The following is a 57,671-nucleotide window of genomic DNA, read 5'->3' on the forward strand; positions in this document are numbered from 1 at the left end:
CCAGTCGTCCGCCCGCTTGCGGATGCGCCAGATGGTCCAGCGCCAGCACCAGCGCCAGGGGAAAGGCACCACCCAGCCCCACGCCCGCCATTCCCACCCACAGCCATGGATGGTAAAGCGGTGCAAACAGGAGGCCAAGCATACCGCTTAGCTGAAAAATCAGCGTTAACAGCAACAGCGGCCGTCGATCCGGGCCGCGCGTCAACAGCGGAAACACCATCGCCCCGGCGACCTGGCAGGTAATCATCACGCCCAACAGGCTTCCGCCCGCCTGTGCGCTCCAGCCGAGTTGATGGTAGAAATCAGGCAACCATGCTACGCAAATGGCATAACCGCCATTCACTAAACCAAAGCTGAGCGCCAGCATCCAGGCGCGCGCGTTGCGCCATAGTGAAGGCATCACGACCGACGCGCGCGCTGGCGACGTCACCCCGGGCATCCACGCCCAAAGCAGGATGGCCAGCAGCGCAGGCACGGCCCAGCTGCTGAGGGCCATCTGCCAGCTCAGGTGAGCACTTAACCACGGTGTTAATGCAGCACCCAGTCCGCCCCCGCCCATCAGGGCCGCAGACCACAGCCCGGTCATCATCGCACTGCGTTGTGGAAAGCGTTGGCGGATAAAGCCCGGCATCGCCATTTGCACTATTCCGATACCAATGCCGCCCGGTAGCGTGCTCCCTACCAGCGATTCGCCTTGCGCCACAAAAAGGCGGCTGAGGAGCGCCAACACTAACAGCGCCAGTCCGCCACACAGCAGTCCGCGCAGTTGAACACGCTGCATAAGTGGTGCGCTGATTAACGCTATCGCTCCCATCATCATCATGGGAATCGCAGGCAGCAGTGACGCTGCCAAGGCGGAGAGTCCAATGCTTTCGCGTAACTGATCCAGCAACGGACTGACGGAGGTCATCAGTGGACGCATATTCAGTCCCGCCAGCACCAGGGCGGTAACGATCACAATATTCTCTTTTTTCATGGGCCATCCTGGAAGTAAACCTTGTCAGCCTGACAGCTGTGGTTACCATTTGGAAATGGAATATCATCATGACAGGCAGTGGAAAAATGAATCGCCAGCCTATGTTCACGCCCCAGCAGCTTCTGAGCTTTGTTGCGGTCTGCGAAACCGCCAGCTTCACCCGTGCCGCCGATCGCGTGCACCTGTCGCAATCAACAGTGAGCCAGCAGGTGCGGCGACTGGAAGAGAGGGTGGGAAAAGCACTGCTGGCCCGCTCATCACATCAGGTAACCGTCACGGAGGAAGGCGAGAAGCTGCTGGGTTATGCCCGCCGTATCATTGCCCTGAATGGCGAAGCACTCGATGTGTTGAGCGATAAGTGGCGCGATGGTGTGCTGCGGCTTGGCGTTCCGGAAGATTTTGCGGCCCCCACGGCTGCCCTGCTGGCGCAGTTCAGTCGCGAACATCCCCATATGCGGCTGGATGTGATGAGCGGGATGCAGGTAGAACTACGTCGGGCCTGGCAGCGGGAGGAACTGGATATCATGCTGATTAAGCAACCTTACGGTGAACGCCCGCTGGCTTCCCGACCCGAGCCGCTGTTATGGCTGGACAGCGCCGCATATCCCTGCTTTGAGCATTCGCCGGTGCCGCTGGTCCTGTTTCCTCAACAGGGACTTTATCGCGAGGAGATCTGCCAGACGCTGGATGGGCTGGGCCGCAGCTGGCGCATCGGTTACAGCAGTGCCAGCCTTGTGGCCCTGTCTGCCGCCAGTGCCCAGGGCCTGGGCGTTACGCTGTTGCCTGCCAGCTGTCGTCTGCCTGCACACCGTGTGCTGGGCGACCAGCAGGGCTTGCCGGTGATTGACACTTTTGAGCTGGCGCTGTTCTGTCGCCAGCCGGATGACGCGCTTCAGCGCCAGCTGGCAGAGGCACTGGTGACATTTGCCGATCTGCACTGGCAGTGAGTTTTTCACTGACAGGCAGTGGTAAAGGACTCTGTAAAACCAGAAACCGCGTGCAGATGCGGACGCGCCCCCTGTCAGAGAGCTGGCATGGGGCGCGGACAGCCGAATGAAGGCGACGCTAAACCCGAGCCTCCCTCGTCTGTGACATTAACGCCATCGCAAGCGTATAGAGATGGGCGCCATCAGAAGCCACCGGATCGTCTTCGGCATAACATCCAATCATAGAGGCCACTTTATCTGCCGATAAGCTTTCCCCATAGAGATGCAATGTCAGGACTGCACGACCTACGATTTTAAGTACGTCTTCATGCAAGATCTGCGGGATATTATTCAATGAAAAAATCCTCTGCCAGTAGTGATATCGATGTATCCTCCTCAATATAAAGGCGTTTACAAGTCGTTTTCATCTTCTCTTCTGGCGATACTTTTGCATTATTAATGCGTTAATTTCGTCGCAAATGCGGAATAATCTGATTAACTTTAAATTGTGTATTACAAAGAAAATATTAGAAAAAACATTCTTAATCTTAATGGCTTAGTCCATGTAAGCGGTTTCACACCTGACGCTTTAATTGATTAAAATTTCCCAACTAATCTTTTTCATCTTCAGTTTATTCTTAGATAAAAGCGCCGCCCGGCGCAGGGTTTGCAGGTTAACATTGCTGTTGTGTACGCTTTCTGACAGACTTGCGCTCGCAATGATGCCCCAACTTACAGCCGCAGAGGCCGCACCCGTGACCGCTTTTTCCTCGCTTAATTCTCTTCCCGATAGTCAGCTCGATAACCTGCGCGAGATGGGCTATACCCGCATGACGCCGGTCCAGGCCGCTTCGCTGCCCGCTATCTTAGCCGGACGCGACGTTCGTGCGCAGGCAAAAACCGGCAGCGGCAAAACGGCCGCATTTGGTATTGGCCTGTTGCATCATATCGACAGTGCGCGTTTTCAGACTCAGGCGCTGATTTTATGTCCGACGCGAGAACTGGCCGATCAGGTCAGCAACGTTCTGCGGCAGTTAGCGCGCTTCACGCGCAATATCAAAATTCTGACCTTATGCGGCGGCCAGCCCATGAGTGCGCAGCGCGATTCGCTGGTGCATCCGCCGCAGATTGTGGTCGGTACGCCGGGCCGTATTCTTGACCACCTCAAGCGCGAAACGCTGCAGCTCGACAGTCTGCGCACGCTGGTGCTGGACGAAGCCGATCGGATGCTGGAAATGGGTTTTCGTGACGATATGGAAACCATTATTGCCGCCACGCCCGCCGCGCGTCAGACGCTGTTATTCTCTGCCACCTGGCCAGACGGCATTGCAACACTGAGCCAGCGCTTTCAACGTGATGCGCTGAGCGTCGTGACGGAAGAGGTCAGCGAACTGCCAGCAATCGAACAACAATTTATTGAAGCGACGCACAGCGAAAAATTGTCGCTGCTGATTAGCCTGCTCAGCGAACGCCAGCCATCGTCCTGTGTGGTGTTCTGCAACACCAAACGCGAATGTGATGATATTGCCGCCGCGCTTAACGCCCGCGATATCAGCGCCCTGCCCCTGCATGGCGATCTCGAACAACGCGATCGCGAACGTGTGCTGATCCGGTTTGCTAACGGCAGTGGTCGCGTGCTGGTGGCGACGGACGTCGCGGCCCGCGGCCTGGACATCAAGTCGCTGTCGCTGGTGGTGAACTACCAGCTGGCGTGGGATCCCGAAGTGCATCTGCATCGTATCGGCCGTACCGCGCGGGCGGGCGAAGAAGGCGCTGCCGTGAGTTTTGTCGCGGCCGATGAAATGGCGCGCGCGCATGCGTTAGAAGATTTCCTGCAGCAGAAGCTGCCATGGGTTGCCGCCAGTGCGCTCAGGAAAAGTAGTAAGCCGTTGCCGGCAGCCATGATGACGATTTGCATTGATGGTGGGCGTAAGGCCAAGATTCGGCCCGGCGATATTCTGGGTGCGCTGACAGGAGAAGCAGGCTATCGCGCCGATCAGATCGGTAAGATTGATCTCACCCCTACGCACGCTTATGTAGCGATTGAAGCGGCTCAGGCAAAATCTGCGCTGGTCAAACTTAAGCAGGGCAAAATCAAAGGCAAAACCTGCCGGGCTGTACTGCTGAAAGACTAAAAGAAAGGGCGAGAATCATTCTCGCCCTGCCGATTATGGCTCATCGATCCGCATAACGTGCAGCGTGGTTTTGTCACCTTTTCCGTGCACTTTACCGCTGACGCGAACTTTGTCGTCAGCGGAATAGGTTTTGCCATCGAACGTTTTCTTCGGCGCAATAATGGTTAAAGTGCCGGTGCTGTCACGAAACTGATAATTATTGTCCGCGACTTTTTTTACGATATAACCTTCCAGCGTGACGTAACCGCCCTGGCGAAAGTCACGAATCTGATCGATGTGCGTCTGTCCTGTGTCTTCTGACCCTTTGTAGCCTGCATCCTGTTTATGCTGTGGCGGCGGCGTATCACCTGCCTTGAAGCCACCTTCTTCCGCGTAAGCCCCTGTGGTCGCTACCGCCAGTAAGGTCGCCAGTACTAATTTTTTCATCGCTTACTCCTTTATACGGAAAAGTATCCATGCTGCGTTCTCACTGTTAAGCCTGGCACAATAATCTCTTAACGTGCGTTTTCCCCTCTCACCTTTTTCCGAAGGCTGCCGATAACTTCATCACACCCTTTTTCACCTGCTGCGCTGACGCTGAGGCAACGATGGATAATTTTCAGAAAGAGATCGATGAGAGAGCGAATCTCGCCTTATCGAATAAGTTTGAGCTGCTGCTGTTTCGCCTTGGCTCTGACCAGTTAAAAGGTAAATCAGAGCTGTTTGGGATAAACGTATTTAAACTGCGTGAAATTGTTCCGATGCCGCCGATTACGAAAGCTGCGGGCATGCGTTCGCCGTTGCTGGGCATGGCGAGCATTCGTGGACAGTTCATTCCTGTTATTGACCTGCCTGCGGTAGCCGGTTGCGTGCCTGAAACGGGCCTGAACCTGCTGCTGGTGACCGAATACGCGCGTAATACGCAGGCGTTTGCCGTCGAATCCGTTGAAAACATCGTGCGTCTTAACTGGAGCCAGGTTCATACCGCTGAAGCCGGTATCGGTGGACGTAACATCACCAGTATCGCGTGCCTGGATGACGACGAACAAAAAAGCAATCTGGCCATGGTGCTGGATGTCGAACAGATTCTCTATGACATCATCCCGTCCGTTCGTGGCGTGGAGCCTGAAGCGCCGAAAGAGCGTCAGTATAAAATGAAGCCCGGTTCCGTCGCGATTGTGGCTGAAGACTCCAAAGTTGCCCGCCAGTTGCTGGAGCAGGGCCTGAAGAGCATGGGCATTCCTGCCGTCATGTGTAACACCGGCCTGGAAGCGTGGGAAAAAATCAAAGCGATCCACCAGCAGGCTCAGTCGCAGGGTGAATCCATTCACGACAAGATCGCGCTGGTGTTAACCGACCTGGAAATGCCCGAAATGGACGGCTTTACGCTCACGCGTAACATCAAGCGCGACACCACGTTGCGTCATATTCCCGTCGTGATCCACTCCTCGCTTTCGGGCAGTGCTAACGAAGATCACGTTCGCAAAGTCGGGGCTGATGGCTATGTTGCCAAGTTCGAATTAAACGAACTGTCGGATGTCATTTTCAAAGCGCTGGAAGCCGCCAGCTAAAACGTAGCGGGCAGCACAACCCTGCCCTGCTGTCACCTAACGTTCAATACATGAGACTATGAAAATGCAGAGTGAAGCGCTTCCTGTCGTACGTAAGCCCCTGTTCCGCGGGCGTTTACGTCAGCTGAGCTGGATTGCAATGGTGATAGCCTGTCTGGCGTTCTGGGCCGGCGTTCTTGTGCTGATGGTATAAGCGCAGCCTGGAAAACGGCTTCTACATTTCGCGAAAAGGGAATGAAAAAAGGCTGCCACTGGCAGCCTTTTTGATTACGGTAAATGCACAACGCTATAACGCTCTTTAGCCTTTTCAGAGCGCCTGTGGCTGACTCTGAGTTGCAATCCTTGTCGCGTTAATCTGAACAACGACCGTTTTGCAAAAAATGCATTTTGCTCCATGCGGGTTGGCTCTTGTCACATCGAAATGTGATGTACGGTACTGCGAGCCATTACAGTGAGGACACTTGAAACGCGTAATTTTCAGTCCTTAGAGACCAACAACGTTTGCAGCAGCTGGGCCTTTAGCACCATTTTCTACTGTAAATTCAACTTGTTGACCTTCATCTAAAGTACGGAAATCAGTACCCTGAATTGCAGAGAAGTGTACGAATACATCTTTGCTGCCGTCCTGAGGAGAGATGAAACCGAAGCCTTTCTCAGCGTTGAACCATTTAACGGTACCGCGGATTTTGTTAGACATGTTTAATTCCTTAAATAATTGAGCCTTCCGGCGTAATGGCCTGAGAACAGATTTCAATCAGAACGTAAGAGAAGACTCAAAAAGAAGGAATGTCTCGCGACAGGCTTAGAGATGAGAACTGCTGTAGATACTTACTTTGATAGCGTCTGTTAATCAAACCGACGATTCATTAGGTCACATCCTCGCGTTGCATGCAAGGGTTATTTTGAAATCGATGCAAACAGGGCAGATAAGCCAGACGACGTGCCTCTGCCCTGTTCTGTCCTCAGCCTTGACGAATGTGGATTCTGTGGCCCTGCTCACCGGCTGCCAGATCGTCACGCAAGGTTAACTCGGGGATCGCGTAATCCCCGCCGTTTTGCCGATAATAGCCAACAGGTGCAGTAATAAACAGGTTATCGAGCCGCTTACTCAGTTCCTGACAGAGCGCATCAAAACGTACGCTATCGATCCGGCCGGTACGGTAAACCGTGAACGGCGGCAGCACGTCAAAGCCGGGGTAAAACAGAATGCCATGCTGAATGGGAAACAAGATGTCATCAATATGCCCATTGATGCCGCGAGGACTGTAATGCGACGCCCATCCGCCCATCGTGACCACCAGCATGGCGCGCTTCCCTGCCAGCGTACCTTCACCGTAGCGATCGCCCCAGTGCGTATCTGAATGTTCGCCTACGCCGTAGGCAAACCCGCAGGCATAAACACGATCGATCCAGCCTTTCAAGATGGCGGGCATTGAGAACCACCATAACGGGAACTGCAAAATCACCGCATCGGCCCACAGTAGCTTTTCCTGTTCCTGCTGGATGTCTTCGCTTTGAAAGCCGCCTTCAAAAGCCTGAGTGGATTCCAGTGAGGGAGTAAACCGTTCGGCATGTTGGCGATGTTGTGTGTCGGCAGGCGATACGCGCGCCTCCCAGTTCATGGCATAGAGATCGGAAACGCGCACCTGATGGCCCAGCCGTTCCAGATGACTGACGGAAAAACGCGCCAGCGCACCGTTAAGCGAGCGGGGTTCAGGGTGAGCAACAACGATTAACACATTCATAAACTATCCCGTGTTGATAAAAGAGACAGGTAGCCTGCGCCTGATTGTGCTATCAGTAAAAGCAAAGGAACGGATAGTCGCTATAGACAGGACTGATACCATGAAGCCCGATCTGAATTTGTTGATCACGTTAAACGTCCTGCTACAGGAGAACAGCGTCAGCCGTGCCGCTGAACGGTTAAACCTTTCCCAGCCTTCCGTCAGTGCCCGGCTGGAACGCCTGCGTACTTTATTTAACGATCCGCTACTGATTCCGGTTTCTCACGGTATGCGCCCTACGGCACGAGCAGAAAGATTACGCCCTTCGCTTGAAGAACTGGTTGCCAGAATCGATGAAGTCGTAGCCGAGCCGGGACCCTTTGTGCCCGCAGAGGCAGACATCACCTGGCGCATTGCCGCCACGGATTATGGTGCGCAGACCGCGCTGGTGCCGTTGATGAATACCTTACGTCAGGAAGCGCCGGGCACCCGGCTTGCGATACTGGAAATGAAACCGGCCCTCATTGCGCAGCAACTGGAAAAAGGCACAGTAGACCTGGTGCTTCATCTGCGTGAAGGCGTGCCAGAGGGATTACATGTCCGCCCACTGTTTCAGGAGCGCTATGTGGTAGCAGGCCGTCAGGGTCATCCCGCCCTGCATTCTGCTATCACCGCCGAAGCGCTCTGCGCGCTGGAGCATGTGGTAGTGTCGCCAGACGGCGGCGGCTTTCGTGGGGTGACGGATAGCGTGCTTGAAGCCAGAGGATTGAGCCGGAAAGTGGTACTCTCTGTACCCCACTTTTTGCTGATGGGCACCGTGCTGAGCACCAGCGATTTAGTGGCGTTGATGCCGGAGAGAGTGGCGGCGATGATGCCGGGATTAATGACCGTGCTACCGCCGATGGCGATCCCGGGCTTTGAGCTGGTGATGCTATGGCATGCGCGATCGCACCGGGATTTGGGGCACAGGTGGTTGAGGGAGCGGGTGGTGGGGAGGTTTCAGGATGGGCGTTGGAATGGTGAGGTTATGCAATAATGTTGAACCTATATAGTGTTGAACTTTAAAAAAAGCCGCTTTGCCATTCTTTCGTAAAGGCGCATATAAAAGACGTAACAGATTGCTCTGTCGCTAAAAATTTCAACTTAAATATATAAAATCTTCTGTACAATTATGTTCATAACAAAATCAACGTTCAAAAAATATAATTATGTATATTTTCATCCAAAACATCTGAAAGCTATCAATTCGCCAAGCAGACAAACATTCTAAAAAGCAAGCAAGTCTCTTTAATCTCTTAATCATTTCCATCAAAAAAAATTATAAGATGGCTTAATGCCCCATAGCTTCAAATAAAAACGATAGCATGCAATTTTATAAAAATCTTTTTTAAAAATCAACCAACATGGTGACTAATCAAATCAATATTGTACTCTTTTAATGACACTTGAAATTTAGAAAAAAATCATCAACTTCTTTCGGCGGTAAAAATTTAAAAAAAAACCTGAATGCAGAATTTACATTTACCACATAAAGCGGGAGATAACTCTCTCATTTGATCACTAAGAATGAAGTTTAAGTAAGCATTTACTTTATCTTGAAGCAAAATCAAATGCCCATTAATATCATCCTCCCATGATAAATGATCTGTAATACCCAAAAGTACAAGCTCATCATCTTCATCCGATGCATTGATAAAATCGACCTTATTTACTTCTTCAATTGACATAGTTACTCCCTTTTACTTTCCGGCCTAATAATAATCACTTGGGTTGGCGGAATTTTAGTGCCTCATTTTCTTTGGGTCAAAAAGACGAAGATCTCTGATTTATCACTGCATTAATTTTGGGGAAAGGTCATTCCCCGGAAACCTCAAAAAGCACCTGGAGCTAAAACGGCTGTGCTTACAACAAGATCTAGATTAGATCTTCACCATTTAAAAGCACAATGATATTTCCTTCCCCTAACTCTCGCCTGAACACGTCTGCTATTCCAGAAGTATTCAACTCAGGAAAGGATTTGTCATTCACTGCAATCATAAAATAAGATTTTGGCTCTTTTAGTCCATACTCTTCAGCAATTGATAACTTAGTCTCATGATTGTACTTCTTAACACGATCATCAAGCAACGCAAGCTGCTGACCACTTAAGATTATATGTGGTTCAAAAAGAAGATATGGGCCATCAAAGAGATGGCCGTACTTTTCCTTCACCACACTTAATCTTTCCCTCAGATCATCAATACTTATTGATGTGTAACACGCTATATCAATTGACATTTACCCGCCTTACTTAATTCTTATTGGTTTTCCTGACTGGTCGATCACAATAACCTTTTCTAACCCTTTTATTGGCCAATCACTAAATTGTTTTTGCAAATCACTGACACTTGCTTTTGTATCGGCCAAGTTGATAACAACATTGTTTGTTTGACCACTGTTCACTTTTTCTAAAGCCCGGTCATAGATATTGCGAACCGAGTTTGTTTTAGGGGCGATATTATCGAACACCTCACCATTAATTTTATAATCTGGGTTTTTAACCCCTGCAGTTACGGGATTCTGCTCAACATGATAACCATTTTGAGACAGGATCACAGCACCTTCGTTTTCTCGTTGTAGTGAACGTATATTTTCTGCTGATGCATTCGGCGGTAACTTAGTTGGCTGACCGCTTAGAGAACCGGTTGTAGCATTTCCAACATTATCAGCCGCAGCAGCTTCAGCATTACCGATAGTGCTGTTCCGCGATAAACTCGTATCACCAGAAATAAAATTTGTTCCGCTCGGCTTAGATATGGCACTTTGCGGAGCCATACTACCAAATATAGCAGCCGTACCAAGACCTATGTTTAATGCCCCGTTGCTATAGTTACCATCAATGACCTGGCCGATTCCAGTACCGGCTTGATAACCCCCACCAGCTGCCAGCGTTGAACGTGCAATAATCCCCGGAGCACCCGGCAAAGCGAGTAAAGCATCGGTTCCTATTGCAGCTTGGCCGGATTGCACGCTATACCCTTTCAGATAACTCAGCGCCTCGTTGTATGCTTTGGTATCTCCTGTTGAGGCAACAAACGCCTTGCCTGCAAGCAGAGACTGAATAGCGTCAGCCGCTCGTTGTGGGGTATATCCGTACATAGACTGAAGTTCATAACCATACTGGTTAAGTAATCCAGCCAGATCTTGCTTTTGGCCTTCTGTCAGTGGTTGCCCTGATTGGAACTTTTGCAGCAACACATTACTGGCTCGATCTTCATTCGTCAGCCTGACGATATTCTGTGAAGCCTCTAACAGGTTTTTACCGGCTTTCTGCTCCTCGATGGATTTATTCAGTATTTCTGCTTTCTGCACGCTCAGGAAGTTATTCTCAACCGTAACCTTCCCGGCCTGAGCAGCGGTAACCATATCTGCAGCCCCGCTCCCCGCCAGACCGCCAGAAAGACCCGCTGCCAGTGTTGCCAGCGCCGATACGGTTTCTTTCTCCCTGTCGTTCATTTCGTACGGCTGCTTACCGTAGATTTCTCTCGCCAGCATGCCGGTCAGCTCGCCTGTCACCGCCCCTGCGGCCCCTGCTGCGATATTTTTGTCCTGAGCGGCCGCAAGCGCCGCATTGACAACCGCATGCGCCATTAACCGGCCGGCCGGGTCTAAATCTGAATGCCCGATCAGGTTGGCAATATAGGGGGCTGCGCCACCGGCGGCAGCGGCGCGGATGTCACCCGAAGCCAGTCCCTGTACGGCGGCCGTTGCGGCTGTGACAATGCGCTGTACGCTGCCACCCACAGCGAAAGGCGAAGCACTGAGCGCACTATCGTAATAGCTCTGCCAGGCCTGCTTGCTGATTTGCTCACTGGTCGGCGTCTTGCCCGGATTCGCTTTTTCCCAGTCCGTTTTAGCCTGCTGCAGTTTTTCCGGACTGGCCTGCTTCATGTCATTATTTGCAGCGCGCGCCGCTTCAATTGCGCCCTGCGTTTCGACAATATCGCCCACCTGACTGCCAATCTCGCCAATCATCTGCGCGGTCTGCAGTCGCTGCTGTTCTTTCTCTTTGTTAAAGATCGGGCTGATGCTGTCGTTGGCGTGTGCCGTGTCGCGACTCAGCGTAGCGGTATCCTGCTTCTGGTCAGCCTGATTACGCACCACTATCGTCCCGTCAGCCACCGCTGACCGGGTAGTTCCTTCAGCATGCCCTTTTCCGCCAGCGCCTGCCAGCATGGTGTTAGCCATATTCCCGGCGAACTGGCCCGCCAGGCTGGCACCCGTATTCATGCCGATGCCCTGGTGTTCCGTTTTGTAGTCGGCCGCGTTATGCAGATCGGTAAAACCCAGCGTTCCCGTATCCAGACGGTTTTTATCCGCCCCGGCCTGACTGGCGATGACCGCACCATTGAGCTGCGTGTGGTTACCCACCGTGACATCAAAGCCGCCCTGACCCGCGAACAGGCCACTCTGCTCCTTCACGCTGTCAAAGGTACTGTGCATCTTGTCCTGGCTGGCGTTGATGTAGCCGGAGCCACCTATGGTGCCAATAACGGTAAAGCTGCCACCTGCACCAAAACTGGACTGCTTCGAGTCGTATTTATCGCTGTCCTGCAGACTGGTAAGAGTCAGATCGCGGCCCACATCCGCTTTCACACTGTTCCCGTTGACCTGAGCGCCACTGAGCGTCGTATCCCGACCGCTACTGATAGAGACCCTGCCACCACTGTCCAGTGTGGTTTCACTCCAGACCGTACCGTTGCCTTTCTCACTGCCCTTAGCGCCATTGACGCTGGCGAACACGCTCAAGCCCGCGCTTCCCGAACCCACGCCAAAGCTGACGCCAATGCCCCCACCGCTGCTGCTGTTTTTACCTGTGGTCTGCCGGGTGTTTGCTGCGCCGGCGAGCGTAATATCATTTGCGGCATGCAGACTGGTGTCACCGGCGGCTTTTAACTGGCTGCCGGCAATAAGCAGGTTACCGCTGTCAGGTCCCTGCCCCTTCCCGGTTGCGTTGATACTGAGATCCCGGCCTGCATTAATGGTTGAACCATTAACCGTATCGGACTGCTGATGCTGCTCGGATTTTGATTGCTGGGTAGACAGTGAAATACTGATGCCAATGCCGTTGTTCGGGTCCCCCTTAAGCTGGGCAAGCTGACTGGCCTGACCGGCCTGTACACCCGATAAAACGGCTTTCGTCGCCTGAAGCGCAGCCATGCGCCCGTCACTCTGCTGTTTGGCTGACTGGGCTGCCGCCACGGCAGTGTTCACGGCATCGGCCACTGCACCAGACAGTGCCAGCGTTAAACCACTGGTCCGTTGCTCCGTTCTCTCGTCATGCGTGCGCAGGTCATGTCCCGGCGTAATGGCTACGCTGTCGCCCTGAAGGGCCATGCTGCCGCCCGCAACCAGATCGGCGCCATTAACCTGCAGTTGCCTGCCGGCAGTGACTGAAACACTGCCTTTCGTGCTGCCGACCGTACTGATGCTCTGGCTCTGCGTCGTTCCCTTATCGCGCATCTCCTGGAGAGATTTACTGCTGCCGATGCTGAACCCAATGCCGCCCGTTCCCATCAGGCCGCTCTTTTTCGTTTCTGAAAAACGCCAGGTGGAGTCAGTATTGGTCGCTGCGGCGATGCTGACGTTGTTACCGGCATCCAGTGCCACGTTGCCGTCACCGACGACCTGGGAACCTTTTACCAGCAGATCATTGCCTGCTTTAACCGAGACATTGTTGCCGCTCAGTAGGGTGCCTTTTTCATTCGTTGCACTGTCTTCCTGAATGGTGTGCGTGGTCTTTTTACTCAGGAAGCCCTTTTTAGTTTTGGTTTCTTCTTTGTAGTAATAGTCGCTTTCGGTCGCGGTATTCAGGTTAACGTCGCGTCCAGCCTGCAGGGCGATATCCTGTTTTGCCGTCACATCGGTTGCTTCGGTATTGATATCGCGACCGGCTGCCAGAGTGGTACTGCCGCCGCTGGCGATCTCGGTGCCCTGCTGACGTACGGTTTCACTGATAACAGTTTTCTTGTCGCCTCTCTCGCTGTAACCGGAACCGGTGGCTTCGGCATTCAGGTTGATATCACGGCCCGCTTTCAGCGCGGCATTGCCGGTAGCGGTGATGACGGCGGCCTGACTGTTGATATCCTGACCGGCAGCCAGGCTGAGATTACCGCCGCTGCTGACAGCCGTGCGATCCAGTCCGGTGGAATGGGATTCCTGGTTGCCATTTCTGCTGTTCTGGCTGTTGGTAGCACTGCTGAGGTTCAGATCATTGCCCGCTTGTAGCGAAGCATCATTTGCAGCGTTAAGATTACTGGCCATCACATTTAAATCATGGCCTGACTGGATCGCCAGATTATGGCCTGCCGAAATTTGGCTGGCTGTGTTGGTAATGTTTTGATTACCGGTATTCTGGAAGTTAAAGGCTGACGTAACTTGATTCCCTTTAATGGCAATATCGTGCCAGGCATTCATTAGCAGATCGCCGCCAGCATTAACATTGGCACCTTTTATATTAATATCATTACCGGCTTTAAGGCTCAGACTGCCCAGTGATGCGATAGTTGCAGAACGGCCAATGAAAGTCTGGCTTGCTGAGGTAACATTTCTCTTATCGCCAGAAATATTGGATTGCCATAACGATGTCGCCGTCGTGTTATTGATATCGCCATTAACGCTCTCAAGTGCGACCTTTTTACCGGTGATGTTTGAACTGACATTGTTAATATTATTTATGGCTGTCAGCTGTAAATTTTCTCCAGCATAAAGCATACCGGCACTAAGATTATTTACGTTGTTCTGACTACTCACAGCCAGGTTATTTTTCGCGGTAACAGTACTGCCGCTGTTGGTAATATCACCGCCGGAAAGCGTCACGTTATTCCCTGCAATCACACTGCCGTCATGCATTTCCACATCTTTAGATGATAAATAGACTTTGGGCACCATTACCGTCTCGCCATTTATCGTCGCGGCTTCCCACCAGACAATACTTTTATCAAGTGAGGCTACCTGCTGAGCGGACAGTGACACACCAAACTGTAATCCCAGCGCGCGTTGCGCAGAAGCAGCGTTATCCATGAGATAGCGCATCTGATCCAGTTCGGAACCAATGCCGTTCAGGTAACGGCTGCCGGTCTGGTTTAGCACCACGTTACTGACGTAGCGCGTATCAAAGGCCGCATCGCCAAGGAAACGGTAGTCGTAATTTGGCTTGAGGTTGAGACGATCAAGCAGATAAGACGACCCCAGGAACGTAGTTTTATCAGTATAAAGCTGACGGCTTTCCTGCGGCGCCTGGCCAGGTTGCCGGCCAAGCAGGGCATTCAGATCGCCAAACAGACTGTTATTAAGTTGCCCTAATCCATTAAGCTTTGGGTTGAGGGTAATCAGATAAGGGCTTTTGCTATTGCCAAGAACGAAATAGCCGTTGTCTCCAGAAGGAACAGGATAGGCGCTGATATCCACACTGGCTGACTTATAGTCACGTAGATTTACCGCGCTAACTGAAGTATCCGTGATTAACCTGGCTGGCCGACCTAAATCGGCGCTATCAAATTTACCTGATGTATGATTAACAAGCGAAGCCTTATCAGGTTCGCTATTATCCATTACGCTGCCACCATTAATCTGCTGCAAGGCACCCAGAAGCTGATTACGCCACTGCGGAGAATTAATTGTTACTTGGTCTGTTCCAGAGATCTGCTGATGCTGTTGCGTGCCGATCCTGCTTAATGCAGACAAACCTTGCAGGCGAGGTGCCGATAATGTGTTTCCAGTTCTTCCCGCGTTTGGTGTTAAGGCTGTATTACTAACATTTCCGCTAAAATTTGCGGATATATTCCCTCCAGCCTGAATAACTGAACGTAAAGCATCACCGCTCAAGGTAGTTTCTTGTTCAGGCGCTGAAGAAAGATTATAAACAACTTTACTAATTTCTGATCCACTCATGCACCCACAATATGAAGAGTATTCCGGCAGCGTCTCAGTACCAATAGGACCATTATATTTGTAAGTAAGATATGTTTTTCGTACTCCATTAAACCACGATTGATTATTTAGCGTATTTCCACTCAATGAAATAGTGCCATTAGCCAGAATGAAGCTTGCCAAATTATTAACCTGGCCAGCAAAAACGTCCAAATTATTACCCGAGGAAATCTTTGCAATACCACCATCTGCACTTGCTGTTAAAGTAGTAGTTTCGGTGAGAAATCGTTTTACTGCTCCCTTAAGATTAGGTGCAGAATAGATATATGTAGTTTCAGAACCATTACCTTTTCCTGGGCTCCCCCCATGACGTATTGTTTTGGTGTAATAACCAATTTCGTCAGATGGAAGCTGTCCGAAATAATATGAAAATGATGCTTGCCCAACTTCTTTAGGTAATCCGGTCGTTTTTTGTGTATTTTGATCAACTCTTAATCCATCACGTTGGTTAAGGAGATTACCCGTTCGAATTGTAATATCCCCGCCCTGCGTCTCAATGGTCCCCGACGTGTTGATCACTTCCCCGTTGGCATTGCCCGCGCCATCGCGCTGCATCCACAGGCTGTTGCCCGCCAGAATATCGCCGCGCTGGTTACGGATGCTGTTGGCAAATAAATAGAGATTCTGCCCGGCGTAGAGCAGCGCCGTGTTGACCAGGCTGCCCGGCGTGCTGATGGTCAGGTTACCGAGCGTGCCGGTAAAACCGTCCAGCGTGACGTCGCTGCGGCTGTTCAGGGTGACGTTGCCACCGCCCTGCAGGCTGCCGGCACCGTTCATGGCGATGCGGTTGCCCGTCAGACTGCTGTCGGCGCTACCGGTGGTAATCTGGCCATTATTGGTCAGATCGCCGCCCGCATTGAGCGTCACGCCCTGCCCCTGCATCGTGCTCTGGTTTTCCAGCGAGCCGTTGCTGTTAAGGGTCAGCCGGTTACCCGCCGCCAGCGTATTGTGACTGACGAAGCTGTTCGCCAGATTCAGCACTGCATCGCCCAGCGCAACGACCTGGCCGAACTGGTCAAAACCGTTACTTACCAGTGACAGCGTTCCGCCGCTGAACAGCCGTCCCGATCCGGCCAGGTTAACCTGCGCCGCATTCACGCTCAGCTGTCCTGTGCCAAGTAGCGTCCCGCTGTTATTCAGCGTCTGATAATTCACGGCAAGGTTGCCGGCCTGCGCTGTGCCCTGGTTCTGGAACCCGTTACCGTTCAGGGTCCCCTGCTGATCGGCAAGCAGCGTGCCGTTGTTGGTCAGTCCGGACGCATTCAGCGTGAGCTGCCCCGCTTGCAGCCAGCCGTTGTTCACCAGCTGCGGCGAGGTGAAGGTCAGCGCGCCGCCCGTCAGCAGTCTGCCGTTGTTGGTGGCAGAATTTGTGGCGCTGACTGTGCCGCCGGCCCCCTGAATCAGCCCGTCGTTATACAAATCCGGCGTGGTCAGGCTCAGTGCATTCTGCGAAAGCACCGTTCCACTGGTGGCGTTGGTCAGATGGCCGCTGGTGCTGAGCTGCAGGCTGTTATCACCCTGCAGGCGGCCGGTGTTGTCTACTGTTCCGGTATTGATTACCAGGTCGCTGCCCTGAATACGGCCCGCATTGCTGAGCGAGGCAGCCTGCAGGCTGAGCTTCCCGGCGCTGAGCAACGTTTTATCCTGCTGCTGCGTCAGTGCGCCGTTGAGCTGAACCGTCAGGCCGTCTGTACCGGCAATATTACCGTTGTTGCTGAGCGTGTCGCCTTTCAGCATGAGATTTTTGGCAACCCACTGTCCCTGATTCGCCAGCGTCAGCGCCTGTAGGGCTGCTGTACCGTTGGCTGATATTTTGCTGCCTGCGGCGGCATCCAGCCTGTCGGTTAACGTCAGCTGCAGGCCATCAGCACTCTGTATCGCCCCGCCGTTTGCCAGTTTTGCCGCACTCAGCAGGATCTGTTGCCCCTGCCAGGTGCCGTTGTTGGTGACGTTATCGGCCGTAATGTTCAGCGTCCCCTGTGTCAGGAGCTGTCCCCCCGCGTTGTTGACGAGTTCACGCGCCGGCGCGGACTGCGCCAGCAGCATGCTGAACCGCTGCGGGGCCGGTCCGAGCGTCAGGGATTTCAGGCCGATAAGGTTGCCCTGGTTGGTCACGCTGGCCGGTGTGACCGACAGCGTATCGCCCTGAATGGCGCCACTGTTGTTCAGCGTACCGCCGCTGAGCATCATGGTTTTTTCGGCGAGGACAGCGCCGGTATTCACCAGATTTTGCGCACTGAGTTGCGCACCGCCCTGACTGAGGAGTGAGCCCCCGTTATAGAGGTCGTTATCAATCGCGGCGGTGAGATCGCCGGTGCTCAACAGCGATCCCTGGTTTTGCCAGCTCCCGGCAGTGATCTGGCTATTCCCGCCCTGCAGGGTGCCGGCGGTAGTTAACGTCGCGGCGCCCAGCAGCAGATCGCCACCGCTTAACGCTCTGCCTGTTGAAGACTGGGTGAGATCGCCGTTGCTGATCGCATCAAGTGACGTGCTGCCCTGCCAGAGGCCGCTGTTGTTGAGCGATGCGGCACGCAGCGTCAGGCCGCTCGCCATGATTTTGCCGCTGTTAACCAGGCTGTCGGCATTCAGGCTGGCGTTGCCGCCCGTAATCAGGTTGCCGCTGTTATCCAGCAGCCCCGAGGTTTGCCCGTCCAGTGTGCCGGTGCCGTTGAGGGTACCGGTGTTTTTTAAGCTGCCGAAACGGTAACTGAGCTGGCTGCCCTGCCAGGTGCCGGCGTTACGGGCATCCGTACCCTGTAACGTCAGCGCGCCACCGGTAATCAGTTGACCACTGGCCTGGTTATCCAGCTGACGGAACCCTGCCGTCAGCGCGTTGTCGCCCTGCAGCAGCCCCTGATTTTGTAAGGTATCGCCCGTGATTTGCAGTTGCTGCCCGGCAACGATCCCGGCGTTAGTCAGTGACTGCGCCTGTACCTGCGCGAGCTGGCGTGCCAGCAGCCTGGCGTTTCCGCCATTATTCAGCGTGCCGGTCAGCGTGGCGTTCAGCGCGTCCGCATTCACCTGGCCGTTATTGGTAAAATCCCCCCCGTTAACGCTGAAGGTGCCCGCTACCTGTACTGCCCCATCGTTGATGAGCTGAACGGGCGCCAGGCTCAGGCCGCTGCCGCTGACAAGCCGGCCGTTTGCCAGATTTGCAATCTGTGCGCTGGTTATCGCCAGTGCACTGTTGCCCTGTAACAGGCCGGCATTGCTGAGACGGGGTGCCTGGAGGCTGAGCTGATCTGCGGCCAGCGTGCCCGTATTTGTCACCGTGCCAGACTGCAGATTCATGCTTTGCTGGCTTACCAGAGCGCCGCTGTTATTTATGTCCTCAGTGGCAGCGGCCGTTATGCTGCTGGCTGCATGCGCGTTGCCGCTGTTCTGCCAGTTTTTCGTCGTGACAGTAAGTGCATCACCCTGCAGTTGCCCCTGGTTGTCCAGCGTGGTCGCGCTAATATCCGCCTGGCCCGCCGTCTGCAATCGTCCCGTCGCCTGATTAGTCAGGCTGGTGCCTTTTAAGGTCAGTCCCGTGTCGCCCTGAATCAGACCGCTGTTGGTTAAATCCCCCTGAAACGCCAGCACTTTTGCCAGTAGCCAGCCACTGTTGTCGGTTGTGTTACCCTGCAGCGCGACGCTTTGCTGACCCAGTATCTTTCCGCTGTTGGTCAGGGTTTTCGCCTTCAACGTGGCATCACCGGCACTGAGCGCACTGCCGCTGTTTACCCAGTTGTCCGCCGTCAGGGCCAGTTTTTCTCCCTGAATTAATCCCGCGTTATTCAGGTCACCGCCGTTAAGCGTCAGTTGCCCTGAGGTCAGTAGTTCGCTACCCGGACGGTTATTTAGGGTGCCAGCATTCAAAGTCAGGCTGTCAGTGCCCTGAATTCTGCCCGCGTTATTCAGGCTGTCGGCGGTAAGTTCAGACTGATTAGCAGCAATCTGCCCGCCGTTAGCAAACTGGTTGTTTGTCAGTTGCAGCGTGCCTGTCGCCAGCAGCTTACCGCCCGCGAGATTTGACAGTTGAACGTTGTCAGAATGAAGCGTGCTGGCGTTGATTTCGCCATCGTTGACAAGACTGTTGCCGCTCAGGTTCAGTGCACCCTCCGCGCTCAGCAGCCCGCTGTTGCTGAAGTCAGGCAGGTTAAGCGTCAAATCGCCCGCCGTCGCAATACTGCCTTTTTTTAAGTTAGTCAGATGCTGGCTTAATAACGTCAGATTCTGCGTGCCCTGCAACAGACCGCTGTTGGTGATAGCGTCGCTGTTGAGGACCAACTTTGGTGCCGTCAGCGAGCCGCTGTTATTCAGCGTGATCGTCTCCAGCGCAAGTGCATCAGCACCCTGCACCGTACCGCTGTTAGTTAACACTTCACTTTTCAGCCGGATCCTGTTGCCCTGCAAGGCACCCTGATTCGTAACCTTGTTGCCGATCGCGGACAGTTGCCCCTTTGCTGACAACGATCCTGTGTTCGCGGCTGTGAACGCATTCAGGGAAAGGTTGTTACCTGCGGTCAGTTGCCCGGCATTATCAAACTGACCGGCAGGGTCCAGGCCTGAACCGCCGGTGAAGTCTGGTTGCGCGTTGAACGAGATATTGTTTGTTGCATTGAGCGCACTGCCGCTGTCCAGCGACAAGCTGGTTGCGGCAAGGTTGATGCTGTCACCGGCCATTATCTTGCCGCCGCTGACCTGCAGGCGATTGCCGCCCTGCAATGAAACGGCACGATCGCTTCCCAGGCTCCCGTTATTCAGACTGATACCGTTTTGTGCGGTTATCGCCGCCGGGCCAGCGGATTTATGTTCCCCGCTCAGCTCAACGCTTTGCGCGCTGACGGTCAGTGCCCCGCTGCTGAGGCTGTCATGCACGGCCAGTTTGCCGTTCGCGTCCAGGGTGATATCGCCCTGTCTGGCCAGTAAGTTACCCAGGTTGACGCCAACGCCTTTTTCGCTGGACACCAGATGAATACGGTTGGCGTACATGCCGCCCAGCGCGCTGGTATCCACCGCCACGCCCGGCGCAGGCCCTTCTCCGCGGATGGGCGTAACGGACCCGTCCTGCCCGACGCGATTGGCACCCAGCGTCACGGTGAGATCTTTAGCGTGAATGCCGGCATTGATTTCCGTTGCGCGTGCCACAATCGACACCGCATCGGCCTTGCTGCCGTCCAGCCCTTGGCCTTCTAAGGTAATGGTGCCTTTACTGACTTCCAGCGCGGCCAGATTGCCACTGGCATCGAACTGCGGTTTACCGGTGGTCAGCGTGACGTTCGGCGTGTTGATAAATCCACAGCCGTTACAGGTAATGCCATAGGGGTTTGCGACCATGACGTTCGCCGCCCTGCCGGCAACTTCCGTGTACCCCTGTAGCTGGGTGCGGTTCGCGCCCACCACTTCGTTGATGATGGCCCGCGCTTCCTTACCGGCGCGGAGGTTGGGGTTGTTCTGAATCAGCCCGCCAAGCTGGGTCTGCGTCAGCTGACCCGTGGCATTGTTCAGGATCAGTCCCTGCTGCCCTACGTTATATTGATCGTACTGGTTATGAGAAATGCCCGCCTGATTCGGCGTGGCAATATTGACCACGGGCACGCCATTGCCCGCCGCATCCATTTTCGTGCCCGGGGTTACCGGTGTGATTTCCGCGGCCATCACCGGCAGCATCGGTTGTACCGCCACCAGATAGCAGATGAGATAGCTGAGTGCGCGGCGGGCAAGGGAAACGGGCTGACGATCATCCATAATCAGTTCCTCTTTTTAGAAAACCAGCCCGACGCGGGCGTAGATGCTGACGTGATCCGGCTGGAGATAGCCGGGATAGCTGAGCGGAATGCCCACGGTGTACTGGGTGTAGAAATACTGGTTACGGGTCCCCAGGCCGACGGCGCTGCCCCATATCGTGCCCGTAAACTGAGGGTTCAGCAGATCGCTTCTCAGCCAGCCCCCGTCGACCGCCGCCAGTGCGGTGACGTCACCCAGTCCCGGTAAGGTAAACAGGCTGTAATCAAGCTCATTACGTAAATAACCGCCGACATCACCCGACAGATACTGCTCTTTAAAACCGCGCACGGAACTTTCGCCGCCGATCGTCAGGCGTTCACTGCCGTAGAGCGTGTCCGGTGACCACTGCCCGTAAAGGCTGCTGAGCCACCACAGTTTTTGGGTGAGCGGTTTCTGGTAGCTGGCACTGATGCTCCATTTGCGAAATTCCGCTTTCGGCAGACTGCCGTTTTTGCCCGCATCGCTCTCGGCATCAAACCACGGCATACCGCGGCTGAAGGTGGGGTTCAGCGTGGCGACGCCGCCGGCAATTTTCTGCGTATGATTCAGGCCAAACTGTAGGCTGGTTAATTTACGGCTGCTGCTCACTAACGGCGCGTCATTGAGCCAGTTATGGCTGGAATAGTGATTCAGGCCTGCCTGTACGCCGGTTTTCATATCGCCATTGCGAAACAGCACCCACGATCCATTGAGACGGTGCGCGATATTGTCGCCGTTGCTGAACCAGGTAAAACCGTTGTTGATAAAGTGGCTGTGGTAGTTGCTCCAGCTGTAGCTGTAATCCAGCAGTCCATAACCATAAGGCACGCTGACGCCGGCCTGCAGATTCTGGGCGTCACGCCAGCGGCTGAAGGCACTGCTGCGTCCGCCGCTCACAAACCAGCGATCCGCCAGCCCCAGCAGGTTGTTTCCCGTCAGTGAAGCCGTAAGCTGCCCGACGCCGGTCGTTCTCTGCCCGCTGTTATCAAAACCCAGCGTCATGCTGAGCGGAAATTCAGGCTTTGCCGTTAAGTTAACAATGGAATAACCCGGTCTGGGCGAGGGCTGAATTTCAATCTGCACAGGCACCGTTCTGACACGGTTAATCTGTTCCATGCCCTGTTCTATATCGCGCAGGTTAAGTATTTTTCCCTCCATTCCCGGAAAAACCATACGCAATATACGTGGATGTTTACCACCCAGAATAATGGTGTCCAGTTTGCCTTCGAGCACAGGAATAATAAGCTGGCCGGTGGTAAGATCCTGTTCTGTTAAAAAGGCGCGGCTGGTAATATAACCCCTTTGCATATACCAGTCGGAAATGGCATGCACCAGCGCATTAATTTGCGTTAAGTTCAGGCAGTGACCAAGATAACCCGACGTGAGCAACTGTTGCTGATGCGCGGAAAGTAAGGTGGCGTTGCGAATCACAATCTGATGGACAGGAAAGCAGCGGCCGGTCGCATCGGTGCGCGGCGCCGGTGCAGGCTGAGGGGACAGCGCCTGCCAGAGTGCATCACGCTGCTGCTGGTCCTGTTGCAGGCGTTGCTGTTGCTGATTCTGGAGATAATCGCGATCGCCCGGCGTTAAGGGATCAGCCCACGCCGTTGCGGAGATCAGTAAAGCGCTTAACGCCAGCCACGTCCCTGTTTTTATTCTCATTGGATTGCCTAATGAAAAGAAATGTAAATTTTTTGTAAGCAAGCGAAAGCATAATATCACCTGAACTATTGGAAAATTCCTGATAAAAAGAAAAAACGACAATGTATTGCTTATTTAATTTACTAAGCGAAGCGCGGGCGACTTAATGCAAATTAAAAAATAAAAACCGTTACTTAAATAAAACGCAATCCTGCAGCTTTATTTTTCCGTCAGGTAAGTATGAAGTTTTCAGGCAGATTTGCTTTTATCTGGCGCTTTTCAGACGCATTAACTTAAGTTTCCGGGTTGAAATGTAAGCATTTTTTAGCCAGCATTTCGTGCGAAAAAAATGCGTCGTTTGAAAAGGGAAAGGTGTGAGAAAACAGGATGCTCTGGAAAGTTGGGTTAGTTTAGCGCGAAATTAAGCCCCCGAAGACCTCATCAGGGGCGAATGAAAAGCGCTAAAGACTTCTGATCTGTTGCCCGGCGACATCTATCATCAGCCTGTCCTCTGGCTGAATGATATCCAGCATATCACCCTGCTGACAGAGAAAAGCGATACCGGCTTCGCGGGCAATAATGGCAGCGTGAGAGAGCGCACTGCCCTCCCGCAGGCAAATGCCTTTTATCTGCTTCACATCCAGACTGGCGACCGCAGAGGGAAAGATGTCATCGGCAATCAGAATCGCGGGGACATCCGGTGTTGGAAGCGTAATCTCACGGCCGCTAAGGTGACACAGGGTGCGGTGCAGGATGTCTTGAATATCGATAAATCTCGCCTGCAGGTAAGCATCATCCAGTTGCCGGTATTGCTGACTCAGCGCCATGAGCACCTCATACCAGGCGGATTCGGCACAGCACCGTGCCGCACGAATCTTCTCGCAGGCTTCATCATACATATCGGCATCATCCAGCAACGTGTGATGCCCGGCGAAAATAGCGGCTACCGCCTCGCCATAATTCGCTTCTGCCCGTTTATGCAGCGCATCCAGATCACAGAGAGTGTCAGCGATTGCCTGCTTCAGCCGTCGGCATTCCTGCTGCTCATCGGCACATGGACGCCGGTCAGGCTGCGCCAGCGGCAAGGGATAAAACACCGCTTTACCCTGCACCTGTCCCGTGTCCGGTACCGTTGTCCTGAGCGACATCGTTTCAGGTTGCTCGCCAAAATTTTCCGCCGCCAGAGAGGTGAACGCTTCCAGCGCAGCGCCCGCTTCGGGGCCACGTGCCGACAAGGTAATCTGATCGTTACAGCGCACCTGCAGCAGAGCAATCTGGTTGAGACTGTCTGGCGTGACACACTGGTTATCTTTTTTCAGTACCAACTCCGCATCAAAACCAGCCAGCGTGGTCACAAGCCGTGAAGCAGGACGGACGTGCAGGCCATGGTGATTTTTTACGGTCACCGTGACCGATTGTGCGTCCTCGTGTGGGTTAACGGTGGCGACGCTGGCCACGGCACTATCAGATGCAATACCCAGTTGTGCCTGCTTCGCCTCCAGCGCCTTCATGGCCACCGTCATCACCTTTTCGATATCGGCACCCGCCGCCGCACTGACGGTTGCCGCCAGCGTACCTTCCACCAGCGGTGCGGCACACAAACGCACTTTGGCCGCAATGGCAGGATCAAGCAGCTCAAGCGCCGTTTCTGCACTTAACAGCGCACTTCCCATGTCCATCATGACCAGAACATGATCCGCATCTGCCACCGATTCGATCGCCGCCATCACTTTCACGGGATCCGTGCCAATCGGATGATCAGGATCGTCAATGCCGGCAGCGACCGCCAGCTTGCAGCGATCGCCGGTTAACATTTGTCGCGCCAGCATCTCCACGCCGTTACCCAGCAACGCACTGTGTGACACGATCACCAGATTTACCATGTGCTTCTCCTTAAGCTTTGGCGGCGGCAGCCAGCATCTGCATCATAAACATCACCGATGTTGCCCCCGGATCCTGATGACCAATACTGCGCTCTCCCAGGTAACTGGCGCGGCCTTTGCGGGCCTGCATTGTAATGGTGGCGTGAGCGGCCGTTTCTGCCTGCTCGCAGGCGGCATCCAGCGCGGCGATGACCGACATATTTTGCTCACTGGCGTGCCGCAGTGACGCCACCACCGCAAGCCAGACATCACACATCGTTTTATCGCCGGGTTCCGCTTTTCCTCGATTCACCACGCCTTCGGCCCCTTCGCGTATCATTTGATACAGCTCTTCCAGCGTCAGGCTCTGATGTGCCTGTGTGACCTGCGCCGCCCGGATAAAGAAAGTGCCAAACAACGGCCCGCTGGCACCGCCCACATTGGAAAGCAGCGTCATGCCGGTATTTTTGAGGATAAAGCCAATATCCTTATCGGCAATCGCGGGCAGCTTCTCGACCACCTTACTGAAGCCCCGGTGCATATTTAAGCCGTGATCGGCGTCGCCAATTTCGCGATCCAGGCCGGTGAGAAAATCACTTTCACGGGTAAAAACTTCACCACAGCGGTAAAGCCAGTTCACAATTTGGGCGCGGGTAAGTGACATGTCGAACTCCTTAACAGCCCCAGTTCAGGGCAGGTGTGTGTACCGGGGCATCCCACAGTGACAGGGCCTCATCATCCACGCTTAACAGCGTGATGGAAAAGCCCACCATATCCAGCGATGTGCAGTAACTGCCCACCAGATTTCGCGCGATAGTGATGCCGCTTTCGTCGCAACGCTGAGCCAGGCGGTTATAAACACCATACAGTTCTGACAGTGGCGTAGCGCCCAGATTATTAACCAGCGCAATCACACGATCGCCGCGGGTTAATGCCTGCTTACTGTGTTTAACCTCTTGCCAGCTTCCGCTGTTTTGATCCCAGTGACGTAGGGTACGGCTGTAGTTGCCATTCTCCAGCAGCGTGTCGAACATCTCATCGACCGTCTTGTCCAGCGAGGTAAAAGTACGGCGGTCGATGCCGGGTTCGCCATGAATCCCTACACCGAACTCCATTTCGTTGTCCTGAAGTTCGAACGAGCGTTTGCCGGCGGCGGGCACGGTACAGGCGCCTAACGCAATACCGATCGAGTGGCCCAGGTTATTGAGTTTACGTCCCAGCGCCGCACAGGCTTCCAGTGAATCGCCCCGCTCCGCTGCGGCGCCAAGCAGTTTTTCAATCAGTACCGTATTCGCCACACCACGTCGTCCTGTCGTGTAGAGACTGTCTTTTACGGCCACGTCATCGTCAACCACCACTGTGGTGACTTTTACACCGCTTTCGTGCAGCAGCTCGGTGGCGGTTTCGAAGTTGAGAATATCACCGGTGTAATTTTTGATTATCATCAGTACGCCTTCACCACCGTCAATTTTCATGGCGCATTCATACATTTTATCCGGCGTTGGCGAGGTGAAAATCTCACCCGGGCAGGCACCCGAAAGCATGCCCGGACCAATAAACCCGCAGTGCATCGGTTCATGGCCGCTTCCGCCGCCCGACAGTAAGGCAACCTTTCCGGCGACAGGCGCATCGGCGCGCGTCATACAAACTGGATCCTGATGCAGCGTCAGTTCAGGATGGGCACGAGCGAAGCCTGCAAGCTGTTCACTCAATACATCTTCCACACGATTAATCAGCTTTTTCATGGGTATGCTCCGTTAGCATCGGTTTGCCGCCGCTCTTGCCTCAGCAAAAGGGACAGCATTATCAGGAGAGCGAGACGGCGAAAAGCAGCGCGTCGGTGGAGTGATTCTTACGGAGTCGACAGGAAAAAAAATGCCCCTCTTCAGCGTTCCATAAGGGAACGTTTTGCTGCGTTATTATGTTTCGTTATGAAACGTTTTATCGCACTTACGGCGAAAAATGAGAGGCAAAGCAAGAAATCGGGATCGTTGCACGTGATCAATCTGTCTGAGCGATAAGCGTTTTATCCCCTCAGGCTGGCGCGCAGTCGCGTCCTTCCTCTCACATGGGTTCCGGGTAGTCTCTTAACCGCTAAGAGGAGATCGCGATCGCAACATGGCTTTTCGAGCGCGTTTATTGTTTCAGGATGGAACATAACTGGACGTATGGCGTTCCATATAAGAACGTTGGCGTCAAAAATATTTCCCCTCACCGTTGATCGTAAAGTGAGTCGCGTACGCCGGTCATCATCCGGCTCACATCGCCAACTGAGCCAGAAAGATGCGCGCGTTCATCTTGCGAACATGTTCTTACTTGAGGGTGAAAGGAATGCCAAAAATTATTCAGTCTCCAGCGAAATATATTCAGGGCCCCGATGCCTTGTTGTCCTTTGGGGAATATGCCAAAAACCTGGCAAATCATTTTTTTGTGATTGCCGATGACGTTGTGATGAAACTGGCGGGCGATCAGGTCCTGTCCGGCCTTGCCAGCCACAGTGTGACCTGCCATGCCGAACGCTTTAACGGGGAGTGTTGCCGGACGGAAATAGAACGCCTGATGGCCCTTGTCGAACAGCATGGCTGCCGGGGCGTGATCGGACTGGGTGGGGGGAAAACGCTGGACACCGCTAAAGCCGTCGCCTGGTATCTGAAACTGCCGGTGGTGGTGATCCCGACCATCGCGTCGACGGATGCGCCCACCAGCGCGCTGTCGGTCATTTATACCGAATCCGGTGAGTTTGCTGAGTACCTGATCTATCCCAAAAACCCTGACATGGTGGTCATGGATACTACAATCATTGCCAAAGCCCCGGTTCGCTTACTGGTCGCCGGTATGGGTGATGCCCTGTCGACCTGGTTTGAAGCAAAAGCCTGTTATGACTCGGGCGCAACCAGCATGGCGGGAGGGAAATCGACCGCGGCCGCGTTAAGCCTGGCGCGTCTGTGCTACGAGACGCTTCTGGCTGAGGGCGAAAAAGCGCGCTGTGCCGCCCAGGCGGGCGTCGTCACGGAAGCCCTGGAACGTATTGTGGAAGCCAACACCTATCTGAGTGGTATTGGTTTTGAGAGCAGCGGTCTGGCTGCCGCTCATGCGATTCACAACGCATTTACCGTGCTGGAAGAGTGCCATCATCTTTATCATGGCGAAAAAGTGGCGTTTGGTACGCTCGCGCAGTTGGTACTGCAAAACAGCCCGACAGATGAGATCGAAACCGTGCTGAACTTCTGCCAGAAAGTGGGCCTGCCTGTCACGCTGGCACAGATGGGAGTGAAACACGGCATTGAAGAGAAAATAAGCGCGGTTGCCCATGCGGCCTGCGTGGAAGGCGAAACCATCCACAATATGCCGTTCCCGGTTACACCGGACAGCGTGTACGCAGCCATTGTGACTGCGGATCTGCTGGGGCAGCAGTGGCTGTCACGTTAGCCGACTGCCGGTAACCGCTGGCCCGGGTATCACGGGCACCTGGCGTCCCTCTGACCGGATCTGTCAGAGGGATTTTCTATGGTTTTCTGGCGGAAAACGTGATGACGGGTTTACCTCCCCATAGCAATAATGACGGTTCAGTGGTGATTACGCAGTCATGGCAGCGCTGCAGTAAATATATGCAACGCGATAACTGGCAGACGCCACACCAGGCGCAGGGCCTGACCTATGAATCCATATGTCGACGTAAAGCCGCGTTGATAACCCTCGGTCAGGCGACGCTGGAGGATGCATGGGAATACATGGAAAACCGTGCCTGTGCGCTGCTCATTCTGGACGAATCAGCCTGTATTCTGACCCGCTGCGGCGCGCCTGAAACGCTGATGCAGCTTGACGCATTAGGCATGCGGGATGGCAGCTATTGTGCGGAAAGCATTATCGGTACCTGTGCCTTATCGCTGGCGGCGCTTGAAGGTCAGCCCATTAAGACCCACGGCGAACAGCACTTCAAACGGGCCCTTCATCCCTGGTTTTTCTGCTCAACCCCAATATTTGATAATCATGGTCGCTTATTTGGCTCCATTTCTCTGGCCTGCCAGGACAAGACGCAGGCATCGTCAGATCTTTCTCTGACGTTAGCCATTGCCCGTGAAGTGGGCAACTCGTTACTGACGGACACTTTGCTTACCGAGTCCAACCGCCATCTGAATCAACTCAATGGCCTGCTGGAAAGCATGGATGACGGCGTGATGGCCTGGAACGAGCAAGGCGTGTTGCAGTTTCTCAACGCCCGGGCCGCACGGATGTTGCATCTGAATGCGCTGACCAGTCAGGGAAAAATGCTGGCGGATTTGGTGACCCTGCCTGCCCTGTTGCGTCGGGCCATCACCCATGTTCAGGCGCTGAAGCATGTAGAGGTCACGTTTGAAAGCCAGCACCAGTTTGTGGATGCCGTCATTACGTTGAAACCGATTGTTGAACCCCAGGGCAACAGTTTTATTTTGCTGCTTCATCCGGTTGAGCAGATGCGCCAGCTGATGACCAGTCAGTTAGGCAAAGTCAGCCATACGTTTGAACAAATGCCTGAAGAAGATGCGGAAACACGACGTTTGGTTTGTTTCGGCCGTCAGGCCGCAAAAGGCCGCTTTCCGGTCTTACTGTGTGGGGAAGAAGGCGTGGGGAAAGAGCTACTCAGCCAGGCGATTCATAATGAAAGCGACCGGGCGAGTGGTCCCTACATTGCGGTTAACTGTCAACTTTATGCCGACAATTCTCTGGGAGAGGATTTTACAGGCAGTGCGCCCGGCGAGGATGAAGATGGCCGGTTAAGCCGACTGGCGCTGGCCAGCGGCGGCACGTTGTTTTTGGAAAAGATTGAATATCTGACTCCGGCTCAGCAGTCTGTGCTGCTTCAGGTCATCAAACAGGGCGTACTGACCCGGCTGGATGCCCGGCGGCTTATTCCTGTTGATATCAAAGTGATTGCCACGACGACCACTAATCTGGCCCATCTTGTGGAACAGAATCGTTTTAGCCGTCAGCTTTATTACGCCTTACATTCCTTTGAAATTGCCATACCGCCTCTGCGGGCGCGCCGTCACAGCATTCCCTGTCTCATTAACAACCGGTTGCGCAGGCTGGAAAAGCGGTTTTCATCACGTTTTAAAGTGGATGACGAGGTTATCACGCAGTTAATGCAGTATGGATGGCCAGGCAATGACTTTGAGCTCAACAGCGTAATCGAGAATATTGCGATCCGCAGTGAAAATGGCCATATCCGGCTAAGCAACCTGCCTGAATCACTGTTTTCTGAACAGGCTGATAATACTGCCGGCACGGCGTTGTTGCCGGATGATTTGTCTTTTCGCGCCATTGAAAAAGAAGCGATTCTTCAGGCAGCCCGAATGACGCACGGCAAGGTACAGGCTATGTCGGCGATGCTGAATATTGGACGCACCACCTTATGGCGAAAAATGAAACACTATGCGATTGATGCCAGTGAGTTCAAACTAAAGTAAGGACTGTCGGTTATATTCGCCAGCCAATGAGGCGGTCAGTCTGCGCCTGACCGCCTTGTTATTTTGCTTACATCATACCCGGGACAATGATCGCCAAAAAGATCAGGGCAATTAAGCTATGTTTTACCCAGTAATAAAGGGTCCGGTTACGCTTTTTCAGCTTCTGTCCGGCATCGCGAACAGCATTAACGTATTTAAAAATCCGGTTAATGAATCCCGTTTTGTCATTCTCATCATTGGGCGAGGCGGCTGCCGACATTAATGTATTGCCAACCCAGTGATTAACCGCCTGTGCCCAGCGCCATTTCATCGGCCGCTCAATATCGCAGAACAGAATAATGCGCGTTTGCTCGCTTTCATTCTGCGCCCAGTGCACATACGTTTCGTCAAAAATCACCGCCTGACCATCGCGCCAGCTATGGCGCTGGCGATCCACTTCGATGAAACAACGGTCGTCATTGGGCGTCACCAGACCAAGGTGATAACGCACCGATCCCGCGTAGGGATCGCGGTGTTTACCTAAATGACTGCCTGCAGGCAGTTCTGCAAACATGGCTGCTTTGATGGACGGGATCTGACTCACCAGTGCCGTGGTCACAGGACACAGCTGCTGTGCTGAAGGGTGCACATCGCTATACCACTTAAGGTAAAAACGTTTCCAGCCACGTTTAAAGAAGGTGTTAAAACCTGCATCATTATGGCTTTGTGCCGCTTTGATGTGATCCTGAAGCCGTATCGCCTCCTCACGGATAACCTCCCAGTTATCGGTAAGCTGACGAAGTTCAGGAAAATCATCCGTTGGGAAATAAGGCTGTTTTGCCGGCAACCTGGAGAAGCCCGTCATAAACATATTGATGGGCGCCATAAAGGTCGAATGATCAAATAACTGACGTGAAAACTTTTGCTTTTCTACACCGCGTGAGTGCGCATAGATAACGCTAATAATAAAAATACCAATGATAATGGCAGCCACCATACAACGTGTTCCTTGTGTTGCAAGAATGGAGTGTTTCTTGCGAAGAGTTATTGGGACTTTAATTTTTAGTATTGAAACGTAAAAATTTTTGTCATGCAGTGCGCTTTGCGTTATCACTCATGGCGAATGACGTCAGGTTGTTTAGTAAAGGTTTATAAAAAGGAAGCGATCTGTCCGCACAGCGCGTCAGATCATCGCAATAACACTTCAACATCTGCCAGCATATAAATAAACGTCGCGAGGCCGAAGCCTCGCGAATGTATATGCATGCTAATCGTAATACGCCACCTTCCGATCGACGCCGTTTATATTCATCAGCACAAATCCGGTCGGCGTTGTTTTATTTGTCGGCGAGCCTTCTGCGGTCGCCAGGGTTACCACCCCTTTTTCATTGGCGCCCAGCCCTGCTACACCATTGTGAAGACCAAAGCGCGCAGCGGGTTTTAGCGTCCCGACTTTTGTGACGTCATCAACCTGAGACATATCACTCTGGAAAAGTGAGCAGGATCCGGTGTCAAAGCGCGTCGGCCCGGTGGTTTTCAGGTTAAACATGGTCTCACCGCTGTTAGCGCGCAGCTTGACCCACACGCCAGCATAGGTGGTGCCCACCCGGTTGTAGCGAATATCCATAACAGCAGGTTGACCCATGTGGCAGGCATCCGCCCAGACGGTATCCAGCCGTTGTAGGTTGATCCACGTTTTCCCTGTACCCGGCATGTTAACGGGTGACGTAGCAGTCCCCGAAGGCGTGGTGTTATCCGCTTTACCAATCAACTCAATAACCCATTGCTGATTGGGTGAAGGGAAAAACACCTGGCCCAGGCGATACCAGTTATCCGTCGCAGTATTATTCACGACTTTATAGCCACTGAAGTACCCTGCCCGTAGCGATCCACTCATAAACGTGCCGTAGTTCTCGTCGCGGCGATAGCCATACTCGAAAGTAGAAAGCCATTTGCCCGTGACCAGATCCTGACTGAGCTTTGCGCCCGCCTGCAGGTTAATATGGCGCATTACCACGCGCGCATTATTGAGGATTAAAGGTGCACTACAGTCTTCGACGTTGAGCGTATCAATTGTCCAGCCGCCATCAGACAGATCGCCGGGATTACGCGTATGTTCAATCCACACGTTGCGCATAATCGCCTGCGTCATGCGCGGCATGTAAAGCGTGGCATCGCCATAGCCTGTCTGGAAATTCGCGTTGCACAATTCAACCGCCGTGGAGTGATCCCACACGCCTTTAGGCGAATTTGACCAGCCAATATCAAACACCCGTGAGTAGGTGGTATTGGTGTAGATTTGCTCAAACTTACTATCGAGCGTGTCCTGCAGTTTAAAAATCGTGCCGCCACTGCGCTGGCCGCGAAAACAGCTAATATTGACGATTTGCCCTTCCACACAGATATTTTCAAAGAAAGGCTGAGTGTTGCTGCACATCTCAGGGGTGATGGTGGCTTTATTGGCAACAATATCCGCGCTGGCTTGCCCATCCCAGGTGATACCACGGATCGTCGTCCTCCGGGCTTTAACCTTAAACAGCGTATTGGCGCTTTTGTCGGAGATAAGGGTTGTGCCGGGCAGAGAACCCAGCGCCAGGTCATCGCCGGCCAGACCAAAGAACGGCATTTCTGTATCACTCAGGTCCATTGGCATGATCAGGAAACGTCCGCCGGGAAAACGGACTGGTAAACCTTTCATATTTTGGCTGTAAGTTTGTGACCAGCCAAGAATACGTTTAAACGCATCGGTGTCATCGGTTACGCCATCGCCTTTCGCGCCAAAATGCAGGATGTTAACTTCACGTGGATCGTTAATCGAACGCTTCCAGTAAAAGTTATTGCCAACGGCGACTGTACCGCCATCGTCTTTTAACGCGGTGGTGCCGGTGAATCCCACAAAATCACCGCCGCCCCGGAAACTGGAGTCTTTGTCGTAGTAGCGTTTTAACACGGCAATTTCACCTGCTTTTGACGGCACGGTAGTACGCAGCTCAGCAAATGAGTTGACTTCAATCATGATATCCTCCTCAGGATAAGGTTTTATAAATCATTTAGTTAACTATTTTGACGATGAGGGATGTCCACAGAGAGCATCCCAGAGATCGTTATGGGCATTGATCGCGCGCACAGTGCGAATGTCTGCCTTCTGCGCGTCATCGCCATGGGTGTAAATAGGGGAAAAGAGAATGCAGGCTGAATCGTTAGAGATGATGGGTTCAGGGCTGGTTATATTTGGACTGCTGCAACTTGTCGCGAGCAGCAGCATCATCAAGATTGAGGTTATCAGTCGCCACACGCTTCGCCTCCTCACTATTGTGTTGCTGTTGATGAGTAATCTTCGTCAGGCGGTCTGCCTCTTGCCTGGCCCCCTCGGCTTCTGACTGCGCCTGCTGTTGCACCTTGCCAATTTTTTTGCCACCGAAGTAACTGGCTCCCAAAGCCGCCATCAGCGCACCCAGCGCAGCCAACCAGTGCCAGCCGCCGTTGGTTAACAGAGAAAAAAACGTCATGACTCCATCTCCTTACTTTGCCGTTTTTCATTGAGCAGGGTTTTCTGGCGAACAAACTGCGCAATCACGCCCATCGCCACCATGAAGGCACCGATAAGACCCAGATAGTTGTGGGGAAGAATGCTTTTTACGTCCTCCGGCAGCGTTTGCCAGGCATTGAGCGCAGAAGACGGAAACGACTGAACCCAGGCACTGAGCATCGATCCCAGCGAGGCAAGCCATACAGACCAGGTTTTAAACAACAATTTGGCGTGAGAAACAAACTGAAGCGTGGTGAAGCGCTGCATTAACAGCAAAATGATAATGACGCTTAACACCGCGATAATGAAAAGTAACCATCTCATAGTAACCCCCGGTAGACGTCATAGTTTCCGCTGCGCATCACTTCGGCATGACGCCGGACACGGCCCGGTGTCTGCCGCGCCCACAGGCTGTTGAGCATGGCCTCACCGGCCTCAACAAAGTTTTCCTGGGCAATCGCGTTGAGCATGTTTTTAAACTGCAAAATGCCATCTACGCCAAGCTGATAGGCCATACTCATCAGAACATCGGTACGCGCCTCATTACATTTCTCCAGCGCCAGCTTAATGGGCGCACGGCTTTGCATATCTGTGATCTTGTTTTCCAGAATGCATTGCTTCCAGACATCCCCGACCCGCCGGGGAACCCGCATGACATAGTTACTTAGCGATGCGCCTTTTGGGCCAATACGGATGCCGCCTGCAACGGTAGGAAACCCCAGCGTATCGAGATAAGGCATTTCGGCGTAACCCTCTTCAAAATTCAGAATTGCAATAATCTGGCTCATAAAAACTCCTCATAGACGATGCAGACATAACCGACCGGACTGACAAAACATAAAACAAACTGATTAGTGCAGGGATAAACGCAGCGGCGATGTCGGGGGAACATGCAGCAGCATTGAAGCATTTACAAAAGGTCAGAAAGGATGGAGATGTCTGCGACAGGCGTAAAATCAGTGACGAAAAATTCGTTCAACGGACCGCATAGAGATGAACATGTGGCAGGCAGCAATTATCAAATCCCGATATCTCCTGGCTTCTCAGGCGCGGTGCGGCAATCGCGCGATCAACAGCCGATATCACTTGCCGCTGACAGATTTGCTCTGCGCGGCGAAGCGTGCGGGTTTCGGGTGGACAGTTAAGTGCTTCGTCAATACTGTGTTTGAGACGGTTAAGAGGTTGACGCCGCTGATGACGGCGAGTTCGTGCATTGCCTGTAAAAACGCTTTTGCCATACTGGATTATCGCCATAACTCCTCCTGTGAATGAGTCTTTGGCGATAGGGTGGCAGGCAAGCATTTTCGCTCCGTTGAACACGCCTGAACGTCGCGGAATGCTGTTCACAGGCACTCCTCCCGGCTGAATAATCAGTCAGGTGGAAGGGTAAGCAAAGGGTTCGGGCGGCATCTGATGACACTGCACGGTACGCATCCACCCCATCCCAAAGCTCATTAGCGTTGGGGGGTTGATTCGCGCTTGTGCAGCGCCTCAATTGTTTAAGAGCGTTTCATCCTGGAGGTAACAACTTTTTTCGTCCCTGCTCAAATTATTAACAGGTTCTTATGCTTTATCAAACACCACTGGTTAATTTATTTTTTACCATAAGTTAACTTTTTGAATTTAGACCGATTATTTTTTTCACTTAAGGATCATCAGTCTGACTGAATTGCCTAACCCAGAATATGATACTGCCTGGCCTGGCTCATTATCACCTTTGCCAGAACGGTTAAACTGCCCACATCATTCCGGTCCAGATACCAGGTCTCGTAACGTTTATTATCTGAGATAACAGCAATTCTTTTATGCTGCAGTTGCAGGCGTTTGAGGTAAAGTCTGTCGTCCAGCGTAAAAATGTAGATGCCATCTCCGTCGAATGTCTGCACGCTAATGTCCACAAACAGCTGATCCCGTGGGGCAAATGTGTCTGACATGGCATCGCTGTTCATTGCGATTAACCGAATATGATCGGCCGGGCGGCCGCTGAACAAGATGCGGGCTTCCTCCTGCCCGTATTCGATAGCCTTAATCGTTTCAACGAAGTCATCCCCGACGGGAACCCCCATTGCTGACGTTTGCCCCAGGTCAAAACTGTTAACGCGAAACGTGCTTTTTTGGCACGGCATATCCTGCAGTAAATACGGTTCCGGGGTCTGCTCCATGCCATATTGCAACCATTCTACTCTGACACCCAGTAACTGGCTGAGCGCCAGAAGATTGCCGTTATCGGGCACGGACTGCGCGTTAAACCATTTCCACACGCCGGGTGCGGAAATCTGACAACCCTGCTGTTGCAGCGCACAGGCGACCTGCTTATTTCGGCCATGACCGGTGATGCCCGCACTTTCACACGCGGCGATCAGCCTGGCAGTGAACGCTTGTTTGATACTCTCTTTTTTAACCATCAGTTAATAATCAACCATGAAAGAGGTGCTGAATGTTATTTTCGTTATTGCTACCAGTTCATTTTATATTACCGCCCGTTGACTACCTAACGGCATTGCCAGGCATTTTTGATTATTGTTAACCGTTATTATGCCAAGCGAAGCATAAAATCAGGCGCTAAGCCGCGTCTGACCTCACCTTTCAGTAATCTTGTGTAAAAAATTGCGCCCTACCTTCATCGTTTCTGATGAACAACCTCCCTCTTACTGACTAAAAAGCGGCCAACGGACGAAAAACTCTACCATTGAGTGGTGCGAAAAAAGCCATCTAAAAAAAACGGGAGCCTGCACAGGCTCCCGTTTTATTCACTAAAATGCGGTTATGCACGCAGGCTGTCGTCTCCCCAGCCAATCCATTTATAGGTCGTCAGCGCCTCCAGGCCCATTGGACCACGGGCATGCAGTTTTTGCGTACTGACCGCGACTTCCGCGCCCAGACCAAACTGTGCCCCGTCGGTAAAGCGCGTGCTGGCGTTGACGTAAACAGCAGACGAGTCAACCTGCTTAACAAAGCGCGCGGCATTTTGTGTGCTGCGTGTCAGGATAGCGTCTGAGTGCTGCGTGCCGTGCTCGCGAATATGCGCGATAGCTTCATCCATATCGGCAACCCGTTTAACGTTGAGATCAAGCGACAGCCATTCATCGTCGTAATCGCCCTGTTGGATGGCGGTAACGCTGGCCGGTCCCTGCTGCAGTTCACTCAGGATACTGGCATCAGCATGCAGCGGAATGTTCTCCTCTGCCATGCGGGCCATAAAAGCGGGCAGAAAGCGCGCCGCCATGGCCGCGTCGATCAGCAGAGTTTCGAGGGAGTTACAGGCACTCGGACGCTGCTTCTTGGCATTCACGATGATATCCAGCGCGGCGTCGATATCCATCGTGTCGTCGATATACATATGGCAAACGCCAATGCCGCCAGTAATCACCGGAATAGTGGAGTGTTCGCGACAGAGTTTGTGTAGTCCGGCGCCCCCTCGCGGAATCAACATATCCACATAGCGGTCCAGTTTTAGCAGTTGATTGACCAGTTCCCGATCCGGATTCTCAATCGCCTGAATGGCAGCTGATGGCAAGCCGTGCTGCTGCAAAGCGTTTTGTATTACCCGGACGGTAGCCGCGTTCGTCCGCCATGTCTCTTTCCCTCCACGCAGGATGGCCGCATTGCCGGTTTTCAGGCACAGGCTCGCCACATCCACCGTGACGTTCGGACGCGCTTCATAAATGACGCCGATCACCCCTAACGGCACCCGGCGGCGCTCAATGCGCAAGCCGCTGTCCAGTAAACCACCATCGATCACCTGCCCTACCGGATCGGCGAGCCGACAAACCTGGCGAACATCGTGGGCAATCGCACTGAGGCGCGCGGGCGTCAACGTCAGGCGATCGAGCAATGCGGCGCTCATGCCGTTCTGCCTCGCCTCAGCCAGATCCTGCTCGTTTGCCGCCAGGATCCCCTCGCTTTCTGCCTCAAGCCGATCGGCGATAGTCAGCAAAACCTGATTTTTTTCTGCCGCAGACAGATCCGCCAGTTTCCAGGCCGCGGCGCGCGCCGCCTTTCCCATTTCTTCAAGCATGTCTACTCCTTAACTGACGATCATGTCGTCGCGATGCACGGCAACCGGCCCGTATTCGTAGCCCAGAATCTCGCTTATCTGTTGACTATGGTGACCCGCAATCATGCGCATCGCATCACTGTTATAGCGCGAGACGCCGTGCGCAATATCGCGCCCCTGCAAACTGCGGATACGGATCACTTCACCACGGGAAAAATTCCCCTGAATCTCGCGGATCCCTTTTGGCAGCAGCGAACTGCCGCGCGCAATAATCGCAGCAAGCGCACCGTCATCCACGGTGATCTCTCCGGCGGGCGGCGCACCGAAAATCCAGCGTTTACGGTTTTCCAGCGGCGTCTGCTGAGCATGAAACAGTGTACCGACGGGCTTGCCCTCAATCACATCGTTGATCACGCCATGACGACTTCCGGCCGCAATAATGACATCAATACCGGCCCGGCAGGCGACATCGGCAGCCTGCAGCTTCGTCGACATGCCGCCCGTGCCCAACCCGGATACGCTTCCGCCCGCCAGTGCGCGCAGTGCGTCGTCAATGATATGCACATCGCTGATTAACTGGGCATCCGGATTACTGCGCGGATCGGCGGTAAACAATCCCTGCTGATCGGTCAGTAACAACAGTTTGTCTGCCCCGCCCAGCATTGCCGCCAGCGCAGAGAGGTTGTCATTATCGCCCACTTTAATTTCCGCCGTGGCAACGGCGTCATTTTCATTGATGACCGGCACAATGTGGTTGTCCAGCAAGGCCCGTAAGGTATCGCGGGCATTGAGGAAGCGTTCGCGATCTTCCATATCAGCACGGGTCAGTAACATCTGCCCGATATGAATACCGTAAATAGAAAACAGCTGTTCCCACAACTGGATCAGACGACTTTGCCCCACCGCAGCTAACAGCTGCTTTGAGGCGATGGTAGGCGGCAGTTCGGGGTAACCCAGATGTTCACGACCGGCCGCCATCGCGCCGGAGGTCACAATCACAATACGATGGCCGGCGGCGTGCTGCTGCGCGCACTGACGCACTAATTCCACCATATGTGCCCGGTTTAACCGACGCGAACCGCCGGTAAGCACGCTGGTACCCAATTTGACCACAAGGGTCTGACTGCCACTCATGTTGTCCTGCCGTAAAAAATTTCTGTGAACCGACTTTTTAACAGGTGCGGTGAGGGAAGCCAACAGCCAGTAAGGGAAAAGCTGCAAATTTTGCAGAGTGCGGAGTAGACCAAAAGTTCCCCTTTAACAACAAAACATAAAAGTTGTCATAAAAACTTCACCATTCATCGGTAAAAAGTCGGTGTTTTACAAATATTTTCACTAATGCCTCAAAAGTTTTCTTGATGTAACAAGGCGGCAAATGAATGCCCCCTGGTGCGTTCACTGAGCCATCAGAGAATAAGGCAGCCCTGCCTGCAGCAAGAAAATAGTGAGGATATAAGCATTTTACTCATTGGGATTGATAGCAAATGAAGAAAAGTACACTGGCAATCGTTATCTCTGCTCTGGCGCTGACCTCTGCCGCTCAGGCCGCTGAAGTTTATAACAAAGACGGTAACAAGCTGGATTTCTACGGCAAAGTAAAGGCTAAGCATTATTTTAGTGATAATGCCGGTGCGAATGGCGATACATCTTATGTCCGTATTGGCTTTAAAGGCCAGACACAGATTAACGATATGATGACCGGTTACGGTCAGTGGGAATATCAGTATAACGTTAATAACTCCGAAGGTTCCGACGCGAACAGTGGTAACAAGACCCGTCTGGGCTTTGCCGGTCTGAAATTTTCTCAGTACGGTTCATTTGATTACGGTCGTAACTATGGCGTGCTGTATGACGTTGAATCGCTGACTGACGTCTTCCCGGAATTCGGTGGTGACGGTACAGCCCGTGCGGATAACTTTATGGCGCAACGCGCAACGGGTGTAGCAACCTACCGCAACACCAACTTCTTTGGGCTGGTCGACGGTTTGAAGTTTGCCCTGCAGTATCAGGGTAAAAACGATGACAAGAGCGTTAACGCGCGCGGTGTTGGAACATCAACCATTGATACGAGAAGCCAGAATGGCGACGGTTACGGCGCGTCACTAGGCTATACCATTGCTGATTCTGGCGTGAGCATTTTAGGTGCCATTACCTCTTCCGACCGTACCAATGCTCAACAGGCTGGCACCTATGGTCATGGCGATAAAGCGACATCATGGGGCACGGGCCTGAAATATGATGCCAACAGTATTTATCTGGCTGCGATTTATACCGAAACCCGCAACATGACGCCTATCAATGGAACAAACCGTGTCGCTGGCGGCTCCGTTTCGGGCTCAGCCAACAAAGCAGAAAACCTGGAGCTGGTTGCGCAGTATCAGTTTGACTTCGGCCTGCGTCCTTCTATTGGCTACGTGCAGACCAAGGGCAAAGATATCGAAAACGGTATCGGCAACGAAGACCTGGTTAAATATATCGACGTGGGCGCCACCTACTACTTCAACAAAAACATGTCGACGTTTGTTGATTACAAAATTAACCAACTGGATAAAGACAACAAGCTGGCGCTTAACAACGATGACATCGTTGCTGTCGGCCTGACCTACCAGTTCTGATGAATCTGAACTTCGCCTGACGAGAGAGGCTGTCGAAGGAATGACGGCCCGCGTGATGGAGAGGTTTAGTGCTTTACCTCAATGTGAATGTGTCTGTTAAAAGGGCGAGTGACCATCACTCGCCCTTTCCTGTAGGGCAATCTGAGCGGGATCGATCCTGACAACAAAGCCCCCGCAGGGGCTTCAGTCTCAGGCGCTGAGTTTTATCGGTTTTTCATCGAAGTCACTGGCGGGCACCAGATCCAGTTCAAACTCTTTCAACGTCTCTTTTAAACGGCCATGGAAATTACGCAGCGTTTCTTCCACGCGGGCTGAATTATCTTTGCCCTTGATCGTGGCGACAGACCAGTCGCCCTCTTTATCAAACAGGCCAATGTGATACACATAGGTAACGTGATCGGCTTGCGCTTCCAGCTCCATCCACCAGCCCCAGAACTCTCGCAGCTCAGGCGCAGGTTTAACATTTACGCAGGCAGCCAGGCAGTCGAAGAAGAAGCGATTTTCACTACATTTTCCATCGCGTATGTAAGGTCCCAGTTCCGTGAAGCGTTTAAGCAGGCGACTGCGGGGATGACCACTCGGTAACGTCATGCTAATTCTCCATTAGGACAGGCTTTATATCTCGAACCGCAGCAGCCATGCTGCATTGTCTTGCAACGATCCGAATGATTCCAGCTAGTAGTTGTAGCAAACACTGTCAATTTTGCCAGCTATCTTTTTAAACGTTGTGCCAGCCAGTCGCAGATTTCATTCAGGGCGCTATCGAAACTGGCCGCTACCGGTTTTACCGGAATTAACAACGCTTTACCTTGTGCTGAAGAGCTGGCGATCAGTTTGCTTTCCTCCTCAGGGCTGAAGAGATCGTTGGACCAGTATGCGGACAGCATGGGCGTGGCAGTTCGACGTCCCAGTAGCCCCTGATTTTTCAGCGAGTAGCTGAGCAGTTCCGCCCGCAAGGCGCTGTCTGTACTGCCTGCCATGCCAAGCCGACTGGCCAGCATGTCCATATACATATCCGGTACTTTGTTCTGCAAGGTATTTTGTGTCAGCAGGCTGTGTACGATGGGCCCGAGACAGGCTACGGCTCGCAGACGCGGCGCTTCCAGATAGGCCAGACGAACGGCGACATTGGCACCGAAGCGAAAACCCAGCGCCGCTACGCGCGTGTGATCGATCCACGGAACAGAAGCCAGATCGCGCAGCACCTGCTGATGCAGAAAGCTGGTATCCTGGCTGAGCTTCCACTTGATGGCGTTCCCGACGGACGGCATATCCAGCGTCAGCATAGCGATGCCGCGCGGCGCAAGATAATCGTGGAAGAGACGATAGTGGTCAGTTTGCAGCGAGTCCAGCGCACCGCAAAACATCACGGTGGGATAAGGGGCTTCCACGCCAGGCGGCATATGCAAAAAACCGCTGACGGGGCTGCCTCCTTCAATGTGGAAGGTCAGCGTTTTGAGTTCCCCGGGTAAGCGGCGGGTCGCTTCTTCATAAGCGCGGCTGGCCAGGGCCTGCGCCTGATCCGCCAGTTCATCGCCTTTAATATAGGGGTACGCGGCCACACTGTAGAGATGAGACGCGTGCAGCCAGTCATGCCCGGCCTGGTCGTGGGCGTCCTCTTTCGCGTCCAGTGCACGTTGTTGCCAGCGACCTGCCTGTCTGCTCCACTCGTAGTTCCAGTTACCGTTGCGATAACCTATTACCGTATCCAGTAGCGCAGGGTTGGTGTGCTCAACATCGCTGATTGCAATACGCGCCAGTACCTCGCTGATCTCCTGCGCGGGCACGCCCCGCCATGTCCACATCAGCTTATTAAGCATCCGATACCAGCCGCGCCGGCTGTCTCCATCCAGAGCAGAATGCACTTCATGCGTGGCATGCCGACGCAGGCGTACCAGCGACGACGTTTCGGGATGTTTAAAGCGAGGTTTAAACAGCTCAACGCTCAGGTTTTTGCCAGACATATCACCTCTCTAACAACACAGACAGCAGCAGTTAAGTTTACTGTACTGCACGGCAAGTCGCGAGGCGCAGAAAGCACAACGCCCGGAAAACCGGGCGTTGTTTGTGTTGCGTCAATCAGCCTTTGACAATCGGTGGAATATAAACCACGCCCATGTCCCATGGCTGTTCGATCCAGGTGTTCTGCGGAATATCAACGATATAGTCATCAACCAGCGCACGTCCGGCAGGCTTTGCAAAGATGGTGCAGAAGCGCGCTTTCGGATACATCTCACGGATGGCTTGTGCGGTACCGCCGGTATCCACAAGGTCGTCAATCACGATAAAGCCTTCACCATCGCCTTCGGCGCGTTTCAGGACTTTCATTTCACGCTGATGATCGTGGTCATAGCTGGAAATACACACGGTATCGACATAGCGAATACCCAGTTCACGTGCCAGCAGCGAAGCCGGTACCAGACCGCCGCGACTCACTGCAATAATGCCTTTCCACTGTTCAACAGGCAGCAGGCGTTGAGCCAGTTTACGGGCATGAATCTGCAGCATGTCCCAGGTAACGACGTATTTTTCGCTCATAAATAGGAATCCCAGCCAGTCAGTGTGGCTTAAAAAATGTGCAACGGGGAAAAGGTTGCGCGAGATTATAAGGACATGACGCGCTAAAAACCAGCACCTGGCGGCTGGTTGCGGTTTTTTAGCGCGGTGAATGACACACAGAACGAAAAACAGTGATATTCTCGCCCTATCTCGTCAGTTCACTGACGGCGATCTTTCACTGGAACTTCGCACTGTCCGGCAAAGCCGGCGCACTGACACAGGAGACTTGTCGTGTCTGAATTGTCTCAACTCTCTCCACAGCCGCTGTGGGATTTTTTCGCCAAAATCTGCTCGATTCCTCATCCCTCTTTTCATGAAGAAGCGCTGGCTAACTACATTGTTAACTGGGCCAAAGAACAAGGCTTCTGGTGTGAGCGCGATCAGGTCGGCAATATCCTGATTCGTAAACCTGCGACCGCCGGTATGGAAAAACGCACGCCCGTGGCCCTGCAGGCACACCTTGATATGGTGCCGCAGAAAAATAACGATACCGTTCACGACTTCACCAAAGATCCTATTCAGCCGTATGTCGATGGCGAATGGGTGAAAGCGCGCGGGACGACGCTGGGCGCCGACAACGGGATTGGTATGGCCTCGGCCCTTGCGGTACTGGCGGACAACAGCCTGACCCATGGCCCGCTGGAAGTCCTGCTCACCATGACCGAAGAAACCGGTATGGACGGTGCTTTTGGTTTACAGCCAGGCTGGCTGCAGGCTGACATTTTGATCAACACCGATTCGGAAGAAGAAGGTGAGATCTACATGGGTTGCGCAGGCGGCATCGATTTCATCACAACCCTGCCCCTGACGCGCGAAGCGGTTCCTGCCGGTTTTGAAACCCTGAAGTTCACCCTGAAAGGACTGCGTGGCGGTCACTCAGGTGCGGATATTCATATGGGCCTGGGGAATGCCAATAAGTTGCTGGCCCGTTTCCTGACCGCGCATGCGGCAGAGCTGGATCTTCGCCTGATTGCGTTCACCGGCGGTACACTGCGCAACGCGATTCCTCGCGAAGCCTTTGCAACCGTTTCTGTCGACAGCAGCAAAGTGGATAACCTCAAATCGGCCGCCGCCAGCTTCCTGGCCGCGGTACAGAATGAGCACGGCGTGAAAGAGAAGAATATTGCTTTTGTCAGCGAACCGGTTGCCCATCAGGGCGAGGCACTGAGCCGTGAAAGCCGCGATCGCTTCCTGAATTTGTTAAACAGCACTCCGAACGGCGTGATCCGCAACTCTGATGTCGCCAAAGGCGTTGTGGAAACCTCACTTAATGTGGGCGTTGTGACGATGGATGCCGACAAAGCGGAAATTAACTGTCTGATTCGTTCGCTGATCGACACGGGACGTGATTATGTGGTGCAGATGCTGACCTCACTCGGCCAGTTGGCGGGCGCGCAGACCAAACCAAAAGGCGGCTATCCTGGCTGGCAGCCCGATGCCGACTCGCCCATCATGGCCCTGACGCGTGAAACCTATGTCGCCCTGTTTGGCAAAACACCCAATATTCAGGTGATCCACGCGGGTCTGGAATGTGGCTTGTTTAAAAAGCCCTATCCCAACATGGATATGGTTTCGATCGGCCCAACCATCACAGGTCCGCACTCCCCCGATGAGCAGGTCCATATCGAAAGCGTTGGCCTGTACTGGAAGCTGCTGACTACACTGCTGAATGTGGTGCCGGAGAAATAAAACCCGTACACCATAAGATTAAGGGCTTATGTTCTGCATAAGCCCTTTTTTTGCGCCTCGCTCGCCTTTCCGCCGTCACACTTACCCGAGCATTAGCTTTCGTCACCCGTCGCTAAAACAGTTTAAAGCGTTTCTCCGGGGTGCAGATTGGCATTTTCTGTTGCAACACCAGTGTAATAATGTCGGGAATCCCTCTTTTCCCGACCGCGTTTTAACACCATTGCGCTAGTCGGGAATCGTTCGTCTGACACGACCCGAGGACGCATGAAGACCTTATTACTCACCAAAGAAGATGTCCGACAGCTCATCAGCATTGATGATGTCATTGAAGCCGTCGACGAAGCCTACAGGGCCTTTAACGGCGGCCTGGTGGAACAGCCTGACTATATCGGCCTGCACCTGCCCGCCCCCCGTGGCGAGATTGATTTTAAAACCTGCTATTACCGCACCAACGAACTGATTTCGATGAAAGCCTCCTCCGGCGGTTTTTCAGAAAACCCGTCCCGTCCTGGTCTGCCGGGCGGTATGGGCACGATCATCCTGTTTGATGCCCAAAGCGGCGCCCTGTGCTGTGTGATGGACGGTAGCCTGATTACCGGTCTGCGAACCGGTGCGTCGGGCGCTGTTTCCGTCAGAGCACTGGCACGTAAAAATGCCAAAAAAATCGCCGCGATTGGCACTGGCAATCAGGCGAGAATGCAAATCCAGGCGATCGCCCGGGTAATGGATATTGAGGAAATCCATGCCTGGAGCCGAACGCCAGCCACCCGTCAGGCTTTCAAAGCGGACATTGAAAGCACCACAGGTATTCCGGTCATTATCGCGGACAGCTGTCAGGCGGCGGTCGGGCAAGCCGATATTCTTATCACCACCACCCGGGGCAAAGGACCGCTGATTGAGGCCGACTGGATTCCGCCCGGCACGCATATCATCGCCATTGGCACCGATCAGCGCGGTAAACAGGAGTTTGACCCGCAGATTTTTAGTCGGGCAAAAGTGATCGTGGATTCCCTGCCCCAGTGCACGCAGAAAGGAGAAACCTGGCATGCGCTGGACAGAAATATCATCAGTGAAAACGCGATTCATGCCGAAATCGGGGAAGTTTTGTCCGGGACAAAACCGGGCCGGGAAAACGATCGGGAAATTACCTTCTTTGACTCCACCGGGCTTGCCATTCAGGACAACACGACAGCCGGGCGCATTTACCGCAAGGCCCTTGAAAAAGGCTACGGAACCGGATTTGCATTTTTTGAATAACGTTTCGTTCAGACGAAGGTAATGTATATGACGCGTTCGTACCCCACCCTGCAGGACATTCATGACGCGCAGCAGCGCATCGCTGCCCACATTCGCCATACGCCGTTACTCCGCGCTGAAAAAATTGAAAAACGGGTCGGCTGTGAGCTTTATCTCAAGCCGGAGACGTTGCAGATTACCGGCGCGTTTAAAATACGGGGCGCACTGAATAAGGTCCTTTCTCTGCCCGTTGAGGCGTTTGCCAACGGCATGATTTCCAGTTCATCAGGCAATCATGCCCAGGGCCTGTCTTATGCAGGCAGAATGCTGGGCGTAAAGGTCATTCTGGTGCTGCCGGTCACAACGCCGCAAATCAAAATCGACAATACGCGCGCCCTGGGCGCAGAGGTGATTCTCTTCGATGGCGACAATGCGTCCCGCTGGAAGAAGGTGTATGAAATTGCCGAGCTCAACAATTATGCGGTAGTGCATGGCTTTGAAGATCCGATGGTCATGGCGGGCCAGGGAACGATCGGCTGCGAAATCCTGCATGATTTGCCGGATGTGGATACCGTGATTGTGCCGCTGGGCGGTGGCGGACTTCTCTCCGGTGTGGCCACCGCAATCAAAGAAACCCGTCCTGCCGTCAGAGTGATTGGCGCGGAACCCGCTCTGACACCGAAATATTACCAAAGTCGGATCAACAAACAGCCAACGTCACTGCCGCTGCTCAATACTATTGCGGATGGCTTAAGACTCAGCGTGCCGGGCCGCAATCCCTACCCGATTATTGAAAAGTACGTAGATGAGATTGTGCTGGTTGACGACGAGCATATTGCTCAGGGCATGCGGGTGCTGGCCAGTGAGGCAAAATTGATTGCCGAGCCCGCGGCCTCCATCGGCCTTGGCGCGTTGCTGGCGGGCTCGGTCAGCCTGAAGCCCGCTGAGAAAGTCTGTGTACTGTTAACGGGCGGTAACTGGGATCTGGCCGACCTCGCCGAAATCTATGCCGTGAAGTAACCGCGACGGATGCGATGCGTTCTGCACGTGGTGAAGTCTGCGACAAAACCACGTCGCATTTTCCGATCCTGAGATAAAAGCGCATCCGTTTAAAAAAGACTGACGCCCAGGCGCAGCATAATCCGCTGGGTTAAGGCGACTTCTTACCGTTAAATCACCAACTTGCTGCGCTTAGTCAGCTTTAGCCGCCATTATGTCCAGATGTCTGGATGGCTAATAAATTTCTGTGCTAACTTATGCGCTTTCGTTAGTTGCCGCACCGGTAGCTTCGGGAAAAAATGCGATCAGTGACTTTAATGGAGAGCTCCGTGATGCGTGCAGTCAATCGCCTTGAGATGCGTAACATCTCTATCGATTTCGGCGGATTTGCCGCGTTAACCTCAGTGGATTTTCTGACGGAAGGTCACTCGGTTCATGCCCTGACCGGGGCCAATGGCGCGGGTAAATCCACCCTGATGGCGGTACTCTCCGGTGCCCACAGTCACTATCACGGTGAGATTCTGCTGGACGGCCAGCCTGTGTCGATTCGCAGCCCGCGTGACGCCAAAAAGCTCGGCATTCACCTGGTGCAGCAGGAAGTGGATGTTGCGCTGGTGCCCCAGTTAAGCGTGGCCGAGAACATTCTGCTGGATCAACTGGCCGAACCGGGCCATGGCTTTCGCTGGGGCGATATGCGTCGTCAGGCGCGAGACCTGCTGGCGCAGCTGGATGCCACGATTGATGTCAGACGCCCGGTCGAACGTTGTTCGCTGGCGGAAAAGCAGCAAATCCTGCTGGCCAGAGCCCTGTCGCACCACTGCCGCTTTCTGATTCTCGATGAACCCACTGCCCCACTCGACCAACACGAAAGCGAGCGCCTGTTCGCCGTAGTTCGTCGCCTGCAGACCAGCGGTATTGGCGTGATATTTATCTCTCACCGTATTCACGAACTGAAAGCCATCTGCGATCGCCTGACGGTACTGCGCGATGGCCGCCTGGTGGAAAGTAGCCCAATGGCTTCCCTGAGCGGTGAGCAAATCGTTGAAAAAATGCTGGGTCATCCGTTGACCGATATCTATCCTCCGCGCCGGCCATTGCAGTCCTCATCCGTACTCATGGCGGTGGAAGGATTACATGATGAACACCTGCTTCAGGATATCTCACTGCGTTTACACAAGGGCGAGATTCTGGGTATTGCCGGGCTGGCCGGGGCTGGCAAAACCGAACTTTGCAAAGCGTTATTTGGTGCCAGTAAAAGCCGGGTTGCCCGCGGTGAACTGCACGGTAAACGCTGGAAACCGCGATCGCCACACGATTCCGTGAGTCAGCGCATGGCACTGGTGCCAGAAGAGCGCCGCAAAGAGGGCATCTTCATTGACGAATCGGTGGCGATGAACCTCAGTATCAGCGCAGACGACAGTTTTTCCCGCTGGAGCCTGTTCGGCCATCGTCAGGCCTGGCGCTGGGCGGAAGCGGTGATCCGTCGTCTTAACGTGCGTACGACTGGCCCCGCCCAACCGTTACGTCGGCTTTCCGGCGGCAATCAGCAAAAGGTGGCGATTGGCAAATGGTTACGCAATAACGCCGATGTCCTGATTTTCGACGAACCGACCAAAGGCGTGGACGTAAAAGCCAAAACGGAACTGTTCACGCTAATCAGCAACCTTGCCCATGAAGGCAAAGGGATTATTTACGCCTCTGGCGAATTTTCTGAACTGGTCGGCTTATGCGACCGTATTTGTGTGCTCTGGGACGGACGTATTGTGGCGGAATTAGACGGACAACGCGCCACGGAGGAGACACTTTTGCTCTATTCCACCGGAGGAACCCCTGCGTGAGCAGTAAAGAGTTAGCCCTGAATTCCGCATCGCCATCGCTGCGCCATCAGCTGTTCGATTTCCTCTATAAGTGGGGCATGTTGCTGACGGTGGTGATATTGATCGCTGCCTTTGGCCTGGCTTCCGACAGCTTTCTGGAGCCGAACAATATCGTCAATATTTTGCGGTCTATCGCCATCGTAACCGTGATTGCCGTGGGCGTTTCAGTATCCCTCACCGTTGGCGGCTTCGATCTTTCGGTGGGCTCTACCGCGTCACTGGCAAACGCCCTGGTCATTTCGCTGTTTGTCTGGTACGGCTTCGACACCACGGCGGCGATCGCCATCACTCTGGCGCTGTGCACGCTGGTGGGACTGTTTAACGCCTTTCTGATCGTCGTGCTGCGCATTCCCGACATGCTGGCCACACTGGCCACCCTGTTTGTGATTCAGGGCGTCGCCATGACCTACAGCTTTGGCGGCTCGATTACGGAAAACATGGTGCTGCCCAGCGGCGATATGGCGGAAGGCACTATTCCTGCTGCCTTTAACCTGTTGGGTCAGGTACCCACGATCGTGATTATCATGCTGGTGGTGACCGTGGTGGCACAGCTGGCGCTGTCGCTGACCAAACACGGCCGCCGCATGTATGCGCTGGGCGGAAACCCCGAAGCCGCCCGACTTTCCGGTATTCGCACCACGCGTTATCGCGTTCTGGCCTATGTGATTGCCTCACTACTGGCCGGACTGGGCGGTATTCTGCTGGCCTCACGCATTGGATCGTCCCAGGTTAACGCCGGTAGCGGTTATCTGATGGACGCCGTGGCTGCCGCCTGGATCGGCTTTTCACTGGCCGGCTCCGGTAAGCCAAATGCGCTGGGTACGCTGGTCGGGGCCGTCATTTTAGGGGTTCTGCAAAACGGCCTGGTAATGTTATCCGTGCCCTATTACGCCATGGACATTATCAAAGGATTAGTGCTGGCCTTAGCGCTGGCCATCACTTATGTACAGCGTCGTTAAGACGCGTTCTTCTACTGGAGTTAAGAATAATGAAAAAGATAACACTCTCGCTGCTGGCCCTGAGCCTGTTAAACGCCAGTGCCGCGTTTGCCGACACCATAACACCTGTTCCTGCCGCCATCGCTAACCATGAAGGGCCGATTCGTATTGCCGTCATCCGTAACCTCGGTTCCGACGACAACACGACCCAGTTTGTGGCAGGCGCGATTCAGCAGGGTCGCCAGTTGGGCTTCAAAGTCAGCACCTTCCTCAGCAACGGTGATGACGCGCGTTTTCAGGATTTTGTTAATCAGGCGATCAGCCAAAAATACGACGGTATTGTGCTGTCACACGGCAAAGCGCCCTATGCCAGTGCGTTGGTAAAACGCATCGCTGACGCGGGCATTAAAGTGTCGGTATTTGACACACCGGTAGACAACCCAATTCCCGGCGTGACGGTGACCGCCCAGGATGACGCCTCGCTGGCGCAGCTCTCCCTGGGGCAGTTGATCAAAGACTTCAACGGCAAAGCGAACATCGTGAAGTTATGGGTCGCCGGTTTCCCGCCGATGGAACGCCGTCAGGTGGTGTATGAAAAATTATTAAAAGAAAACCCAGGCATTCATCAACTGGAGTCCATTGGTGCCGTATCAACGGATGTCCAGGGCGACACGGCCAACAAAGTGGGCGCGATTCTGGCGAAATACCCGAAAGGCAAGATTGACGCCATCTGGGGCGCATGGGATGCCTTCAGCCAGGGCGCGTATAAAGCGTTGCAGGAAAATGGCCGTACCGAGATCAAGCTGTACAGCATTGATGTTTCCAATCAGGATTTGCAGCTTATGCGCCAGAAAGGCAGCCCGTGGGTGCAGACCGTCGCGGTCGATCCGAAAACTATCGGTGCCGTGAATATGCGCCTGGTGGCGAACAAGATCGCCGGTGAAACCACGCCTGCAACGTATGAATTTAAAGCGTCGTCGATTTCACAACAGGCGCTCGACAGCCATCCTGGCGCTGTGAACGTCGCGTCGCTTAACAAGATCATTCCGGGCTGGGGCAGCAATAACGATTTTGTCCAGCCGTGGTTTGCGACGCTGGAAGCAAAATATAAGAAGTAATGGGTTGTTGGTGGCGCTTACGCGGGGCGGTTAATTCGCTGCGCGAGGTGGCTGGTTTGCGTCGCTGACGGCTTATGAAACGCTGAGAGGGTTTCGCCCGCCAGGCGGCCGGGAGTTTCAGTCTGCCCGGTGCGGGCGACCGACAAGGGGCCGCCAGCCGCCGCGGCCCTTGACCCCGGGCTTCCGTCCTGCCCACCCGCCGCTTCGCGATGCCTTCGCTCCTTCAGGATTTCTGCGGACCGCCGGCGTCCTGTCGGCTCATCCGGAAATCCCTTATCCGCTCAGCGGGTGGGAAGGCCGCCCAACTCCCCCCGCTTTGAGATTTCCGCCTGATCAGGCGTTTTTATTGCTTTGGATACCGATAATTGATGCTTGTGCGAAAAGTCTTTTCAGGCACTGAGAAGGGTTGAGTCGCTGAATGCTCATGAAGCGCTGAGAGGGTTTCGCTCGCCAGGCGGCCTGGAGTTTCAGCCTGCCCGGTGCGGGCGACCGACAAGGGGCCGCCAGCCGCCGCGGCCCCTTGACCCCGGGCTCCCGTCCTGCCCACCCGCCGCTGCGCGGTGCCTTCGCTCCTTCAGGATTTCTGCGGACCGCCAGGACGCGCCATCCATGGCGCGGCCCGGCTCTCGCCGACGTCCTGTCGGCTCATCCGGAAATCCCTCATCCGCTCAGCGGGTGGGAAGGCCGCCCAACTCCCCCGCTTTGAGATTTGCGCCCGCTCAGGCGTTTTTATTGCTTTGGATACCGATAATGAGTTGCAGTGATGCTTGCGCGAGCAGGCGTTGAGAAGGTTTGAGTCGCTGACAGCTTATGAAGCGCTGAGGGGGTTTCGCTCGCCAGGCGGCCTGGAGTTTCAGTCTGCCCGGTGCGGGCGACCGACAAGGGGCCGCCAGCCGCCGCGGCCCCTTGACCCCGGGCTCCCGTCCTGCCCACCCGCCGCTGCGCGATGCCTTCGCTCCTTCAGGATTTCTGCGGACCGCCAGGACGCGCCATCCATGGCGCGGCCCGGCTCTCGCCGACGTCCTGTCGGCTCATCCGGAAATCCCTCATCCGCTCAGCGGGTGGGAAGGCCGCCCCAAACCCCCGCTTCACTATCTCTGTGTTAAAGCCACTTCCGGTGTCGCTGTAGGTAACCGGAAAGTCCTACAGTCTGCTGATTTTGAGTCAATGCCTGTTTATAAAAACTTTTTTTGAATCCCACTGTACACATTCACTACAGACAACACCCGCTTTTAAAAGAAACCAGGACTGACAGGCGGGGGTTTTTCTGCCGGCATCCGGCGCGCTGAGGAGGGAACGGAGGCCAGGACGGAGCGGCAGGGATGCCGCGCAGAGGACGGCTGCGCCAGGGACGGCGCATCCGGACGGTCCGTCAGGCCGGAGTGAGAGACGAAGGAACAGCGACGGCTGCCGGCCGCCGGGATTGTTAAGGGGCTGGCGCGAGCCCCTTAACCCGGCCGCCTGCACGGACTGGCTGAAACTGCCATCGCCTGGCGGGCGGAAAACTCCCGGTGTACGACCGTAATCCCCCCACTCAACACGAAAGCGCCCCCTCTATAATCCCAGCAGCAACTGCCTCTCCAACTGCGGATCCACCAGCGTCACATGCAGCCCCACCAGCCGGACGCCACGTCCGGCGCGGCGCTCGTCCCAGGTCTTACGGGCCACGGCAATCATGTCCTCTTTATTGAGCACGGGCCAGACATGTTCCTGAGTGGTCTGCTGGAAATCACTAAACTTCAGCTTCACGCCCTGGCGCGCAATGTGCTTATCGGGGCGAATCTGCGTCAGGCGACGATCAAGCTCGGCATAGAGGTAATCAATAATTTCCAGACAGCGCTCCCAACTGTCGATATCGTCAGCCAGCGTCCGCTCCACACCCAGCGATTTCCGTTCGCGTTCAACCACTACGCCCCGTTCATCAATGCCGTGACTGCGCTCCCATAACACTCTGCCAAACTTGCCAAAACGCTTAAGCAGCAGCGCCAAATCGGCTTTTTGCACGTCCGCGCAGGTGTGCAGACCCAGCTCTTCGAGCTTTTTTGCTGAAACTTTTCCTACACCGGGAATTTTTGCCAGCGGTAAGGCCAGCAAGAAATCGGACATCTGGGCCGGTGTAATCACATACTGACCATCAGGCTTGTTTAAATCGGAGGCGATCTTGGCAAGGAATTTTATGGGGGCGATGCCCGCAGAGGCAGTGAGCTGCGTTTCACGAAAAATGGTGGCGCGGATGTCCTGCGCGATAAGCGTGGCCGATCCCTGACAGTGCTGGCTGTCGGTAACATCCAGATAGGCTTCGTCCAGTGAGAGTGGCTCAATGAGCGAGGTATAACGCGAAAAGATGGCACGGATCTGACTGGAGGCTTCTTTATAGATGTCATACCGTCCGGGCAGTAGACGCAGATGCGGACAAAGCTTTAAGGCCATACCGGTCGGCATCGCGCTGCGTACGCCATATTTGCGGGCCGGATAATTAGCGGTACTGATAACGCCACGTCGATCGCGGCTGCCGCCGATGGCCATGGGAATATCGCGTAATGAGGGATCGTCACGCATTTCCACCGCCGCAAAAAAGCAGTCCATATCAACATGAATGATCTTACGCATCGCCCCTCCAGTACTGGATAAGTATACAGTTCGGAAAGGCTTGTGCAATATTTCTTGCAATAACAAACAAAGTTTACAAATTTTTGGCGTCATTCCGCCAAAGAAATGGACATTTTGCGCCGTGCTGTATTGCTAAAAAAACAGACAATGTTTAATGTTGCGCTGCGGTAGCGGAAAGTTCCGATAATGCAAACAGAGGCGCACATAACGCGCCATTGTTCTTCTTCACTTCAAGGTATACACAGCATGGGCAAAATCGCACTTCTGTTTGCGATGCTTTTACTGCCAGCCCTCAGCATGGCAATGACTCCCGAGCCGGTTCAGCAACTGGCCCCTGTGAGTAAAGAGTTAAAGAAACAGCTAATCGGCACGCCGGTTTATATTCAGATCTTTAAGGAAGAGCGGACACTTGAGCTGTACGGCAAGATTGGTAACGAATACCGCTTGCTGGATACCTACCGCATCTGCAATTTTTCGGGCGGTCTGGGTCCAAAACGCCGTGAAGGCGATTTTAAAAGCCCGGAAGGTTTCTACAGCGTAAAACTGAATCAGCTTAAACCGGACAGCCGTTTCTATCGCGCGATTAATATTGGCTTTCCGAATCAATACGACCGTGACCAGGGCTACAGCGGCAACTACCTGATGATTCACGGCGACTGTAAGTCGATTGGCTGCTACGCCATGACCAATGCCTATATGGATCAGATTTTCACGTATGTGAACGCGGCATTGCGTAATGGTCAGCAGGAAGTGAACATTGCAATTTATCCGTTCCGCATGACGGACAGCAACATGCAGCGCCATCGTTATTCGACCTACGCGGATTTCTGGAAGCAGCTTCAGCCGGGTTATGTCTACTTTGCGAAGTATCATCAACCGCCGACAGTCAATGTCGCCAGCGGCAGATATGTGATGAACAGCAGCCCGGTCATCACCCAACCCGAAGCGGCATCACAGTCGTTCCTGGCGCTCTCCAAGGTAAAATAAGGCCCACTCGCCTGGCACGATCCGGTGCCAGGTTTCATTCCCCGTCAGCGGCTGTGTGGCAATGACCGTGACCACGTCGTTCGCCCCGGTATGTTTCTGGAAATCAATTTCCACATCCTGATCGAGCAACTGCGCCCGGCCAAAAGGGGCACGGCGAGTGATCCAGAACAGATTGGTCGAGCAGAAGGCCATCAGATAGCGCCCGTCCGACAGCAACATGTTGAACACGCCCTTTTGCCGCAGCTCGCTCGCCAGCTCGCCGATGTAGCGGAAGACCGCAGGCCAGTTTCCCGGCGTGCGCGGATAGCGCGTGGCCAGCTTATGCAGAATCCAGCAAAAGGCCTTTTCGCTGTCGGTTTCGCCCACTGGCCGAAACGTGCCGGTTTCCAGTTGCCGGTAACCTTTCAGTTGTCCGTTGTGGGCATAGGTCCAGTTGCGTCCCCATAACTCCCGGGTAAACGGGTGCGTATTTTCCAGCGAAACCGGGCCGCGATTCGCCTGGCGAATATGCGCCACGACGGAGTGGGATTTGATGGGATATTCCTGCACCAGGCGCGCAATGGGGGAATTAAAACTCGGCAAGGGATCTTTAAAGGTGCGGCACCCTTTATCTTCATAAAACGTAATGCCCCAGCCGTCTTTATGCGGCCCTGTTCCGCCGCCGCGCTGCACCAGTCCGGTGAAACTAAAACAAATATCGGTGGGAACGTTAGCGCTCATCCCGAGCAATTCGCACATAGCAACCGCCTTAGAGTAAAAGCCTCCTGTCGGTCAGGAGGCGACACACGCTGTTACCTGACCATCTCTTTTTCAATCAGCAGCATCAGGATATGAATCACTTTGATGTGGATCTCCTGAATACGGTCAGCATAACCGAAATGGGGCACACGAATTTCAATGTCCGCGCTGCCGGCCATTTTACCGCCATCTTTACCGGTCAGCGTGATCACTTTCATCCCCTGGGCGCGCGCCGCTTCTACGGCTTTGATGATATTAGCCGAGTTACCTGAGGTTGAAATCCCCAGCAACACGTCGCCCGGGCGCCCTACCGCTTCTACATAACGGGAAAAGACATGGTCATAACCAAAATCATTACTCACACAGGAAAGGTGGCTGACGTCTGAAATGGCAATCGCCGGGTAGCCCGGACGATTTTCACGGTAACGGCCCGTCAGTTCCTCCGCAAAATGCATCGCATCACAGTGTGATCCGCCGTTGCCACAGGAGAGCACTTTGCCGCCCGCTTTGAAGCTGTCAGCCAACATCACCGCAGCACGCTGGATGGTATGAATGTTCGCGTCGTCACTCAGAAAGTTATTCAACGTTTCTGCAGCTTCGTTGAGCTCTGAACGAATAATGTCCTGATACATAGACTTGTCCTTTGTAGGAGAGGGTAATCGCAGCAAGTTTAACGGAATGGCTGACGCACGCATAGCATCACGCCGCCGGATCCTTTTCGCGCCGCGCTTTTTCGCGACCACAGCCTGGGCGTTGCTCGCGCTTTCGCTGATTTTGTGAGTCAGGTTGTAATTGCGATGTAAACAAATTGATAAATGCCCTCATCTGAATTACACCTTCATCATAACAGGTCAGACCTCTTACTACTTACGGAGCACTTCATTATGATGGTTGTCTCGATTCTTGCGACAGTGCTGCTGACTGGCGCACTGTTCTATCACCGCATCTCGCTGCTGCTCAGCAGCGTCATCCTGTTGCTGTGGACCGCAGCAATGGCGGTGGTCCATCTCTGGACGCCGTGGCTGCTTGTGCCGCTGGCGATTATCCTGTTACCGCTGAACCTCATCAGCCTGCGCCGCAGCCTGTTTTCCAAACCGATGCTGCACCGCTTTCAGCAGGTGATGCCGCCGATGTCTCGTACGGAAAAAGAGGCGATCGATGCGGGCACCACCTGGTGGGAAGGCGACCTGTTTCAGGGCAAACCCGACTGGCAGAAACTGCATAACTACCCGCAACCGCGACTGACGCCGGAAGAACAGGCGTTTCTTGACGGGCCGGTAGAAGAAGCCTGTCGTCTGGCGAATGATTTCCAGATTACCCATGAACTGGCCGATATGCCGCCAGAACTGTGGGCGCATCTGAAAGCCCATCGCTTCTTTGCCATGATCATCAAGAAAGAGTACGGCGGCCTGGAGTTCTCTGCCTATGCACAGGCGCGCGTGTTGCAGAAACTGGCCGGCGTCTCAGGCATTCTGGCGATTACCGTGGGCGTGCCTAACTCACTGGGCCCTGGCGAACTGCTGCAACATTACGGAACGGAAAAACAGAAAGACCACTATCTACCGCGTCTGGCGCGTGGCGATGAAATCCCCTGTTTCGCCCTGACGAGCCCGGAAGCCGGTTCAGATGCGGGAGCGATTCCGGATACGGGCGTTGTGTGCATGGGCGAGTGGCAGGGCCAGCAGGTGCTGGGCATGCGCCTTACCTGGAACAAGCGCTATATTACGCTGGCCCCGATTGCCACTGTGCTGGGCCTGGCGTTTAAACTTTCCGATCCCGACCATCTGCTGGGCGACAAAGACGAACTGGGCATTACCTGCGCCCTGATCCCCACCAGCACACCGGGCGTGGAAATCGGCCATCGCCATTTCCCGCTTAACGTACCGTTCCAGAATGGCCCAACCCGCGGTAAAGATATTTTCGTGCCGATCGATTTCATTATCGGTGGCCCGGAAATGGCCGGACAGGGCTGGCGGATGCTGGTGGAATGTCTGTCGGTGGGCCGTGGAATCACCCTGCCGTCTAACTCAACCGGCAGCCTGAAAAGCGTAGCGCTGGCCACAGGCGCCTATGCGCATATCCGCCGTCAGTTCAAACTGTCTATCGGTAAAATGGAAGGGATTGAAGAACCCCTGGCGCGCATTGCCGGTAATGCCTACGTGATGGACGCTGCCGCGACGCTGATTACCACCGGCATTATGCAGGGCGAGAAACCTGCGGTGCTGTCTGCGATTGTGAAATATCACTGTACCCACCGCGCCCAACAGTCAATTATCGATGCAATGGATATTGCCGGGGGTAAAGGTATCATGCTGGGCGACAGCAACTTCCTGGCCCGGGCTTATCAGGGTGCCCCTATCGCCATTACCGTGGAAGGCGCGAATATCCTGACCCGCAGTATGATCATCTTTGGCCAGGGTGCTATCCGCTGCCATCCGTATGTATTGCAGGAAATGGCGGCCGCCGCCAGCAATGATGTGGCGGGCTTTGATAAGGCGCTGTTTAGCCATATTGGCCACGTTGGCAGCAATGCGATGCGCAGCCTGTGGCTGGGCCTTCTGGGCGGACGCACCAGCGCCGCGCCAACGCGTGATGCCACCCGTCGCTATTATCAGCACCTGAACCGTATCAGTGCCAATCTGGCGTTACTGTCGGACGTGTCCATGGCGGTGTTAGGCGGCAGCCTGAAACGTCGCGAACGTATGTCAGCGCGCCTGGGCGATGTGCTGAGCCAGCTGTATCTGGCCTCGGCGACGCTGAAACGTTATGAGGATGAAGGCCGTCATGAAGCCGATCTGCCGCTGGTGCACTGGGGCGTGC

Annotated in this window: 43 protein-coding genes (2 of these 43 only partly in view); 16 read left to right on the forward strand and 27 right to left on the reverse strand. The window is 53.9% G+C overall.

The genetic code is table 11. From position 1 onward, the window contains the following. Positions 1 to 976, reverse strand: the 5' portion of a protein-coding gene (locus tag C1N58_RS13395; RefSeq protein ID WP_162286718.1) for a cyanate transporter. 188 nt of this gene lie to the left of the window's left edge; the window shows 976 of its 1,164 coding nt (coding positions 1–976); it begins with the start codon at positions 974 to 976; the stop codon falls past the left edge of the window. Positions 977 to 1,062: 86 nt separating this feature from the next. On the opposite strand from C1N58_RS13395, the gene C1N58_RS13400 reads away from it, so the two are divergent. Then, positions 1,063 to 1,923 carry a LysR family transcriptional regulator gene (locus C1N58_RS13400; protein WP_054634439.1) on the forward strand — a complete coding sequence of 287 codons (861 nt, stop codon included), beginning with the start codon at positions 1,063 to 1,065 and terminating at the stop codon, positions 1,921 to 1,923. A 734-nt stretch (positions 1,924 to 2,657) separates the two neighbouring features. After that, positions 2,658 to 4,037 (forward strand): ATP-dependent RNA helicase DbpA, encoded by a 1,380-nt coding sequence (dbpA, locus tag C1N58_RS13405; RefSeq protein ID WP_039338629.1) that lies wholly within the window; start codon positions 2,658 to 2,660, stop codon positions 4,035 to 4,037. 33 nt (positions 4,038 to 4,070) lie between these two features. Here dbpA and C1N58_RS13410 read toward each other — a convergent pair whose 3' ends face one another. Continuing rightward, positions 4,071 to 4,463 carry a YgiW/YdeI family stress tolerance OB fold protein gene (locus tag C1N58_RS13410; protein ID WP_006118076.1) on the reverse strand — a complete coding sequence of 131 codons (393 nt, stop codon included), beginning with the start codon at positions 4,461 to 4,463 and terminating at the stop codon, positions 4,071 to 4,073. 161 nt (positions 4,464 to 4,624) lie between these two features. Between C1N58_RS13410 and C1N58_RS13415 the strand changes: the two genes are divergently transcribed. Together C1N58_RS13415 and C1N58_RS13420 are read left to right on the forward strand one after the other, a co-directional pair. Beyond that, complete coding sequence (locus tag C1N58_RS13415) at positions 4,625 to 5,587, forward strand: chemotaxis protein (RefSeq protein ID WP_006118075.1); 963 nt, start codon at positions 4,625 to 4,627, stop codon at positions 5,585 to 5,587. Positions 5,588 to 5,645: 58 nt separating this feature from the next. Continuing rightward, a complete protein-coding gene (locus tag C1N58_RS13420) occupies positions 5,646 to 5,780 on the forward strand; it encodes a hypothetical protein (RefSeq protein WP_255421330.1) in 135 nt (44 codons plus the stop codon). 114 nt (positions 5,781 to 5,894) lie between these two features. On the opposite strand, the gene C1N58_RS13425 is transcribed toward C1N58_RS13420, so the two are convergent. The 3 genes from C1N58_RS13425 to C1N58_RS13435 form a co-directional block, all read right to left on the reverse strand. Further along, the gene (locus C1N58_RS13425; RefSeq protein ID WP_110268586.1) at positions 5,895 to 6,068 is read right to left on the reverse strand and encodes a cold shock small protein YmcF; all 174 of its coding nucleotides are present in this window, start codon (positions 6,066 to 6,068) and stop codon (positions 5,895 to 5,897) included. Positions 6,069 to 6,071: 3 nt separating this feature from the next. Further along, the gene (cspA, locus tag C1N58_RS13430; RefSeq protein WP_006118073.1) at positions 6,072 to 6,284 is read right to left on the reverse strand and encodes a transcription antiterminator/RNA stability regulator CspE; all 213 of its coding nucleotides are present in this window, start codon (positions 6,282 to 6,284) and stop codon (positions 6,072 to 6,074) included. A 265-nt stretch (positions 6,285 to 6,549) separates the two neighbouring features. Continuing rightward, a complete protein-coding gene (locus C1N58_RS13435) occupies positions 6,550 to 7,332 on the reverse strand; it encodes an NAD(P)H-dependent oxidoreductase (RefSeq protein ID WP_054634428.1) in 783 nt (260 codons plus the stop codon). A 100-nt stretch (positions 7,333 to 7,432) separates the two neighbouring features. Between C1N58_RS13435 and C1N58_RS13440 the strand changes: the two genes are divergently transcribed. After that, entirely contained in the window at positions 7,433 to 8,347 is a 915-nt protein-coding gene (locus tag C1N58_RS13440; protein ID WP_394564240.1) for a LysR family transcriptional regulator, read from the forward strand. Positions 8,348 to 8,801: 454 nt separating this feature from the next. Here C1N58_RS13440 and C1N58_RS13445 read toward each other — a convergent pair whose 3' ends face one another. The 7 genes from C1N58_RS13445 to dhaK all read right to left on the reverse strand — a co-directional run bounded on the left by C1N58_RS13445 (position 8,802) and on the right by dhaK (position 26,278). Then, positions 8,802 to 9,038, reverse strand: coding sequence for a DUF6572 domain-containing protein (locus tag C1N58_RS13445; protein ID WP_394564241.1), 237 nt, complete (start codon positions 9,036 to 9,038; stop codon positions 8,802 to 8,804). A 187-nt stretch (positions 9,039 to 9,225) separates the two neighbouring features. Further along, entirely contained in the window at positions 9,226 to 9,588 is a 363-nt protein-coding gene (locus tag C1N58_RS13450) for a hypothetical protein (protein ID WP_039338534.1), read from the reverse strand. Positions 9,589 to 9,597: 9 nt separating this feature from the next. Next, on the reverse strand, positions 9,598 to 21,012 hold the full coding sequence (locus C1N58_RS13455) for a hemagglutinin repeat-containing protein (protein WP_394564242.1): 11,415 nt from the start codon (positions 21,010 to 21,012) through the stop codon (positions 9,598 to 9,600). 15 nt (positions 21,013 to 21,027) lie between these two features. Then, on the reverse strand, positions 21,028 to 22,692 hold the full coding sequence (locus tag C1N58_RS13460) for a ShlB/FhaC/HecB family hemolysin secretion/activation protein (RefSeq protein WP_394564243.1): 1,665 nt from the start codon (positions 22,690 to 22,692) through the stop codon (positions 21,028 to 21,030). Positions 22,693 to 23,132: 440 nt separating this feature from the next. After that, positions 23,133 to 24,554: a dihydroxyacetone kinase phosphoryl donor subunit DhaM gene (gene dhaM, locus C1N58_RS13465; RefSeq protein ID WP_394564244.1), complete on the reverse strand. Its 1,422-nt coding sequence runs from the start codon at positions 24,552 to 24,554 to the stop codon at positions 23,133 to 23,135. 10 nt (positions 24,555 to 24,564) lie between these two features. Then, positions 24,565 to 25,197: a dihydroxyacetone kinase subunit DhaL gene (gene dhaL, locus C1N58_RS13470; RefSeq protein WP_006118067.1), complete on the reverse strand. Its 633-nt coding sequence runs from the start codon at positions 25,195 to 25,197 to the stop codon at positions 24,565 to 24,567. A gap of 10 nt (positions 25,198 to 25,207) precedes the next feature. Then, positions 25,208 to 26,278 (reverse strand): dihydroxyacetone kinase subunit DhaK, encoded by a 1,071-nt coding sequence (gene dhaK, locus C1N58_RS13475; protein WP_033738582.1) that lies wholly within the window; start codon positions 26,276 to 26,278, stop codon positions 25,208 to 25,210. 586 nt (positions 26,279 to 26,864) lie between these two features. Here dhaK and C1N58_RS13480 point away from each other — a divergent pair. Then, complete coding sequence (locus tag C1N58_RS13480) at positions 26,865 to 27,962, forward strand: glycerol dehydrogenase (protein ID WP_033738579.1); 1,098 nt, start codon at positions 26,865 to 26,867, stop codon at positions 27,960 to 27,962. Positions 27,963 to 28,063: 101 nt separating this feature from the next. After that, the gene (gene dhaR, locus C1N58_RS13485) at positions 28,064 to 29,980 is read left to right on the forward strand and encodes a dihydroxyacetone kinase operon transcriptional regulator DhaR (RefSeq protein WP_394549855.1); all 1,917 of its coding nucleotides are present in this window, start codon (positions 28,064 to 28,066) and stop codon (positions 29,978 to 29,980) included. A gap of 67 nt (positions 29,981 to 30,047) precedes the next feature. Here dhaR and lpxO read toward each other — a convergent pair whose 3' ends face one another. The 9 genes from lpxO to proB form a co-directional block, all read right to left on the reverse strand. Further along, entirely contained in the window at positions 30,048 to 30,956 is a 909-nt protein-coding gene (gene lpxO / locus C1N58_RS13490) for a lipid A hydroxylase LpxO (protein WP_033738574.1), read from the reverse strand. A gap of 270 nt (positions 30,957 to 31,226) precedes the next feature. Then, complete coding sequence (locus C1N58_RS13495) at positions 31,227 to 32,975, reverse strand: glycosyl hydrolase family 28-related protein (protein ID WP_394549856.1); 1,749 nt, start codon at positions 32,973 to 32,975, stop codon at positions 31,227 to 31,229. 199 nt (positions 32,976 to 33,174) lie between these two features. After that, a complete protein-coding gene (locus C1N58_RS13500) occupies positions 33,175 to 33,468 on the reverse strand; it encodes a hypothetical protein (RefSeq protein ID WP_033738571.1) in 294 nt (97 codons plus the stop codon). Further along, entirely contained in the window at positions 33,465 to 33,812 is a 348-nt protein-coding gene (locus C1N58_RS13505; protein WP_006118062.1) for a DUF7940 domain-containing protein, read from the reverse strand. The genes C1N58_RS13500 and C1N58_RS13505 overlap by 4 nt, the downstream gene beginning before the upstream one ends. Then, positions 33,809 to 34,276 (reverse strand): lysozyme family protein, encoded by a 468-nt coding sequence (locus tag C1N58_RS13510; protein WP_033738569.1) that lies wholly within the window; start codon positions 34,274 to 34,276, stop codon positions 33,809 to 33,811. Before C1N58_RS13510 ends, C1N58_RS13505 begins: the two co-directional genes overlap by 4 nt. Positions 34,277 to 34,463: 187 nt before the next feature. Then, positions 34,464 to 34,742 (reverse strand): transcriptional antitermination N peptide, encoded by a 279-nt coding sequence (locus C1N58_RS13515; protein ID WP_072193621.1) that lies wholly within the window; start codon positions 34,740 to 34,742, stop codon positions 34,464 to 34,466. A gap of 419 nt (positions 34,743 to 35,161) precedes the next feature. Continuing rightward, on the reverse strand, positions 35,162 to 35,893 hold the full coding sequence (locus C1N58_RS13520; RefSeq protein ID WP_394549857.1) for a S24 family peptidase: 732 nt from the start codon (positions 35,891 to 35,893) through the stop codon (positions 35,162 to 35,164). A gap of 359 nt (positions 35,894 to 36,252) precedes the next feature. After that, positions 36,253 to 37,506: a glutamate-5-semialdehyde dehydrogenase gene (gene proA / locus C1N58_RS13525; RefSeq protein WP_006118058.1), complete on the reverse strand. Its 1,254-nt coding sequence runs from the start codon at positions 37,504 to 37,506 to the stop codon at positions 36,253 to 36,255. A gap of 9 nt (positions 37,507 to 37,515) precedes the next feature. Continuing rightward, a complete protein-coding gene (proB, locus tag C1N58_RS13530; RefSeq protein ID WP_058702747.1) occupies positions 37,516 to 38,619 on the reverse strand; it encodes a glutamate 5-kinase in 1,104 nt (367 codons plus the stop codon). A gap of 350 nt (positions 38,620 to 38,969) precedes the next feature. Between proB and ompC the strand changes: the two genes are divergently transcribed. Then, complete coding sequence (gene ompC / locus C1N58_RS13535; RefSeq protein ID WP_058702746.1) at positions 38,970 to 40,100, forward strand: porin OmpC; 1,131 nt, start codon at positions 38,970 to 38,972, stop codon at positions 40,098 to 40,100. A 189-nt stretch (positions 40,101 to 40,289) separates the two neighbouring features. Here the strand turns inward: ompC and crl are convergent, their stop codons facing one another. From crl to gpt, 3 genes are all read right to left on the reverse strand, one after another. Continuing rightward, positions 40,290 to 40,691 carry a sigma factor-binding protein Crl gene (gene crl / locus C1N58_RS13540; RefSeq protein ID WP_006118055.1) on the reverse strand — a complete coding sequence of 134 codons (402 nt, stop codon included), beginning with the start codon at positions 40,689 to 40,691 and terminating at the stop codon, positions 40,290 to 40,292. Positions 40,692 to 40,810: 119 nt separating this feature from the next. Beyond that, positions 40,811 to 42,064 carry an esterase FrsA gene (frsA, locus tag C1N58_RS13545; protein ID WP_006118054.1) on the reverse strand — a complete coding sequence of 418 codons (1,254 nt, stop codon included), beginning with the start codon at positions 42,062 to 42,064 and terminating at the stop codon, positions 40,811 to 40,813. Positions 42,065 to 42,179: 115 nt separating this feature from the next. Further along, a complete protein-coding gene (gene gpt / locus C1N58_RS13550) occupies positions 42,180 to 42,638 on the reverse strand; it encodes a xanthine phosphoribosyltransferase (protein WP_006118053.1) in 459 nt (152 codons plus the stop codon). A gap of 252 nt (positions 42,639 to 42,890) precedes the next feature. Between gpt and pepD the strand changes: the two genes are divergently transcribed. The 6 genes from pepD to C1N58_RS13580 all read left to right on the forward strand — a co-directional run bounded on the left by pepD (position 42,891) and on the right by C1N58_RS13580 (position 50,516). Next, positions 42,891 to 44,348 carry a beta-Ala-His dipeptidase gene (pepD, locus tag C1N58_RS13555; protein WP_033738557.1) on the forward strand — a complete coding sequence of 486 codons (1,458 nt, stop codon included), beginning with the start codon at positions 42,891 to 42,893 and terminating at the stop codon, positions 44,346 to 44,348. A 264-nt stretch (positions 44,349 to 44,612) separates the two neighbouring features. Then, positions 44,613 to 45,605: an ornithine cyclodeaminase family protein gene (locus tag C1N58_RS13560; RefSeq protein WP_054688091.1), complete on the forward strand. Its 993-nt coding sequence runs from the start codon at positions 44,613 to 44,615 to the stop codon at positions 45,603 to 45,605. Between the two features lie 27 nt (positions 45,606 to 45,632). Further along, positions 45,633 to 46,604, forward strand: coding sequence for a threonine/serine dehydratase (locus C1N58_RS13565; protein ID WP_033738776.1), 972 nt, complete (start codon positions 45,633 to 45,635; stop codon positions 46,602 to 46,604). Positions 46,605 to 46,915: 311 nt separating this feature from the next. After that, a complete protein-coding gene (locus tag C1N58_RS13570) occupies positions 46,916 to 48,421 on the forward strand; it encodes a sugar ABC transporter ATP-binding protein (RefSeq protein WP_039338557.1) in 1,506 nt (501 codons plus the stop codon). Then, positions 48,418 to 49,419: an ABC transporter permease gene (locus C1N58_RS13575; RefSeq protein ID WP_054634454.1), complete on the forward strand. Its 1,002-nt coding sequence runs from the start codon at positions 48,418 to 48,420 to the stop codon at positions 49,417 to 49,419. The genes C1N58_RS13570 and C1N58_RS13575 overlap by 4 nt, the downstream gene beginning before the upstream one ends. A 29-nt stretch (positions 49,420 to 49,448) precedes the next feature. Beyond that, complete coding sequence (locus C1N58_RS13580; RefSeq protein ID WP_039338561.1) at positions 49,449 to 50,516, forward strand: sugar ABC transporter substrate-binding protein; 1,068 nt, start codon at positions 49,449 to 49,451, stop codon at positions 50,514 to 50,516. Between the two features lie 1,554 nt (positions 50,517 to 52,070). Here C1N58_RS13580 and dinB read toward each other — a convergent pair. Next, positions 52,071 to 53,126, reverse strand: coding sequence for a DNA polymerase IV (gene dinB, locus C1N58_RS13585; RefSeq protein WP_375097232.1), 1,056 nt, complete (start codon positions 53,124 to 53,126; stop codon positions 52,071 to 52,073). Between the two features lie 246 nt (positions 53,127 to 53,372). Here dinB and dpaA point away from each other — a divergent pair, with 246 nt between their 5' ends. Further along, the gene (gene dpaA, locus C1N58_RS13590; RefSeq protein WP_033738547.1) at positions 53,373 to 54,113 is read left to right on the forward strand and encodes a peptidoglycan meso-diaminopimelic acid protein amidase; all 741 of its coding nucleotides are present in this window, start codon (positions 53,373 to 53,375) and stop codon (positions 54,111 to 54,113) included. Here the strand turns inward: dpaA and C1N58_RS13595 are convergent. Together C1N58_RS13595 and lpcA are read right to left on the reverse strand one after the other, a co-directional pair. Beyond that, positions 54,078 to 54,851 (reverse strand): class II glutamine amidotransferase, encoded by a 774-nt coding sequence (locus tag C1N58_RS13595; protein WP_006118044.1) that lies wholly within the window; start codon positions 54,849 to 54,851, stop codon positions 54,078 to 54,080. The genes dpaA and C1N58_RS13595 overlap by 36 nt on opposite strands. A gap of 53 nt (positions 54,852 to 54,904) precedes the next feature. Continuing rightward, positions 54,905 to 55,483: a D-sedoheptulose 7-phosphate isomerase gene (lpcA, locus tag C1N58_RS13600; protein ID WP_039338565.1), complete on the reverse strand. Its 579-nt coding sequence runs from the start codon at positions 55,481 to 55,483 to the stop codon at positions 54,905 to 54,907. Positions 55,484 to 55,735: 252 nt separating this feature from the next. Between lpcA and fadE the strand changes: the two genes are divergently transcribed. Then, on the forward strand, positions 55,736 to 57,671 hold the 5' portion of the coding sequence (fadE, locus tag C1N58_RS13605) for an acyl-CoA dehydrogenase FadE (RefSeq protein WP_394564245.1). It continues 512 nt past the right edge of the window; the window shows 1,936 of its 2,448 coding nt (coding positions 1–1,936); the start codon lies at positions 55,736 to 55,738; the stop codon falls past the right edge of the window.

Source organism: Pantoea sp. SGAir0180, from assembly GCF_043546245.1.

Coding starts and splice junctions, on each gene's coding strand:
- C1N58_RS13400 (WP_054634439.1), top strand. CDS start 1,063: ATGAATCGCCAGCCTATGTTCACGCCCCAGCAGCTTCTGAGCTTTGTT.
- C1N58_RS13410 (WP_006118076.1), bottom strand. CDS start 4,463: ATGAAAAAATTAGTACTGGCGACCTTACTGGCGGTAGCGACCACAGGG.
- C1N58_RS13415 (WP_006118075.1), top strand. CDS start 4,625: ATGGATAATTTTCAGAAAGAGATCGATGAGAGAGCGAATCTCGCCTTA.
- C1N58_RS13420 (WP_255421330.1), top strand. CDS start 5,646: ATGAAAATGCAGAGTGAAGCGCTTCCTGTCGTACGTAAGCCCCTGTTC.
- cspA (WP_006118073.1), bottom strand. CDS start 6,284: ATGTCTAACAAAATCCGCGGTACCGTTAAATGGTTCAACGCTGAGAAA.
- C1N58_RS13435 (WP_054634428.1), bottom strand. CDS start 7,332: ATGAATGTGTTAATCGTTGTTGCTCACCCTGAACCCCGCTCGCTTAAC.
- C1N58_RS13440 (WP_394564240.1), top strand. CDS start 7,433: ATGAAGCCCGATCTGAATTTGTTGATCACGTTAAACGTCCTGCTACAG.
- C1N58_RS13445 (WP_394564241.1), bottom strand. CDS start 9,038: ATGTCAATTGAAGAAGTAAATAAGGTCGATTTTATCAATGCATCGGAT.
- C1N58_RS13450 (WP_039338534.1), bottom strand. CDS start 9,588: ATGTCAATTGATATAGCGTGTTACACATCAATAAGTATTGATGATCTG.
- C1N58_RS13455 (WP_394564242.1), bottom strand. CDS start 21,012: ATGGATGATCGTCAGCCCGTTTCCCTTGCCCGCCGCGCACTCAGCTAT.
- C1N58_RS13460 (WP_394564243.1), bottom strand. CDS start 22,692: ATGAGAATAAAAACAGGGACGTGGCTGGCGTTAAGCGCTTTACTGATC.
- dhaM (WP_394564244.1), bottom strand. CDS start 24,554: ATGGTAAATCTGGTGATCGTGTCACACAGTGCGTTGCTGGGTAACGGC.
- dhaL (WP_006118067.1), bottom strand. CDS start 25,197: ATGTCACTTACCCGCGCCCAAATTGTGAACTGGCTTTACCGCTGTGGT.
- dhaK (WP_033738582.1), bottom strand. CDS start 26,278: ATGAAAAAGCTGATTAATCGTGTGGAAGATGTATTGAGTGAACAGCTT.
- C1N58_RS13480 (WP_033738579.1), top strand. CDS start 26,865: ATGCCAAAAATTATTCAGTCTCCAGCGAAATATATTCAGGGCCCCGAT.
- dhaR (WP_394549855.1), top strand. CDS start 28,064: ATGACGGGTTTACCTCCCCATAGCAATAATGACGGTTCAGTGGTGATT.
- lpxO (WP_033738574.1), bottom strand. CDS start 30,956: ATGGTGGCTGCCATTATCATTGGTATTTTTATTATTAGCGTTATCTAT.
- C1N58_RS13495 (WP_394549856.1), bottom strand. CDS start 32,975: ATGATTGAAGTCAACTCATTTGCTGAGCTGCGTACTACCGTGCCGTCA.
- C1N58_RS13500 (WP_033738571.1), bottom strand. CDS start 33,468: ATGACGTTTTTTTCTCTGTTAACCAACGGCGGCTGGCACTGGTTGGCT.
- C1N58_RS13505 (WP_006118062.1), bottom strand. CDS start 33,812: ATGAGATGGTTACTTTTCATTATCGCGGTGTTAAGCGTCATTATCATT.
- C1N58_RS13510 (WP_033738569.1), bottom strand. CDS start 34,276: ATGAGCCAGATTATTGCAATTCTGAATTTTGAAGAGGGTTACGCCGAA.
- C1N58_RS13515 (WP_072193621.1), bottom strand. CDS start 34,742: ATGGCGATAATCCAGTATGGCAAAAGCGTTTTTACAGGCAATGCACGA.
- C1N58_RS13520 (WP_394549857.1), bottom strand. CDS start 35,893: ATGGTTAAAAAAGAGAGTATCAAACAAGCGTTCACTGCCAGGCTGATC.
- proA (WP_006118058.1), bottom strand. CDS start 37,506: ATGCTTGAAGAAATGGGAAAGGCGGCGCGCGCCGCGGCCTGGAAACTG.
- proB (WP_058702747.1), bottom strand. CDS start 38,619: ATGAGTGGCAGTCAGACCCTTGTGGTCAAATTGGGTACCAGCGTGCTT.
- ompC (WP_058702746.1), top strand. CDS start 38,970: ATGAAGAAAAGTACACTGGCAATCGTTATCTCTGCTCTGGCGCTGACC.
- crl (WP_006118055.1), bottom strand. CDS start 40,691: ATGACGTTACCGAGTGGTCATCCCCGCAGTCGCCTGCTTAAACGCTTC.
- frsA (WP_006118054.1), bottom strand. CDS start 42,064: ATGTCTGGCAAAAACCTGAGCGTTGAGCTGTTTAAACCTCGCTTTAAA.
- gpt (WP_006118053.1), bottom strand. CDS start 42,638: ATGAGCGAAAAATACGTCGTTACCTGGGACATGCTGCAGATTCATGCC.
- C1N58_RS13560 (WP_054688091.1), top strand. CDS start 44,613: ATGAAGACCTTATTACTCACCAAAGAAGATGTCCGACAGCTCATCAGC.
- C1N58_RS13565 (WP_033738776.1), top strand. CDS start 45,633: ATGACGCGTTCGTACCCCACCCTGCAGGACATTCATGACGCGCAGCAG.
- C1N58_RS13570 (WP_039338557.1), top strand. CDS start 46,916: ATGCGTGCAGTCAATCGCCTTGAGATGCGTAACATCTCTATCGATTTC.
- C1N58_RS13580 (WP_039338561.1), top strand. CDS start 49,449: ATGAAAAAGATAACACTCTCGCTGCTGGCCCTGAGCCTGTTAAACGCC.
- dinB (WP_375097232.1), bottom strand. CDS start 53,126: ATGCGTAAGATCATTCATGTTGATATGGACTGCTTTTTTGCGGCGGTG.
- dpaA (WP_033738547.1), top strand. CDS start 53,373: ATGGGCAAAATCGCACTTCTGTTTGCGATGCTTTTACTGCCAGCCCTC.
- C1N58_RS13595 (WP_006118044.1), bottom strand. CDS start 54,851: ATGTGCGAATTGCTCGGGATGAGCGCTAACGTTCCCACCGATATTTGT.
- lpcA (WP_039338565.1), bottom strand. CDS start 55,483: ATGTATCAGGACATTATTCGTTCAGAGCTCAACGAAGCTGCAGAAACG.